This is a genomic window from Rufibacter psychrotolerans, from assembly GCF_016924645.1.
Classification (GTDB): Bacteria; Bacteroidota; Bacteroidia; order Cytophagales; family Hymenobacteraceae; genus Nibribacter; species Nibribacter psychrotolerans.
In genome coordinates, this window is sequence record NZ_JAFFJV010000008.1 from 57,672 (window position 1) to 115,342 (window position 57,671).

Sequence of the window (57,671 nt, forward strand, 5' to 3'; positions counted from 1 at the left end):
CGTGGTCGGTGCGGGCCAGGTAGAAGTCGGCCCCGGGGGCCAGGCCGCTCAGGACTTTGCCCTGCGGGTCAGCACCGCCCAGGCACAGGAGCACATCGGTGCCGTGGGCGTCCATCAGGCTTTCGCGCTGGTCAAAGACCTGGCTGCGGGCCGGCGTCACAAAATCGCGGTAGGCTTTCAGGCGGCCGCTCTCAAAGATGGGGGCCAGCCCTGCTTTTTTGGGGGCCTCGTAAAAGCCCGCGTCTATCACGCCCACCTTTACGCCCCGGCCGGTGAGGCCCGCCGCAAACAGCGGCTCGGGTTTGAGCTGTTTCAGGGCCTTTCCAATAAAACTGGGGCTAAACGGAACCGCCGCGCGGGTGGGCACCAGATAACCCGTGATGGGCGAGACCTCCCGCACAAATGGGGTCTTGTGCAACTGCTGCAACTGCGCGGGGGTGGCCTGCACCGCCGCCGCGTTCAACCACCGCGAAACCGTGCTTACGGCCAGGCCCCGGGTCCGCAGGCTGTCCAGGTAGGGCTGGTGCACGGGCAGGTCAGAGGGTTGAGCAAGCGGCAGCTGCTGCAGGTGGCGCTGGCGCAGGGTGGCCTCGCTCACGTGTGGGATGGTGGTCCCCGGTTTGTCTTTGAAGAAGACCCAATAGCGCTGCTGCCCCTGCGCCAGAGGGGCCAAAAGGCAGCTTGCCGCCAAGGCACAGAAAAAAAACACTTTAGTACAAACCCCCACGTTCAATCTATTAATTAGAGGCTATATGCCTGCAACTTACCGTTTAAAGTCATACATTTAAGGGTACAAACGCTCCAGTTTCGGCCTGGTTTCAGTAAAACGGGCCAGAAACACCCACGCCAGTAGCGCACTGGCCTACTACAAACCAAACCGCCATGAAATACGAGTCTATCGGGAAAGACCTTTATGTGCACAACCGCCAGAAGTTTATTTCTTACCTCAAGCCGCAGTCATTGGCCATTTTCCACTCCAATGACGTGATGCCCACCAACGCCGACGGCACCATGCCTTTCCGGCAGAACAACGATCTTTTGTGGCTCAGTGGTATTGACCAGGAAGAAAGCGTCTTGATTCTTTTCCCCGATGCCCGGGAGCCCCGCCTCCAGGAGATCCTCTTCGTGCGCGAAACCAATGACCATATCCTCACCTGGGAGGGCTATAAACTTACCAAAGAACAGGCCCGCGAGGTCTCGGGCATTGAGACCATCTTCTGGACCCATGAGTTTGACAGCGTGCTCAACTCGCTCATGCCCTACGTAGAGAACGTGTACCTCAACTCCAATGAGCACCTGCGCGCCGTGATGGAGGTAGAAACCCGCGATGCCCGCTTCATCAAGAAGATGAAGGAAAAATACCCGCTGCACAACTACTGCCGCAGCACCCCGCACCTGCATTACCTGCGTTCCATCAAGCACCCGCGCGAGGTGGAACTCATGCGCCGGGCCTGCCACATCACGGAGCAGGCCTTCCGCCGCATCCTCAAGTTTGTGAAGCCCGGCGTGATGGAGTACGAGATTGAGGCCGAGATCAGCCATGAGTTCCTGCGCAACCGCTCGCGGGGGCCGGCCTATAGTTCTATCATCGCCTCGGGTGCCAATGCCTGCATCCTGCACTACGTAGACAATTTCCGTGAGTGCAAAGACGGCGACGTGCTGCTCATGGACTTCGGGGCCGAGTACGCCAACTACGCCGCCGACCTTTCGCGCTCCATCCCGGTGAACGGCAAATTCACCAAGCGCCAGGCCGATGTCTACAATGCCGTGCTACACGTGATGAAGGTAGCCAAACAGATGCTGGTGCCCGGCAACACCCTGGACCAATACCACAAGTTTGTGGGCAAGGTGATGGAGAACGAACTCATCAAACTGGACCTGCTTTCTGAAGAAGAAGTGAACAACCAGAACCCGGCCCAGCCACTATACAAGAAATACTTCCCGCACGGCACCTCGCACTTCCTGGGCCTGGACGTGCACGACGTGGGCGACAAGTACCGGCCCTTTGAGGAGGGCATGGTGTTCACCTGCGAGCCGGGCATCTACATCAGGGAAGAGGGCCTGGGCATTAGGCTGGAGAACGACATCCTCATCACCAAGAACTGCCCGGTAGACCTCATGGAGAACATTCCGCTGGAGCTGGAAGACATTGAGCGCGAGATGCGCGGCTAACCCCTTTTTACCTGAGCTGTTTAGGGGCTGTTTTCTTGAAATTGGCCCCTAAACCAGCATGTGCCATAGTGAGAGCGTACCATTATTTAAGTTTAAGGAGTGAAGTTGAGTCAAGTTAAACGAGTAACAGGGGCTGGACGAGTCCTGTTCTGGGTAGCATTGCTGGGGGCCGCGCTGCTGACGGCGCCGGCCGTGGGGCAAGACACCGGGGCCCCGGTGCAGGAGGAACAAGAAGACCCCAACACCCGCCGGCTGAGCCTGGCCGAGGTGATCAAGATGGCCCGGGAGCAGTCGCCCAGCTACCAGCAGGCGCTCACCCAGCTGGAGAACCGCACCTGGCAGTTTCAGACCTACAAGAGCAACTACCTGCCGCAGCTGGCCCTGTACGCCACCTTGCCCTCGTACACCAAAGACTACGAGCGCGTCACCGACCCCAACACCGGCGAGATCAGGTTTGTGGGCGTGCAGTCGGCGGTTTCCTCGGGTCACCTGGAGCTTAAGCAGAACATCGGGCTAACGGGCGGGGTAGTCTCCATTGACTCTAAGCTGCAGCGCATTGACAACAACGGGCGCCACTCTTACGCCTCCAATCCGGTGGTGGTCACCATCAGGCAGCCTATCTTCAACCACAACGGCCTCAAGTGGGACCGCAGAACCGAGCCCCTGCGCTACGAGGAAGCCAAGCGCAACTTCTGGGAAGAGATGGAGCGCATTGCCGTGCGCGCCACCGACCTGTATTTTTCGCAGCTGCAGAGCCAGATCAGCTATGACATTGCCCAGAAGAACGTAGCCAACAATGATACCCTGTTCAAGATTGCCCAGGCCCGTTTCTACAACGCCAAGATCAGCGTGAACGAACTCCTGCAGCTGGAGCTGAGCCTCTTAACCTCCAGGCAGAGCCTGGAGCAGGCCCGGTTAGACATTGAAACCACCACGCTGCGCCTCAAGACCTACCTGGGCATCACAGATACCTACCCCATCCGGCTGGTGGCGCCAGACCAGATACCGCAATTTGAGGTAGACGAGGAGATGGCCCTGAAACAAGCCCGCGAGAACCGCTCGCGCGTGATTGGCATTAAGCGCGAGGAACTGGACGCCGAGCGCAACCTGGACTGGGCCGAGGCCAGCTCTGGCGTAAACGCTGATCTTTTCCTGCAGTACGGGCTCACCCAGCGCGCCGAGTCGCTGGGCCCCGTGTACGAAGACCCCACTTCCCAGCAGCGCATCAACGTGGGATTCAGTGTGCCGCTCATGGACTGGGGCCGCAACAAGTCCCGCATTGGAACCGCCAAGGCCAACCTCAAGCTGGTGAAAGCCAACCTGGAGCAGCAGCGGGTAAGTTTTGAGCAGGACGTGTACCTGCAGGTAAAGCGGTTTAAGATGCTGCGCGAGCAGATGAAGATTGCCCAGCAGGCCAACGGCTTAGCCGAGCGCCGTTACCTGGGGGCCAAGGACCGCTACCTGAACGGCAAGATTGGGATTCTAGACCTGAACCAGGCCGCCACCGAGCGCGATTCGGCCCGCCGCAGCTACGTGAGTTCGCTCCGCAACTTCTGGGACGCCTACTACAACCTCAGGCTGCAGACCCTCTATGATTTTGAGACCAACCAGCCCCTCACCATGCCGCTGCCGTTTTGAGTGAGTGAGTGAGTGAGTGAGTGAGTGAGTGAGTGAGTGAGTGAGGCGCTGAAAGCCTGTTAAAGGACCTCCGTTAGAGAAGCATAAAAGCAGCATCGCCCGTCAAGGTTATTGGCGGGCGATGCTGCTTTTATGATGCGTTTATATGGTTACTTACCCGTTTTCAGGCGAATTTTCTGAAATAGGGCCTAAAACGGGATGGGCTGGCTTTTACCCTTTGCTGGCCAGCAGGTACAGGACCGCCATGCGGATGGCTACGCCGTTTTCTACCTGGTCCAGGATGATGGAGTGGTGCGAGTCGGCGGCGTCTGAGGTAAGTTCCACGCCGCGATTGATGGGGCCGGGGTGCATGAGCACAATCTCCTTGTCCAGCTCGTCCAGCATTTTCTTGTTGATGCCAAAGTACAGGGCGTACTCGCGCAAAGAAGGGAACAGCTTGCCTTGCTGGCGTTCCAGCTGAATGCGCAGCACGTTGGCCACATCGCACCATTGCAGGGCCTCGCGCACGTTCCAGAACACCTTCACGCCCAACTCGCCAATGAACTTGGGCAGCAGGGTAGGAGGCCCGCACACGGCCACCTCGGCGCCTTGCATCTGCAGCGCGAAAATGTTGGAAAGCGCCACGCGCGAGTGCGTGATGTCACCGATGATGGCGATTTTCTTGCCCGCCACTTCACCCAGCCGCTCCCTAATGGAGAACGAATCCAGCAGGGCCTGGGTGGGATGCTCATGGGTGCCGTCGCCGGCGTTCACTATGTTGGCCTTGATCTTGCGCGACAGGAAGTGCGGCGCCCCGGGGCTGCTGTGGCGCATCACAATCATGTCTACCTTCATGGCCAGGATGTTGTTGACGGTGTCCAGCAGGGTTTCACCCTTCTTCACCGAACTGCCCGAGGCCGAGAAGTTGATCACATCCGCCGAGAGGCGTTTCTCGGCCAGCTCAAACGAGAGGCGGGTGCGGGTGGAGTTCTCAAAGAACACGTTGGCAATGGTGACATCGCGCAGCGAGGGTACTTTCTTGATAGGCCGGTTCAGCACTTCCTTGAACTGGTCAGCGGTTTCAAAGATCAACTGAATGTCCTGCGGGGTAATCTCTTTGATGCCCAACAGGTGCCGGACGCTAAGCTGTTGCATGGGGTTGTTCTTGTTCTGGAGTAAGGGTGAGGAGCCAGATGGCGTCCTCCGCGGAATCATTGCCCTGCCAGCGTACCTCTACCCGCTGCGAGTGCTGGGAGTCTACGCGCTGGCCGGTATAGGTGGCCTCAATGGGTAAGTCGCGGGTGTACTGGCGGTCAATGAGCACCAACAGCTCTACCTGCGCCGGGCGGCCGTAAGAAATCATGGCGTCCAGGGCGGCCCGCACGGAGCGGCCGGTGTACAGCACATCGTCTACCAGGATCACGCGCTTGCCTTCCAGGGAGAAATCTACCTTGGTGGCGTTGGGGGCCAGCGGGGTGGCGCGGCGGCGGAAATCATCGCGGTGGAAGGTGATGTCCAGGTAGCCGGTCTGGACCGTGATGCCCAGAATTTCCTGGAGGGTCTGCTGCAGGCGGTCTGCCACAAAAATGCCACGGGGCTGCAGACCCAGGATAACGGAATCGGAAAAATCGCGGTGCGTCTCTATGAGCTGGTGCGCCAGGCGCCGGATCATGATCTGAAACAGTGCGTGCGGAACAATGAGGCGTTTGTGCATGGCCGGGTTTTGGGCAAATATAAAGTTTTACGGGCAGCCGCGGCACTAAAAAAGAGAATTATCTGGCAAAAGCCCCTCGCGGCCAGTTGCTCCGCAGAAAGTGGTTAACCCCCGCATTTCCCCTCCACTGGTAATTGGGACATTAAGGCAGGCCAGGGAAGAAAGGGGTAGCCGAAGGCGGGCGCAGCCAGCTCCACAGCCGGTAGGGGCTGGAGGGGAGAGGGGTTTTGGGGCTGTTTTCAGGAAAACAGCCCTAAATCAAGGGGTAGCCGTTGGCTCAAACGCCATGTTCTGCAGGTAGAAAACCGTACGGGATTCCCCCTGGGCGGGCCTGATGCGCTGGAACCCGAAAGCCACGAAATTGCTGCCGTAAAAGTGGATGATGCCGTCGGTCTGGTTGGTGAGCATCTTCTCAGACTCCTCGCGCACCCTCACCTCCACTTTTTCCTCGTCTGAGAGCGAGGCGTTGGGCCGCACCGTCTTGTACCAGATGTATTCCTCGTCGGGGTACACCAGGGTAATGTGTCCCTGGGGGTTAACGCCGGCCTCAATGGTGGGCGCCAGCAAGGGGTAGGTGCGGTTTTTCAGCTTGTAGGAGTTGTCCCACACCAGCTTGCCTTCCTTGTCAAAGACGCACACAATGGCGTGGGTAAACCTGAACCCGTCTACCCGGCTCCTGATGTCCCTGAGCTCGGGGTAGCGGCCGGCAAGGGGCGAGTACTGGTACAGGTTGTTGTCGCGGTACTGCGGGTAGTAGACCTCGCCCACCACGGCGTAGCCCAGCGGGTGCGGAATGACCGGGTGCAGCAGCATGCGGTACCGCAAAACCAGCGGCTTGCCTTTGGCTTCCTGCCGGGCAAACTTGGCCTTCATGCGCCGTTCTGCCCTGGGCGAGAGGTACTCAAAAAAGTGGCTCAGCTTGCTGAAGTCATAGTACTGCAGGTTGCCGGCCAGGTCACTGGTGAACAAGCCCTTGGCGAAGATGGAGGTGCGGTGCCCGTAGGTGCCAATGAGCCGCTTGGTGAGCGTGTCGCCGGGGGTGAGGCGGCCCGCCTGCAGGGTGTTGTCGTTGCGGTAGTCCATCTCGGGCTGGATGAAGTACGTGCCAATCACCTCGCCTTTGGTGTTCATGCGCTTGGTCTGCACCCGGGAGCGCCACCCGTTGGACTCTTCCACCACAAACTCCACGGCCCTGGTGAGCGTGTCTACCCTAAACTCGCCCAGGTCTTCTTCCATGCCAAACACCGCCGGCAGCAGCTTGATGGCTTCTTCGCTGGGGTTGAGGTGCAGCATGTTCAGGTTCTGGCGGTCTAGCCCGCTCAGGAACACCTGGCCGTCCAGGGCCGCCATTTCCCTTATGTTGATGTAGGACGAAGGCAGCTCGTGCTCACTGAAACTGCCCTTGCCGGTGGCAAGGCGCAGCTGGTAGAGCACCAGTTTTTTGCTGGAGGCCGTGGAGAACAGCAGGTAAATCAGGTTCCGGTCGGCGGCTATGTGCAGCAGGTCGTGGCTGGGCTTGTGCTCGTACTTTTCCTGCCAGACCAGCTGCAGTTGCCGGTCATACTTAGAGACCACAAAGTCTGCTTTGCCAAACCAGGAGCTGTTCTTGGTAGAGACCACCAGCAGGGAACTGTCGGGCAGGGCCCGCACGGTGTGGTCATCGTCAAAGGAGTTGCTTTCTATCTCGGCCCGGTAGGTCTGGGCAGGGGGCGCGGGCTTCTCCTTGTCTTTGTTCCTTTGGCGGGCGTGGGCAGAGAAGGTCCCGCCCCAGCAAAGCAGCAGGAGCAGGAACGGGCACGTAAAGCTTCTGATCTGTGCGATCATACGGTGTTTTTAAAAGACTTCAAGGAAACATTAAAAACGCCGGCTACCTGCCTGAAGACGGGTTGGGTTACTGCCCCAGGCTCAATAACACCTCAAACTCCTCGGGCCGCAGGGGCATGACAGACAAGCGGGACTGCCGCAGCAGCGCAATGTTCTGCAGCCGCTCGTCTTTCTTGATCTGGTCAAGGGTAACCGGTTGGGCAAAGGCCTGCTCGGGCACCAGGGTCACGGCCACCCATCTGGGGTCGTCGGCGGTGGGGTCTGGGTAGGCTTCCTTGCTCACTTTGGCCACGCCCGTGATGGCTTTCTCTGAGACGCTGTGGTAGTACAACACCAGGTCTCCGGCTTTCATTTGCTGTAAGTTGTTTCTTGCCTGAAAATTGCGGACCCCGTCCCAGGTAGTTTGTCCGTCGCGCAGTAAGTCAGACCAGGCGTACTTCTCGGGTTCAGTTTTTACGAGCCAGTAGTTCATACGTAATAACAAGCAGGCGCCTGCCCAGCAGGCAAGCCCTTGCTTAGCTTAAAATAATAAAAGATTTCTACTCTTGAGTGGTTTTGCGCCGAATTTTGAGTTTTTCTGGCGAAACGGAGATAATCTCCAGCACCTCGGGCTTATGCTTGGGGTTGTCAAAGGTGACGCGCAGCTGGTCTTTGCCCGAGGCCTCCCATTTGCCGGGTTGTTCTTCCAGGCCATCGGCGGGGGCAATGCCGTAGCGCGTGAACCTGCCGTCTTCCTGCAGCAGGAAGCCGGTGCGCCCGCGCGAGGGCGGGAAATCAAAGGTGTTGGGGCGGTAGGTCCGCACATCGGCGGAGTCCTCTTCATAGGAGTACAGCCAGGTCTGGCCGTACACCGTGGCCGGCAAATCTGGCCGGGCCCCGCATTTGGTACCCATGAGCACCAGCGCCCCCAAACCCAACAGAAATGATTTTTTCATGCGTTTATCGGCTTGCCCGTGCATTCACCCACCGGCAATCCTGGCACAATATAAGAAATAGTCCTGAGTTCTGAGTCCAGAGTCCTGAGTTGGCAAAATCACCCGGAATCCCGGCCAGCCTCAGCCATGAGGGCTTTCCCTTTTTGAGCCCTTTTTCCAGAAACAGGCCTACATCGGCGGAGCCGAACACATGCTCTGACTCAGGACACAAGACACAAGACTCAAGACTCAGAACTCAAGACTCAAGACTCAGGACTAACATACGCCGTATGTTCCTATCTTTGCTTACCACTATTCACAGACCCAATACCGTGGAGAATAAAGAACTCATCCGTATGTTCCGGCTCACGGCTTCCCTGATGGAGCTGCATGACGAGAACCCGTTTAAAATAAGGTCCTACACCAGCGCCGTAATGGTGCTGGAGCGCATAGAATCACCCATCCACCAGATGAGCCAGGCCCAACTGGAGAAGCTGGACGGCATTGGCAAAGGCATGGCCGCCAAGATCATGGAAGCCATCCAGACCGGTACCCACGCTGATCTGGCCCGCCTTCTGGAGACCACCCCTGAGGGCGTGGTGCAGATGCTCAACATCAAAGGCATCGGCCCCAAGAAGATCAAAACTATCTGGAAAGACCTGGGCGTGGATACCATTGAACGGCTGCGCGAGGCCTGCGAGAAAAACGAGGTGTCTAAGCTGAAAGGCTTCGGGGCGAAAACCCAGGAGACCATTCTGCAGGGCCTGCAGTACACCGAGGCCAACAAAGGCAAGGTGCTCTGGGCCGAGGCAGAACCCCTGGCGCTGGAACTGCTCTCTTTCCTGAAAAACAGGCCAGAAACCACCGCCGCCGAGATTGTGGGCGAGATTCGCCGCAACATGGAGACTGTGGAGACCCTGCAGTTCCTGTTGAGTTTGAACGATGACGCCATTTGGCCCAACTTCCTGACCGAACTGCCGGGTATCTCGCCGCAGGAATCGGTATCCGGGCCGTTTGTGTGGCGTGGACTGGTTGACACGACTGGCCTGAAGGTAGAAGTGCGTTTGGTGCCGGAGCGCCGCTTCGCCAACCAGGTGTTGTTGTACTCGGCTAATCCGCTCTGGCTCACCCAACCCCTGAACGACAACGGCGACACGCTCATGGCCGAAGCCTACGGCGAACCGGCCGCTTCTGAGGAGGAAATCTTTCAACGCGTGAACCTGCCCTACATAGCCCCGGAACTGCGCGAAAGCCTGCGCGTGCTGGAACTGGCCCGGGAAAACAAACTGCCCACGCTACTCACCGATGCAGACCTGAAAGGCACCGTGCACAACCACAGCACCTACTCAGACGGCGCGCACACCCTGGAGCAGATGGCCGTGCACTGCCAGCAACTGGGCTACCAGTACCTGGGCATCTGCGACCACTCCAAATCGGCGTATTATGCCAACGGATTGAACGAGTTCCGGATCAAGGAACAGCACAAAGAGATTGACCACCTGAACCAACAGCTGGGACCGTTCCGCATCTTCAAAGGCATTGAGTCTGATATCCTTTCCGATGGCTCCCTGGACTATGACAATGACGTGCTGGCTTCCTTTGACTTCATTGTGGCCTCCATCCACAGCAACCTGAAAATGGATGTAGTGAAAGCCACAGACCGCTTGCTCACGGCCATTCAGAACCCGTACACCACTATGCTGGGGCACCCTACCGGCCGCCTGCTGCTGCGCCGCGAAGGTTACCCCATTGACCACAAAGCCGTAATTGACGCCTGCGCCGCCAACCAGGTGATCATAGAAATCAACGCCAACCCGTGGCGGCTGGACCTGGACTGGCGCTGGGTAGAATACGCCCTCAGCCAGAACGTGCTCCTGAGCATCAATCCCGATGCCCACAGCATGCGCGGCTACGAAGACATGCGCTACGGCGTGCTGGTAGGCCGTAAAGGCGGCTTAACCCCAGAAATGACCTTCAATGCTAAGACCCGGGAAGAAGTAGCCACGTATTTCGAGGAACGTAAGCGGGCGAAGGGGATTCTGTAAATTCTTAGAGCAAATTCTATTTCGCTACCACAAAGCCCCTGCAGGAAAAACTATCATACAGCTTTCCTGCAGGGGCTTTGTGATGTAGCAATTTTTTGATTTATGGTAGTTTCACAAGTTCTTATTATCATACTCTGATGGAGTAAACTCCTTAAAGGTTGCCTTTCCTTTCACCACCAGGAATTCTACTGTTCGTTTTACCTTTTGAGGCTGTCCCTTGTACATTCCTGGTTGCCATTTGGGCATTTTACCTATCGCCTCCATCAGGTTTTCTTCTATACCATGCCCTAAATCTGAGAGCGCTTTTATTTTGGTTACTTGACCATCTGGCGAAACAATGAAAGAAAGCTTAGCGGTACCATTTATTCTTTGATTCAATGCCTGCTCTGGTACTTGATAGTTTTTCTTAATATAGGATTTGAAAGCTTTTTCGCCGCTTAAAAATTTTGGAGCCGTTTCAATATTTAGGAATACACCCGTTTCATAGGCTTTCTCATCATAAGTAAAGTTACTAAAGGCTAATTTGCCGAGTAAAAAGCTGGGAACAGACCTTGGGGCGGGCACTCTAATTGGGAGAGTATACTTTACATTCACGGTTTTGCCGTCATGTCTACCCGGTTTCCATTGCGGCATGCCTTTAATTAAGTTTACTGCATTTTCATCTACCAAGGGATGCACTCTGCTTAGTAACTCAACATCCTGTACAAAACCAAAATAGTCTACGGTAAAAGTCAAATACAAAGTGGCTAAAGAGTCTTCAGTGTATTGGTACCTGGGAGGTCCAAAATTCTCTTTGATGTAATGGAACAAAGAGTCCACTCCTCCTGGAAACTCTGGCATTTCATCTACAGCAATGTAAATTTTAGCTTTCGATGATTGCTCTTTTTGTGCAAGGGAAGGAATACTAATAGAGATGAATAAAATGAGGATGTAAAGGTGCCGCATAGGGGAATGTTACAATTATATATTTTGCCGCACAAGATAGTCAAAAGCACATATTCTCTTTACTTGCCTTTAAACAGAACAAACTAAAACAGGTTAAATGGTTGAAATCAGAAGTATGTGATGAATAGGTAAATAAGTATGCTTTCTTGCAGCAGCTTTCCCTCATATACGTATAATTCTATATTAAACGGGCGTGCCAGCTTTTACCATGGTTAATCCTTCACCCCGCATCAGGTCTTTTAAGGAGTTCTATCCGTTCTACCTTTCAGAACACCAGAACACCACCAGCCGCGTGCTGCATTTCACGGGGACGGGGTTGTTGCTGCTGCTCATGATCGTGGCATTTGCCTTTGGGCAATATGGTTGGTTGTGGTGGCTGCCGGTGATTGGCTACGGTTTTGCGTGGGTGGGGCACTTCTTCTTTGAGAAAAACAAACCCGCCACTTTCAAATACCCGCTCTACAGCCTGGCCTCAGACTTTATGCTGTTCTTTCAGTTGCTCACCGGCAAGCAGAAGTTTAAAGTGAAGTAACTCAACCTATCATTTGTCATCTTGGAAAGATCTTGTGAACAAACAAGACAGGCTTCGCATAAACGCCAGAACAGTTGGCTCACAAGATCTTTCCAAAATGACAAATGGGGGGATTCTTGATAGTTTACCTGTAGTTAGATTCTGAATTTTAATCCATTTCCAGCTTCTTTTCCCGAGAACAGGCCTGAAACAGCAGCAAGGCCTATTCTTTCCGTCTTTGTCTTGGAAGGTTGGCTGCTTCTTTTGCCCCTGTCACCTTCTTCTCGGGTACTGCGCCGGTAGCGTTTTTCAGAGCAGTTCCGCCTTTCACGTACGTAAACTCCAGTAAGGAACCTTTGTATTGGCTGCCTTTAGGGTCTTCGCCCGATGGCCCGGAAGTCACCGAGGAACTGTCTACCACCGCGTACAGCTTTTTGCCGTCTGGGGAGATGGCCAGGTCACGGTAGCGGGTCTGCTTTTTGTTGAAGTAGGAGAGCGTATCGCCGGTGGTGCCGGTGCCGTTGGCGTTCAGTTTCACCCGTACCACTTTCCCGGTTTTGAGCATGGCAACAAGCAGGGAGTTCTGCCAGCCCGGTATGGCCGAGGAAGTGTACACGGCAATGCTGCTGGGCGCATCAGAGGTCCACTCAGGCGAGGCTTTTTCATCGTTCCGGGATTGCGTCATGACATTCCGGATAAAGGCGTTGGAATTGGGATAGAAGCTGAGAATAGGGTCCTGATAGAGTTCTTTCCCGATAGCTTTCGCGTTGTCGTTTTCGCTCTGGATGGTGGGATAGGTAGTGTTCCACTCGCCGGGCAGTTGGGTGTGGCTGCTCACGCCCGCCGCCAGGCCGTTGTAGTTATTGTCATTGTAGCCAATCACCAACGGGTGCCCGTAATTTTTGCCCCGTTCTATGATGTTGATCTCGTCATCAGAGAAAGGCCCGTGTTCGCTGGAATAGATCCGGCCAGTGCCGCCTATCACGGCATAGGCCAAGCCTTGCGCATTCCTATAGCCGGTACTCCAGACCGCACTCTGCCGTTGGGTTGAGGTGAACGGATTATCATTCGGAATCCAGCGGTCAAAGGGACCTTTATCAGCATCTGGCTCCAGGTTGAAGCGTAGTACTTTGCCTTCATAGCTGCTGGTCAGTTGCGCCCGATTAGGTCGGCCCACGTTATGGAACTGCCCCGCGCCCATGTCGCCTACGGTGTAAAAGAGGAAATCTTTGCCGTTCACCGGGGCAATAAGCAAGCGGCCGGAGTTGTGGTCATTGCTGCCCGGGATGCTGTCGCAGAGCACCATAGGATGGGTTAGTTTCTGGGATTTCGGCTCATAATCGTAGCGCACCACGCGCATGGTGTAATGGCAGCCGGCAAAGTTGGGATCACAGCCATCGCCCGGTTTGTTTGCCCCGGCAAACTGGTACGCGTACGCCAGGTACACATACGGTTTGCCCGTGAGAAGCTGGGGATGCAGCGCCATGCCCATGAGTCCGCCCTGTGGCCAGGATTTACCGCCGTCTATGGAGTCTGGCACCTTGTCATAGCGCGGAAACTGGCGGAGGTTGTTCAGGTCCAGGACAACCGTTTGGGCTCCGGTGGTAGGATGAATGCGGCTCACGCGGTAACCTTTCGCCTCGGTGACCCACAGGTGGTGGTCGGGGCCGTAAGTCACTTCCCACGGATCGCTAAGTTTGTCTTTGACCACCCGCACCGTGAACACCTCGCCCTGCGGGCCGGTTAAGTTCTGGGCCCAGGCAGGGAGGGCGGCACTAAACGCCAGGAGCAGGAAGAGGAGCGAAGCTGCAAATCGTACCATAGGGGAAAAAGCTAAGTCTGAGACCAACGGACACAGACTCTTTAAACCCCCGGCGGGTTGCTTTGGTTGTGGAAAACTGTCTGCGGTTGCGTAAAGCTGGGGCTACCCGCGCTGTCTGAACTGCTCCGGGGTGTTTCCGGTGTGTTTTTTGAAAAATCGGCTGAAATAGGAATTGTCCTCAAAGCCCAGGGCATGGGCCACCTGCGTAATGTTGAGGTGCGGGGAGTGGGTGAGCAGGCGTCTGGCTTCCAACACCAGCCGTTCCTGCAGCAGATCAGAAGTAGTCTTGCCCAGGTTCTGTTTGCACAGCTCGTTCAGGTACTTAGCCGACAGGTGCAGGGCATCGGCGTAGAATTTCACGGGGTGGTGCTCCCGGTAGTGCTGCTCTACCAGGGCTTCCAGCTGGTAAAGGTAAAAGGGCCAGTTGGCGTTGTCCTGCGCGGCGTGGGCGGCGGGGTACAGGCGGGCTAAAAAGATGAGCAGAAGGCGCAGATAGGCCCGCAGGGCCTCGGTCTGCAGGGAGAGCGGCTGGGCGTACTCCCGCAAGAGGTCCTGCAGCAGGTTTTCAACGGGCGTGAGCTGGGCAGCCTCAGCGTAAAGCACCGCGGGGTTCTGCCAGGCCCTGAAGAACGGAAACTGGCGGAGCTGTTCGCTGCCGGGGGCTTCCTGGTAAAAGTCGGGGGAGAAGAACAGCAGCGTGCCCTGGGTATCTGGCGAGAGGTCCCAGGCATGCACCTGGCCCGGCGTCAGGAAAAAGACGCTGTTGGGCCTAAGGTCATAGGTGGTGAAATCAATGGTGTGGGTACCCTGGCCCTGCCTGATGTGCAGCAGCAGGTAAAAGTCATGCTTGTGCGGCGCTTGCACAAAGGCATGCTTCTGCCGGTGGGCCTGCAGGTCTACCACATGGAAGCCGTGGGTGAGCGCCCGGGCGGCGGTAAAATCAGGAATACGGTAAACGGGAAGTTTTTCGGGCATAGGCCAAGCGGCGCCGGCCGCACTGTTTCTGCCCCAAATTGCAGAAAATAACGCGAAATCCGCGCACGCGCCCGCTAATGTCCCCGGGCCTGCGGGGTAGCGGCGGCCGTTGGGTCATAGCTGATGAAGATGTTGATCCAGATGGAGCGGGACAGCTTGAAGATGGCCGGCAGGAACAAGACCAGGGCCAGCACCAAGGCCCCTACAAACATCCAGGTGGTGATTTCGTCTGAGAACAGCATCATCAGGGCTACAATGCCAAGGGTGGGGCCGGTGGTGAGGGCGTAGCTCACAAACATGGCTCCGTAGTAGTAGCCGGGCTCGGGCTCGTACAACTGCTGGCACACGGGGCACTGGTCTTTCATCTGGGAGAAATTACTCCAGCTCAGCAGACTGTTGTTCTCAAACAGGTTTCCCTCATGGCAGCGAGGGCACTTCAGCCTGAAAACGCTATATAGTTTAGATCCTTTTCCTAACATCGTTCTCTGCAAATTATCTTTTACAAAGGTACGTGCCCCATGCTTTTATGGATAGGACAAAAGGCGGTTGTTAAGGTGATTTTTGCCCCGGCCCCGCCCCATTGTAGGGGAGCAGCAAGCCGCCACCTCCGGAATGCTCCAATTCACCAGCCCTGCAGAATGGTCTCCATCACCAGCCGTTTACACCCTAGTTCTGCCAAAATAGCCCAGAAACCTACCTGCAGGGCTACAACCTCTGTAGGCTGATGCAGATCTATGCGTTCTTAAGGGCAGGTGCTAGCGCTTGATGACCAGCCGGTGCACCACAGGGCCTTGGTCGGTTTGCAGGTAAAGCAGGTGCAGGCCCGGGGGCAGGGCGCGTACGTCCAGTGTCCAGCCGTGGGCAGCTTTGAGGGGCTTCAGCTGGGTTGTTTTCTTGCCGGTTACCCCCACCGCCTGCACCGACAGCAAGCGTACCGAGGCCGGGGCCTCTATGGTCACCAGGTCCGTGGCCGGATTTGGCCGGAAGGTGAGCTGCTGCGCTTGGCCTTCGGGAGTTCCAGTGAGGGTTGAGACAGCCACCTCATTGGAGGCCAGGCTGCTTCCCCCGGCGGGCTCCTGCATGGCGGCGTAAATGCGGTAGTGGTACTGCTGGTTCAGGTCAAGTCCCTGGCCGTTGTTGTTGTCCAGGAACGTAGAGGTGCCCGCGGGCACCGTGCCCACCAGCGTGTACCCCGCCGAGGCGGGAATGCCCACCTGGCAGGCCGTGGGCGAGAAGGCCGAGGCGTTCACCTTGCGGTAGATGTACATGCGACCAAAGTTGGGGCAGGTGTAGTTTTGCCAGGTAAGCCGCACGCTGTTGCCGCCCTGCGGAACCGCCGAGAGGAGCACCGGAGGCGGGGCCACTACCGTGACGTTCCAGGTTTGCACGTGAGCCAGCTTGGTAGCGCCCGCCGAAGGCTGGTCCTCGGCCCTGAACACTACCTGGTAAGGAGCCCGGCGCACGTCTTCACACCTGGGCTGCCACTGAAAGGCGCGCGTAACGTCATCTACCCGGGGAAATTCAATCCTGGACATCATCTCGCCATACACCAGGACTATGGTAGGATCATTGTCTGGGTCCCGGGTCATGACGGGGGCCTGCAGCAGGGTGCTGGCCACCGCGCAGGTATCGCGGGGAGCTGTTATAACCGGCGGACGGTTGCCGTTCTCGCCTATCAGGAGTTGCATGTCGCGCACAATTTGCCCAATGAGGCGCCCGTCGCGCCACTCTTCCACCCCCAGGGCAATGTTGTATTCGCCCAGAATGCCTGGGGTGTTCCAGGTGAGCTGGCCGGTGATTGGGTCCAGGGTGTAGCCGGTGGGGCTACCGGGTTGCTGGGGACCCAGGAAGTGCTCCAGCCCCCTGAACCCGGGGGCGGTCTGCACAACGGGGTTTCCGCAGGGGTCAAAGCTGTTGCTGGTTTTGAGCGGCACCAGTTTGTACGCCAGGCTGTCGCCGTCTGGGTCATACGCCACCGGGTTGTGCACCAGCGTCTGGTTCCGGACGGCGGCTTCCAGGGGAGCCTGCGAAAACATGGGTGAGCGGTTAACCCCCAGGAAGGGATCAACGGTGACCGTGGTCTGCAGCGTAAAGACTTGCTGGACGGAGGTGTTGAGGTTCACCACCCCCATATTTCGGCTCATGGCCACGTAGGTGACCGTGTATGTGCCGGGGCCCGGAAACGTGTGCTCAAAGTGGTACTCATTCACCAGGGTGTTGTTCTGGCCGTTGGCCAGAATGGTTCTGGACGTGCGGGCAACTTCCTGGCTGGTGCAGTCGCCAAAATAGAGGCGGGCCGAAAGATCCTCAAAGGCAGGCGGAGCCACGGTATAGGTGACCAGGGTAAAGTGGAACTTCAGAGGGTTGCGGTCCGGTCCGGTTTCTCCCTTTGCCAGAATATTCCCGGCCCTGATGTGGGTTGCCCCAGCCTGAAGAGCCGTGAGAAGAAGCGCCAACAGCAGGAGAGGCCAGCCAAGGGCCCTTTGGTTTTTGGGGGGTAGGGGTGTTGCCATGAAGCTCAGGAGTTGGGGATGGAACAAAAGCAACCGGTTTACCAGAAAGGTAGAGAAGTTGCCGGCAAACGCAAAATACAACTTGTAGTTTTTGAATATTAGTTTGTTATACGCAGGTAGCCCCCGCTTGGCTTACCCTGGTACTTTGAAATAGATTATCTTGCTCCCCGTTTGCCGGGTGTTTTCGGAAAACCTGGCCCAAACTAGAACCAGTAGCCCATGCTCGTCTTTTTTGTTCTGTTGTACCTGGTGCTCAACGTGCTGGTGGGGCTCTGGGCCGCCCGGCGCGTGCACAATACCTCTGACTTTATGCTGGCCGGCCGGGCCCTGCCGCTGCCCATGGCCACTGCCGTGGTGTTTGCCACCTGGTTTGGCTCCGAGACCATTCTGGGCGCCTCGGCCGAGGTTGCCGAGGAAGGCCTGATGGGCATGGTGGAAGACCCCCTGGGCGCCGCCCTGTGCCTGGTGCTGGTGGGCCTGTTTTTCGCCAGAAAGCTGTACCGCATGAACCTGCTCACCTTCGGCGATTTTTACCGGATCAAATTTGGCCGTTCGGCCGAGGTGGTGGCTTCCGTCTGCCTGGTGGTGTCATACTTCGGGTGGGTGGCCGCGCAGATGGTAGCCCTGGGCATTGCATTCAACCTGCTGCTGGGCACCACGTTGGTGCAAGGCGTTCTGGCGGGGAGCTTTCTGGTGGTGCTCTACACGTACTTTGGCGGCATGTGGAGCGTGAGCGTCACCGATTACGTGCAAACCATCATGATCATTCTGGGTCTGCTGGTGGTAACCTGGTGGGTGATGCGCGAAAAGCCCCTGGCCGAGGTTGCCGCCACGCTTCCCCCGGATTTTTACCGGCTCACGCCGAAGGAGGGCACTACTTTCTCGGGTTGGCTCAACTACCTGGCCCTCTGGATGACCATTGGCCTGGGCTCCATTCCGCAGCAGGACGTGTTTCAGCGGGTCATGGCGTCTAAGTCTGAAAACGTGGCGGTGGGGGCCTCCCTGCTGGCCGCGTTTCTGTACGTGACGGTGGCCCTGTTGCCGCTTATTCTGGCCATTTACGCCAAAGTGCTGCACCCAGAACTAGCCTCTAAAGACGCCCAGATGCTGGTGCCCAGCCTGATTCTGGGTTCCAGCCCCTTGCTCATCAAGGTACTGTTTTTCGGGGCCCTTATTTCGGCCATCATTAGTACGGCCAGCGGCGCTATCCTGGCCCCAGCCTCCATCCTGAGCGAAAACCTCCTGCGCCCCCTCTTCAAAGAAATGACCGACAAAAAACTGCTGGCGCTGTCCCGGGCGAGCGTGCTGGTGGTGGCAGTGATTTCCCTGGGGTTTGCCTTGTCCCGCAGCAACATCCATGAACTAGTCAGCGAGTCATCGGCACTGAGTCTGGTAAGTCTGCTGGTGCCCCTGGTAGCCGGAATTTACCTGAAACAAGCCTCGGCCCGTGCCGCTATCCTGTCCATGGTGCTGGGCATGGGCACCTGGCTTTTTTGCCGAATTTCTGGAACCGAGGTGGAGCCTTTGTGGTACGGGTTGGCCGGAAGTGTGCTGGGGTATCTGGCTGGAATGGTGACCCAACCCCTGGCCCTGACCCAAAGAGAATCAGAACCCCTTGACACAGTTTAGCGCCGTTTTACGGAAAGCAGGCCTTAAACAGAAATGTAGCGGCGTAACCCTGTTACGCCGTGATTCCCTACCGAAGTACGTTTCCCATTCTTCGGCACATTTTCCACGGAGGTAGGTAGATCTTCACTGGGAAAGCGTCTTATTCTTCATCGCTGGCGCGAGCGTTCCGCTCGTGTCCGCACGCATTCCTGGTGAGTTAATGAATTCATAACTCAGCACCACTCTCTCTGTCATCCTGAAAGGATCTTGGTGGCGAACGGCAAATTCGTTTCTTCCAAGCTTTTCTAATTCGCCCACCAGATCTTTCCAAGATGACAGAATGGGTTCGGAAACATTGGAAGAGCCGGAGTTCCGAAGTTCAAAAAGGGAAGCGCAGAACACTCAGCAATGCGTGCGGACACGAGCTGCAAGCTCGCGCCAGCGGGAAATAAAACCGCAAAAGCCCTCACAGGTTTTCAATACCTGTGTGGGCTTTTGCGGTTTTAGCCTGTTTTCAGCAAAACGAGCCGTAAACGGATTATGCCAGCAACTCAGCAATCGCCTTATCTACTTTCTCAAACTGGAAGCCGCTCAGTACCTCGTCCATCAAGCCTTTAATCTTCTCAGTGCACAAGTTGCCAATGCTACCCTCGTGCGTGTGGTTCAGCGTTTCCGGCCGTTCAAATTCCCCTTTTTCAATGGCTAAGCCTACGTTTTTGTACGCATCTCTAAACGGCACACCGTTGAGCACCTGGTTGTTTACCACTTCCACGCTGAAGAGGTACTGGTATTTCTCATCTTTCAGGATGTCTTCGTTTAGCTTCAGGTGCGGCAACATGAACGTCATCATCTCCAGACAATTCCTAATTTCGCCAAAAGCCGGGAAGAAGCTTTCTTTGAGCAACTGCAACTCACGGTGATAACCGGAGGGCAGGTTGCCCAACAGCATCTGAATCTCGGTGGGTAGGGCTTGTAGGCGGTTGCACTTGCCGCGCATGATTTCAAATACGTCGGGGTTTTTCTTGTGCGGCATGATGCTGGAACCGGTGGTCAGTTCATCGGGCAAGGTCACGAAGGCGAAGTTCTGGCTCATGTACAGGCATACGTCCATGGCCATGCGGCCGAGGGTGCTGGCAATAGACGCAAGGCCCATGCTCACGCTGCGCTCGGTCTTGCCACGGCCCATTTGCGCGTACACCACGTTGTAGTTCAGTGCCTCGAAGCCCAGCAAATCCGTCGTCATTTGGCGGTTGAGTGGGAACGAACTTCCGTACCCAGCCGCCGAGCCCAACGGGTTCTTGTTGCTGATTTTATAGGCCGCTTGCAGAATTTGTAGGTCATCTACCAGACTCTCGGCGTACGCGCCAAACCATAGCCCGAACGAAGACGGCATAGCTACCTGCAGGTGCGTGTAGCCTGGTAGTAAAATATGCTTGTTCTTTTCGCTGAGCTCCTGTAAGGTGTTGAACAGGGTGTGCACCGCTTCAACCGTCTCACGGATTTCATGGCGGATGAACAGCTTGAGGTCTACCAACACCTGGTCGTTGCGGGAACGGCCGCTGTGGATTTTCTTGCCTGCCTCGCCCAAACGGCGCGTCAGAAGCAGCTCCACCATAGAGTGCACGTCTTCCACACCGGCCTCTATTTCAAACTCGCCGCGCTCAATGGTTCTGTAAATCTCCTTGAGTTCGCGCTGCACGGCGGTCAGGTCTTCCGGTTCCATCAACCCGATGCTCTCCAGCATGCGCGTGTGTGCCAGGGAGCCCAGCACATCAAAAGGAGCTAATTGCAAGTCCATTTCGGCGTCTTTGCCCACGGTGAATTTCTCAACGTTCTGCGCGACGGAGGTTTCTTTCTGCCAAAGTTTCATGCTAAGCGGTAATAACAGGAGTCAATAATTGTATGTAAAGGGCAATACCCTCTTCTAATTCTGAAAGGTAAATAAATTCATCGGCGGTATGCGAACGAGCCGAGTCTCCCGGACCCACTTTCACCGACGGGATGTTCAACAGCGCCTGGTCCGAGGTGGTAGGGGAGCCGTACAGGTTCCTACCCAGTTGAATGCCCGACTGCACAATGGGGTGATTCTGATCAATGCACGAAGGCCGCAAACGCGTAGAACGTGGCGTTACCCCACTTTTCACGTGCTCCCGAATGATGCTCAACACTTCCTCAGGCTGATAGGCATCGGTCATGCGCACATCCACGGTAAATTTGCATTGATCTGGCACCACGTTGTGCTGTGAGCCTGCCTGAATGATGGTCACGCTCATTTTCACCGGACCTAGGAAGCTAGACTCCTTTGGGAAGCGGAATGTGCGGAACCACTCAATATCAGGCAATGCTTCATAGATGGCATTTAAACCTTCCTCGCGGGCAGCGTGGCCGCCTTGTCCGTGGGCCATGCAATCTAGTACCATCAGGCCTTTTTCGGCCACAGCCAGGTGCATCTGGGTAGGTTCCCCCACAATGGCAAACTCCAAGTCACCCAGTTCTGGGTACACCAGTTCAATGCCGTTTCTTCCCGAGATTTCTTCCTCAGCCGTAGCGGCCAGCACTAGGTTATAGGTTAAATCCTGACGCTCATAAAAGTGCAGGAACGTAGCGATGAGCGACACCAGGCAACCACCCGCATCATTGCTACCCAAACCAATGAGTTTGCCGTCTTGCAAGGTAGGCGTGAACGGGTCAAAGGTCCAACTGGGGTGTGGCTTTACGGTATCATGGTGCGAGTTCAGCAGTACCGTAGGCAGGGCCGTGTTGTAGTACTTGTTAAACGCCCAAACGTTGTGCTCCCTGCGGTGAATCTCCACGCCTCTGGCCTGCAAAAACTGCGCAATTGCCTCCGCCGTTCCTGCCTCCTCACGGCTGAAGGATTGGATGGAGATAAGTTGCTGGAGTAACGCGAGGGCGTCTTGGTATAAGGTATTGTTCATTTCTATTTCTTTTTCCGCTGGCGCGAGTTTGTAACTCGTGCCTACAGATGATGAGTAGTCTTTGACTACTCTCGCTGTGTAGCAGCGACTTCACGTATTGCTGAAGTGAGCATTTCCAGCTCGTGGTTCCCGGCGAGTCTGGAGACTCGCTTCATCCTTTGTCACGAGACTTCAGTCTCGCGCCATTTATTTGAGTTTTGAGCCTATTTTTGGAAAAACAGGCCAAAACCAGCAATGCGTGGAGACAAGGCGGTGCCTGGTCTCTACTTTTCGTCTGTATATAACTTTTCCGCTTTGTTAGCCGAAGTCCGGATGCCTTTGATCATGGCAGAGCTAAAGCCGTTGTGCTCCATTTCGTTCAGACCGGCAATGGTGCAGCCTTTTGGCGAAGTCACTTTGTCAATCTCGTTCTCTGGGTGACTCCCGAAGTGCAGCAGGAGGGAAGCGGCGCCTTTGGCTGTCTGAGCGGCCATACGAAGAGCATCTCCAGCATGGAACCCGATCTCGGTGCCGCCCTGGGCCGCCGCCCGGATAGAACGTAAAAAGAAGGCAATGCCGCAAGCCACCAGCGCCGTAGCTGAGGACATGAGTTCTTCCTCAATTTCCACGGTTTCGCCCACGGCGGAGAAGATTTCTTTCACCAGCTTAATGTTTTCAGGCGAGGCGTTCTTGCTGGTAATGCATGTCATAGACTCCCGGATGGCGATAGCTGTGTTGGGCATAGCACGCACCACTTCCACCACTTTGCCCAAACGGGTAATAATGTCTGTTACAGCCACACCAGTCACGATGGAGATGAACAGATGGCGGCTCGGGTCTATGCTCTCCGAGATGTTGTCCAGCACGCTATCCAGTTGCTGCGGCAGGATACTCAGGACTACAATATCAGCATCGGCTACGGCCAGGGCGTTGTTGCTGGAGGCGCGGTAGCCTTGCTCCACCATTGCATCCAGCAGTTTGGTGTTGCGGCGGGTTAGGGTGATGTCCTCGGCGCGGTATTTCCCGGAGGCCACCATGCCTTTCGCCAGCGCGATGCCCATGTTTCCGCCGCCCAGAATGGCTATTTTCTTGTACTGTTCACTCATATCTCTTTAGGTTGCAGCCGGCACACCGGCATCGGTACAAATGTTCTCCCTGCAAGAAAGGTATTTTGCAGTTTCCTCAAATCGTTTCCGGCTTGTTTTCTGAAAATCAGGCTGAAAACGAGATTTAGCGCAGACGCTTGCAGGTCCTTGCGCACGCTACGAGGTCTTTGGAGCAGGCGTCTGCTGCGTGGTGTTTGGCTAAACCTGTGAGGTTTCCAAAACCTCACAGGTTTTTGCATTTAATGCCTGTTTTCTGAAAATTGGGTCGAAAACGCAGTACTTAGCATTAATGCTGATTTACTTGACCTCGTAGTGTGCATAGCTCCTACGAGTGTCTACAGCGTGATCCTCGTTCCCGCCTTTTCACCTGCTGCTATTCCCTTGATTTCCGCTGCATCTCCAATAATGACTGCTTTCACGCCCTGCTGAAGCGCGGCAAACGCATTATCCAGCTTGGGCAGCATCCCCGCGAAAATGGCACCTTGCTCTTTCAGTTCAGCATAATACTGCGGTTGCAGGTGGTGAATCACGCTGGTTTCATCCTCTACATCTAGCAGCACGCCTTTCTTCTCGAAACAGTAAATCAAGTTTACCTCAAACTGGTGGCTCAGCGCTACGGCCAAAGTGGAGGCGATGGTATCGGCGTTGGTATTGAGCATGTTTCCCTGGCCGTCATGCGTGAGCGCCGCGAAAACCGGAGTCAAGCCCTGCTCGGCCAAAGAGGCCAGGAACGTCACGTTCACCTGTTCAGGGCTTTCCACATCGCCTACAAAGCCGTAATCAATGTCTTTCACCAGGCGTTTACGGGCCGGAATAACATTGGCATCAGCACCTGTCAAGCCGAGGGAATTACAGCCGCGGGCCTGCAGTTGCGCCACCAGGTTTTTGTTTAGTAACCCGCCATAGACCATGGTGACCACGCGCAGGGTATCAGCATCGGTAATGCGGCGACCGTTCACCATGTTGGGTTCAATGCCCAACTGTTTGCTCAGTTCCGAAGCAATTTTCCCGCCGCCGTGCACCAGCACTTTCGGACCTTGTACTGAGGCGAAATCAGTGAGGAATTGTTCCAGCTGCGCCGGGTTGTCCAGCACGTTTCCCCCTATTTTGATGACGTTGATTTTGGTAGACACTTGGTGTTAGGTTTTCTGCCGCTGGCGCGAGCTTGCAGCTCGTGTCCGCACGTATTTCTGATGACTAATTATGGACATCCTGAAAGGATCTTGTGTGCGAACTAATAAAGCCTTTCCAAGCGGTACTACTGTTGGCAACCAAGATCTTTCCAAGATGACATTGAGAGGATGAATAATGTATGCAGGAATGCGTGCGGACACGAGCTGCAAGCTCGCGCCAGCGACTCCTTTTATTGAATGCCTTCTAGCAACCGCTTCAGCACCGCTTGGGCGGCGAATTCACGGTTGGCGGCTTCGTGCACTACCAAGGAGTTCGGGCCGTCCAGAATTTCATCGCTGAGTTCCACGTTGCGGCGAACCGGCAGGCAGTGCATCACTTTGGCGTTGTTGGTGTTGGTCAAGTGCTGATTGGTAAGCATCCAGCTGGCGTCTTGGGTGAGCACCTCACCATAGTTGGGCTGAAAAGTGGACCAGTTCTTCACGTAGATGAAATCGGCGCCTTCCAGGGCTTCCTGCTGGTTGTAGGTGATGGTGGCGCCGTTGGTGAACTGTGGGTCCAGTTCGTAGCCTTCTGGATGTGTAATCACAAAGTCTACATCCGCGGCGCACATCCATTCGGCAAACGAGTTGGGTACGGCCTGCGGAAGCGCTTTCACGTGGGGAGCCCAGGTTAATACCACCTTTGGGCGACGGCCTTTGGGGGCGTGCTCGGTGATGGTGATTAGGTCAGCGAGGCTCTGCAGCGGGTGGCGGGTGGCAGATTCTAAACTCACAAACGGCACGTTGGCGTACTGGATGAACTTCTTCAGGATCTCCTCGGAGTAGTCTTCCTCCACGTTCTGCAGCTTCGGGAAAGAGCGCATGCCCAGCACATCGCAGTATTGGCCCATTACGGCGGCGGCATCTTTGATGTGCTCCACGGTGGTGCCGTTCATAATGGCCCCATCCTGCGTTTCCAGCGCCCAGCCTTCCTGCCCCATGTTCATCACCATCACGTTCATGCCCAGACTTTGGGCGGCTTTCTGCGTGCTGAGGCGCGTCCGTAAACTAGGATTCAGGAAAATAAGGCCCAAGGTTTTGTGTTTGCCTAGACTTTCATGAGCATAAGGGTGCTGCTTCAACACCAGCGCTTCCCGCACCAGTGACTCTAAATCTTCTACGTCGTGAACGGAAGTGAATTGCTTCATTTTATTGATGGTATCATGTATCGAGTATCAGGTAGCACGACACAAGTATTGTAAAATCGTTTGTCCTAAATGAATTGAGTTGAAAATACAAAATCAACTAAAAGTCTTGATACCTGCTACTTGCTACTTGATACCAAATTTGCAAACGCCTCTAAGAATCTATCCAACTCGGCCTGTGTTACGTTCAGGGCGGGCAGAATGCGTATGGTGTTTTTGTTGGAGGCGGAGCCGGTAAAGATGCGGTATTCGTCCAGCAGGGCCTTGCGGAGGGGAGCGCAAGGGTTTTCCAACTCAATACCTACCATCAGGCCTTGTCCTCGAACTTCTTTTACACCTGGCAAGGCTTTGGCTTTTTCCATCAGGTACTCACCCATTTTGGCGGCGTTCTCTACCAGGTTCTCCTGCTCCATCACTTCCAGTACTGCTAAGGCAGCAGCGCAAGCCAGGTAATTGCCCCCGAAGGTGGTACCCAGCATGCCGTGTTTGGCTGGAATCTCAGGAGAAATCAACACACCTGCTACCGGGAAACCGTTGCCCATGCCTTTGGCGATGGTGATTAAGTCTGGCTTGATACCCGCGTGCTGGTGCGCGAAGAATTTACCGGAACGTCCGTACCCTGACTGAATTTCGTCCAGGATCAGCAGCGCGCCGTGTTTCTTGGCTAGTTTTTCCAAATCCTGCAGAAACTGGATAGTAGGGATGTTCACACCGCCCACGCCCTGGATGCCTTCCACAATAATGGCGGCAACCTCGTTCGTAGCTAAGGCTTCTTCCACCGCAGCAGCATCATTGAAGGGTAGGAAGATGATGTTCTCGGTTTCATTCACGGGGGCCACAATGCTGCGGTCATCGGTGGCCGCTACTACCGCCGAGGTTCTGCCGTGAAACGACTTGCTGAACGAGATCACCTTCTTGCGGCCCGTATGGAACGAGGCCAATTTCAGGGCATTCTCGTTCGCCTCCGCGCCGGAGTTGATCAGGAACAATTGGTAATCTTCGTAACCGCTTAATTTGCCCAGTTTATCGGCCAGTTCCTGCTGCTGCGGAATCTTTACTGAATTAGAGTAAAAACCCATGTTGTTCAGTTGTTCGGTAAGGCGCTGCACGTAATGTGGGTGGCTGTGGCCAATGGAAATCACCGCATGGCCGCCGTACAAATCCAGGTACTCGGTGCCGTTCTCGTCCCACAGCTTGGAGCCGAGGGCCTTCACGGGCGTTATATCAAAAAGAGGGTAAACGTCGAAGAGATTCATTTTGTAGATGTAAGATTCAAGACGTAAGACATCAGACTCCAATTTCTGTCTTGGGCCTGTTTTTCTGAAAACAGCCTGGAAACGCTGTCATACTTTCATTCGCTGGCGCGAGCTTGCAGCTCGTGTCCGCACGTATTCCAGATGGCTTCTGCTGTAAAACTAAATCAGCAACGCTTGAGGACACGAGCTGCAAGCTCGCGCCAGCGGTAGGTTGGAGAGGTTCTAAAACCCGATGGCTTTCAGCTGCAAGCCAGCCCTTTCGTCCAGCCCGAACAACAGGTTCATGTTTTGCACCGCTTGGCCCGAGGCACCTTTCAGAAGGTTATCAATCATGCTAGTGATAACTAACTGATCATCGTGCTTCTCTATATATAATATGCACTTGTTGGTGTTCACTACCTGCTTCAGGTTTGGGTTCTTGTCAGTAATGAGTGTGTACGGATGGCCTTCATAGAATTGCCTGTACAATTGTTGGGCTTCTTCCAGGCTTAGGTCTGAGCGCAAATACGTAGTACACATAATGCCACGGCTAAAGTTGCCACGGTATGGCACAAAGCGGATGGCAGTATTTAAGTCTGATTGCAATGATTGCAGGCTTTTCGTAATCTCATGCAAGTGCTGGTGTCCGAACACTTTGTAGCTGGAGATATTATTATTGCGCCAGCTGAAGTGCGAGGTCTCGGCCAGTTTCTGACCTGCGCCGGTAGAACCGGTGATACCGCTTACGTGTACTTCCTGTGCTAAAGAACCATTCTGAGCGAGCGGGAGCAAGGCCAGCTGAATAGCCGTGGCGAAGCAACCTGGGTTGGCTACGTTAACCGCGGTTTTGATTTGCTCGCGGTTTAGCTCCGGCAAGCCGTACACAAATTGACGGTTACCAGAAGTTGACTTTGCCGTGAGGCGGAAGTCCTGGCTCAAGTCAATAATTTTAACTGTGTCCGGAATAGTATTAGCGTCTAAGAACTTCTTAGCATCGCCGTGGCCTACGCAAAGGAATAGAACGTCTACATCGGTGCCCAGTTCATTGGTGAAGACTAAATCAGTATCGCCTAACAAGTCTGTATGTGTGTCTGTTACTGGTTTGCCGGCCTGGCTATTGCTGTGCACAAAAGCTATCTGTACATGCGGGTGGTGCACCAGCAGCCGAAGCAGCTCACCACCGGTGTAGCCTGCTCCGCCTACTATGCCCACTTTTATAAGATTACTCTGCGCCATCTTCGCCATTGATTAAGCGGTACATCATGGTCTGGTTCCCGAAGATTTTAGAGAAACCTTTCACATCTTCGCCGGTCCAGGCGTTGTTCATCTCGCCGTACGAACCGAATTTAGAAGACATCAAATCATGCTCAGACTCAATGCCTTCTACCTGGAAACGGTACGGAGCCAGCCACACGTGTACTTTCCCGGTCACGGTTTTCTGCGTGTCGGTTAAAAACGTCTCGATGTTGCGCATGGTAGGGTCTAGAAACTGGCCTTCGTGCATCCAGTTACCGTACCAGGTAGCCAAGCTGTCTTTCCAGTATAACTGCCATTTGGTTAAGGTATGTTTCTCCAACGCATGGTGCGCTTTGATGATAACCATAGGGGCAGCCGCCTCAAAGCCAACTCTTCCTTTGATACCAATAATAGTATCACCTACGTGAATGTCACGGCCAATCGCAAAGCCACCGGCAATCTCCTGCAGCTTCTGGATCACATGCACCGGATTGTCGAATAGCTCATCGTTCAAGCCCACCGGCTCACCGTTTTTGAAGTGCAGCGTAATGCGCTCTGGCGTTTCTTTAGAAAGCTGAGTAGGGTAAGCAGATTCTGGTAGTGCCTGGTGCGAAGTCAGGGTTTCTTTTCCACCTACAGAAGTACCCCAGATGCCTTTGTTGATAGAGTATTGCGCCTTCTGGAAGTCCATCTCTACGCCCCGCTCTTTCAGGTAAGCAATTTCTTCCTCGCGCGACAATTTCAGGTCACGGATAGGCGTAATCACCTGCACATTAGGTACCAGAATGTTGAATACCATGTCAAAACGTACCTGGTCGTTACCAGCACCAGTGCTGCCATGCGCTACGGCTTCGGCACCAATCTGCTGAGCGTACTTAGCAATAGCTACCGCCTGAGAGATACGCTCGGCACTCACCGACAGCGGATAAGTGTTGTTTTTCAGCACATTCCCGAAGATGAGGTACTTCAGGCAGGTCTGGTAGTAGTTGTCGGTTTCGTCTAAGGTTACGTGCTGTTTCACGCCCAGATTCTCCGCCCTTCGGGCAATCTCGGCTAACTCCTCTTCAGAGAAGCCGCCGGTATTCACGATGGCCGAATAGATTTCATAACCTTGTTCCAGCAGGTACTTCACACAGAAAGATGTGTCTAAGCCGCCACTGAACGCGAGAACTACTTTTTTCATGTTGGTAATGAGTGATTGAGAGAATGAATTTTATTGGATGATTGAGTGATTGCATGATTGAGAGAATGAGTAAAATAGAATCTATTCACTCATTCTCTCAATCATTTAATCACTCATTGTCTTTGGGCGGAACGAACAGCATGGCCGTGCAGAGACAGTTGCTGCGGTTTTTGGCTGTGAGAATGTCAAAGTTGACGCAGCTGCGGCAGCCTTTCCAGAACTCCTCGTCATCGGTTAGTTCTGAATAGGTCACGGGACGGTATCCCAGGTCTGAGTTGATCTTCATCACCGCCAACGCTGTGGTAAGGCCAAAGATTTTCGCCTCCGGGTACTTGGTGCGGGACAGTTCAAACACCTTCTGCTTGATGCGTTTGGCCAGTCCGCTTTTGCGCAGGTGCGGCGACACAATCAGGCCCGAGTTGGCCACGTACTCGCCGTGGCCCCACGTTTCAATATAGCAGAACCCAGCCCAATTGCCTTCCCCATCAAACGCGATCACGGCTTTGCCTTCCCGCATCTTCTGAGCCACGTAGTCTGGAGAGCGCTTCGCAATGCCAGTGCCGCGGGCCTTCGCCGAAGACTCCATTTCATCACAAATCTGCTGCGCAAAGGGGGTGTGCTCCTCAGTAGCTACCACTACTGTGAAAGCGTTATTAGAAGTTTCCATGGAAACGGGTGCAATAGGCTGCAACTCTACAGCCGAAGCGTATGTACGCATTGCTAAACGTTTGAAAAAATTAAGAAAGAAATAGGGGTGCTGTTACCAACCCCAAAGGGTGGTATACAGGGATGCATCCGGTTTAGTTGTAAATCACAACCTGAGCCGGTGGCCTAGCGCCTGGATCGGGTAAGGTAAATGGGTTCACAAAAAACTGTTCTGGGAAGAACAGAAAAAAGCGCACTCCTGAAAACGGAGCGTTTTACCGTTGCCATAACAACTGATAAAAGCGACTTTTTATTCATTGACTTAGAAGGATATCGGAAAACTGGTAAGACTTCTACTGTGAGTCTCTCCACAAAGGTTTCGCATAAAAAATGAAAATACCAACGGATTGGTTCATTTTTTACTGATAATTGATTTAAAAAGTAAAGCCTTTGCCGAAAAAATGCCCCCTCTGCTTGTTTTCTGCTGATTTTAAATGTGTTTGTGGCTGTTTATGAGGTGGTTTCTGGAAAATGCAGTGAAAACGCTATGCTGGATTCTGGACTTCTGATGCCGTAGGGACAAAGCCGTGCCTTGTCTCTACCGGTTTTTCGGCGCGTTTAAATGAAAACAGGGTGAAAACCATCGCTGGCGCGAGCGTCCCGCTCGTGTCCGCACGCATTGCTGAGAAGCTTACAGTTTAGCGGTCGCATTCACTCTTCCACTCTCTTTGTCATCTTGGAAAGATCTTGTGGGCGAGCTAGAAAGACGCTGAAGAAACGACTCTACCGTTTGTTCACAAGATCCTTTCAGGATGACAGAGAGGGGGAAATTATGTGCTCAGCATACTCCAATGCTACTTTTACTATGGCACGGATTTACTTCCGTGACTTGCGATCAAAAGTCACGGAAGTAAATCCGCGCCATAGAGGTTTCAGTAAAATAGAGACATCAGGAATGCGTGCGGACACGAGCGGGACGCTCGCGCCAGCGAAAAGGAATTAGCCTAAAAACAAAAGAGCCGGGGAGTGTTTCCCGGCTCTTTTGGTGAAATAAGGTCCTAAACAGGATTAGTGGGTATGGCCATGGCAACCACAGGCCTCCCCGGCGATGCCGTAGAAGCGGGTGTTCAGGTCTTCGTGCCAGTCAAAGGTGCTGGTGTTGTTGTCCCAGTAGAACTTGCCCATGGGCTTGTTGTAGTTGCCTACTTCAGTAAGGGTTTCGGCATCGTACAGGCGTCCGTTCACCATGGTGTAGCGCACGCTCTCGGAGTTCTGGATATTTTCCAGCGGGTTTTTATCCAGCACAATCAGGTCGGCGAGCTTGCCTTGCTCTAGTGAGCCCAGTTGCTGGTCCATGCCCAGGTAGTGCGCACCGTTAATGGTGGCGGCTTGCAAAGCTTCCAGATTGGTCATGCCGCCTTGCTGCAGCATCCAGAGTTCCCAGTGGGCACCCAAGCCTTGCAGCTGTCCGTGCGCGCCCAGGTTCACTTTCACGCCTTTGTCGGTGAGGGCTTTCAAGGTACGGGACGTGGCGATGTAGCCGTCGTTGTATTCCTCATCAGGCACTAACGTCACACGGCGGGAGCGTCCGTCAATCACGGCTCTTGGCGTGAAACGCAGGAGACGGTCTTTGGCCCACACGTTTGTTTTCTGGTACCAGTAGTACTCGCCGGAGTTTCCGCCGTAATTCACGATAAGAGTAGGGGTGTAACCGGTTTTGCTGGCTGACCAAAGCTGAATCACATCGTTGTACACCGGCGCTACCGGGATGTTGTGCTCAATGCCGGTGTGGCCGTCCAGAATCATGGTCATGTTGTGGAAGAAGGTGGAACCACCCTCGGGCACCACCGACATGTCCAGTTCACGGGCGGCTTGGATGATTTGCTGGCGCTGCTCCCGACGTGGCTGATTGTAGCTTTTCACCGAGAACGCGCCCACGGCTTTCAAGCGGCGCAGGTGCGAACGGGCATCGTCCAGGCTGTTCACCACGGCTTTGAAGTTGCCATCGGCGCCGTACAGAATGGTACCGGTAGAGTAGATGCGAGGACCTACCATGTGCCCGGCTTTCACCATCTCACTCTGGCTGTATACCATCTCGGTGCTGGAAGATGGGTCGTGGGTGGTAGTCACGCCATAAGCCAGGTTGGCCAGGTAGGACCATTGCTTTTTCGGGCTCATGCCCAAACGGAACGTACCCAAGTGCGCGTGCACATCTACCAAGCCTGGCATGATGGTTTTGCCTTGCGCATCAATCACTTTGGCCCCGGCCGGAACCTGAACCGAGCCCGCGGGACCAACGGCCACAATGCGGTTTCCGTCTACCACCAAGGTGCCGTTCTCAATCACCTCGTTGCCTTTCATGGTGATAATACGGGCGTTGGTGAAGGCTACTTTGCCTTGCGGCACATCGGTGTTCAGTTGCAGGCCTACTTTGATGCCCACCGTATCGATGGGTGGAATGTTGGCCACAGCCCCGTCTACAAACTTGAAGCGGTTTTTCAGGTCATTGGTGAAGTATTCCTCGCCCAGCATCCAGTGCAGTTTCTTGCTGTCGGCGGACCAGTGCACGCTGGTGCCGGCATCGCGGGTCACGCGCGCTACGGGCACCGATTCGGTATCAGCACCTAACTCAAGACCCCTGCCGGCGGCCGGGAACGGCGCGATGTACACGTTGAAGAGCTCGGTCCAGGCTACCCATTGGTTATCAGGACTAGCCACAAACTGATTCGCGTACTTGGAGGTAAAGTGCGATTGCACGTCTTTGCCGTTCAGGTCAGCGCTTCTGAAGGCTATGCCATCGCCCTCGCCGGCCATGAAGAAAATGCGGGAGCCATCGCGGTTGAAGCTAGGCGATACGCCTTGTTTCTGCACCAAGGTAGCGGCTCCGCCTTTAACCGGAATCACGTAGATGCCCGGGTCTTTGGCAAAGGTGTAGCCTTGGTGGTCGTTACCTCGGTCTTTCTGGAACACAATCTGCTTGCCATCCGGCGAGAAAGCCGGATTGGTGAAGAAGCCTTTCTCCTGTGTGATTTTGCGCGGTTTTTTAGAATTTAAGGCTAAAACGTACAGGGCGCCGTGCTTGTCATCGTCCCAGGTACTGTACACGATTTCCTTGCCGCTCGGGCTGAAAGCGGGATAGAACTCAAAGTCGGTGCCGTTGGTAAGGCGCTCGGGTTTTCCGTTGGGCAGCTGCTTTTTCCAAAGGTACCCGGCCGCGTTAAACACCAGCGTTTTGCCGTCCGGTGAGGTAACCGCGTTGCGAATCATTTTGGAGGTGAACTGCTTGGGCGCTACTTCCTCGGGCTTGGCAATGTGCCGCACGGCTTCGGCCAGGGAATGCTGCGCCGAGGCGGTAAACGGAATTTCCTTGGCGTTAGCCTTGGCCACGTCTACGTTCCAGAGTTTGCCCTTGGCCCACACAATAATGTTCTTGCCGTCTGGCGTGAAATCAAAGTTAGGGTACACGCCAAAAATAGCCCAGGCTTCCTGCTGGTCTTTGCTCAGTTGGTCGTACACGGGGCGCTCCTCGCCGGTGGCCAGGTTGTGCACGTAGAGCACGGTTTTGGTGCGTACGCGGCGCACGAAGGCCAGCGTTTTGCCATCGGGCGAAAGAGTAGGGCGCATGGCGCTTCCGTTTCCGCCAATGATGTTCTCAATTTCGCCGGTCTGGCGGTTCACCCGCCGGATGATGTAAATCTGTCCGTTGGGGTCTTTGTTGTACTCAAAGGTGGTGCCGCCGCTCATGTCCTCGGCAAAGTACACGTACTTGCCGTCCGGCGATACGAAGGGCTCGCCTACGTCTTGCTGCTCGTTTTTGCGCTTGGTGAGCTGCATGCCGGTACCGCCGCTGAAATGGTATTGCCAGATTTCACCGGCCCCCAAAGAGCGCTTTTCGGTGAAGTGCTTGCGGGCGATGATATACTGGCCATCGGGCGTCCAGACGGCGTTGTTCAGCAGCCGGAAGTTCTCTTTGGTGATGGCTTTGGGGTTTGCGCCGTTCGCGTCCATGACCCAGATGTTGTCACCGCCTTCTTTGTCTGAGGTGAAGGAGATTTTCTTGCCATCGGGGCTGAAGCGGGGCTGCACCTCGTAAGCCGGTCCGCCCGAGAGCAACGTGGCCTGACCACCCGTGATGGGCAGTTTGTAGATGTCCCCCAGTAAGTCGAAGACAATTTCTTTGCCGTCCGGGCTCACGTCCAGGTTCATCCAGGTGCCTTCAGAAACAGCGATGTTGATTTGTTTGGTAGGTCCGTGATTCTCGGTCACAGACCATTTCTTTTTGTCTTCCTGCCCCTGCGCCATGCTTGAGAAGCCACACGCCACAGAGAGGAAAAGAAGAAAGGGTTTACGCATTGTTTGTTTTAGATGTGTTTTCCAAAAATAGGCAGAAAAACGGACTGCTTCCCTACCAACGAAAAAACGGGGCGCTTATGCTTCAGACCCATAGGAAAATGCTGCTAACTATAAACAACAAAAGGGCGCTGCAGCAGCGCCCTTTTGTTAGGGGTAAAACCTAGCTGAGCTTGGTTACAGGGTGCCTCCCCAGGCGGTCTCGTTGAACGGAACCCGTAACTGCGCCCACACCTGGTCTCCGGTCCGGTCCAGCGGAAGTTGGTTCAGGCGGTTGTACCTCCGCATGTCTACCCAGCGGTGGCCTTCATACCAGAGGGAGTACTGGCGCTGTTTCAGCATTTCGTTGATCAGGGCATCTTTGCTGGCTCTGGGGCCAGCGTACGGGGCCAGGTCGCCGGCCACCGTCCGGATGGTGTTCAGTGCCGAGATGGCGTCTTCATACTGGCCCAACTGGATTTTGGCCTCGGCATAGATCAGGATCAACTCCTCGTTCCGGATGATGGAGATAGGCGTGGTGTTGGTGGCGTACAGGGTAGGATCGTGGGTACCGGTCAGGTCGCCCAGGGTTCTGGGTGTCGTACGCGGCTCTGTTTTCTCCTCTACCCGCCGGTCACCGGGCTCGGCGTTGGCCAGAAAACTGGGATGCACAAAGGCCAACGTGGGCGAGTTAGCGTTCCGGTTCTGGTAATAGTAGTTGAACACGTCTGGCGCGGCGCCGAAGGTGTGTCTGGGCCCCACCGCAAGGTCAGCGGGCGTGGCAGCGTTCAGGTTCAGGAAAGATTCATTGAGAGCGGCCAAGGCCCCTGCCCAGTCTTCCTGGTACACTGCCACCCGGGCAGTAAGGCCCCGGTTGAACTGCCGGAAAGTGGTGGGCGTGTTAAAGCCCGAAAACCCGCCGGGCAAGGTGAACGCGAAAGCAGTGCCCGCGTCGTTCAACTCGGTGGCAGCCAGGTCAAGCCTTTCCCTAATCTCCGCCAGGGCTTCATCATAGGGCACAAACGGGCCGGGGCCCGGATTGCGCGGATCGTTGGGGTTGCCGTACTCAATCCGGATGCCGTTTTCGCCCATCAGGTTAAGCAGGTGCAGCATGGCCCAGGCCTGTACCGTGTTGGCAAAGCCGCTCACGCCTTTCTTCTCTTCCTCAGAGAGGAAGGTGCTGCGCTGGCTGGCTTCCTGCAGGTTCTGGGCGGCCCTACGGGCCAGCGAAATCTGGTTGAAGGCCCCCACGCTGTAGAAGGAGATATCGTCCAGCGGACGGGCCCCCAGCAAGTCATTGTACCACTTGCTCTCATTGGTGGCCAGCACGTAGACCTCGCGGCCCAGCACACCGGTTACCTGATTGTAAGGGGCGTTGCTGCCGTAGGCGTTGCGCATCTGGGCCACCACGCCCACCGCTAACTGATTGATCTGCGACCGGGAAGGATTCTGGATAGACTCAATGGCGGCCCGGTTGGGGTCCTGGGAGTCGTCTACCTCAAAGTAGCTGCAGGAGGTACCGCTGAGCAACAGCAGGCAAGCGGCATATATAGATACTCTTATACGTTTCATGTTCTGGAGCTTTGGGGTTTGCTAAAAGTCAAAGGATAAGTGGAAGAACACGCGCTTGGTGTTGGGGAAAGACCCCACGTCTACCTGCGCGCCCAGGGGCGTGTTCCCGAAGTTGGACACCTCAGGGTCAAAGCCCTCATAGTCGGTCACGGTGAACAGGTTGTTGGCCGAAACCCCTATTCTGGCGTTCTGCACATAGCCCTTGAAAAGACTCTGCCGCACCACGCTGGGGAGGCTGTAGTAAAGGGCCACCTCGCGCAGGCGCAGGTAAGAGCCGTCCTGGATGCGGTACCTGGCCGAGGCCCCCGTTCTTTCTTCGCCGTTCACCACGCCGTCGCCGTTGTCATCCTCAGACCAGTCATGGGTGGTCCCGCCTTCGTCGCGCAGCAGCATGTTCAGGTTGCTGATGTAGCCGCCTTCTTTCCAGTGGAGGAGGAACGAAAGGTCAAAGTTCTTCAGGAAGGTGAGCGTATTGGCGAAACTCATCTGGAAGTCGGGCTGGGCCTCTTCATACCGGGTGTACCCGGTGGGGTGCTCGGGCACGCGCGGGTTGCCGTACCAGCGGGTGGGTGACTCGCCCAGCATGAAGAAGTTGGTACCGTAGGCGGCGCCAAACCCGGTCCTGAACTCCTGCACCGGCACGTTGATCTTGGTTACCTTGGTGCGGTTGTGCCAGTACTGCACAGACCCGCTCCAGGAGAAATTCTCGGTCTGGATGGGGGTGTAGCCTAAGCTCAGCTCTACTCCGCGGTTGCGCAGGTCGCCCAACGGGAAAGCCTCAATCTGGGTGATACCGGTACTGTTAGGAATCTGAAAAATACCAATCAGGTCTTTCACCTCTTTGTTGTAGTAGGTGGCCTCCAGGGTGAGTTTGTTGTCAAAGAAGCCCAGGTCAATGCCCATTTCCAGTTCCTGGGCGCGCTCTGGCTCAATGGCCTCGTTCCCGATGATGAGCGTGGGAACAATCCCGATCATGCCCCCGATGATGTGCGGGTCAAACGACACGAAGGTGGCGCCGTACACCGGCATGCCGCCGGTCTCGCCGTAGGCGGCCCGCAGTTTTACCTGGTTTATCTGCTCAACGGGCCAAAAACCGAAGTTGGCCAGGTTCACGGCCAAAGACGCCTTGGGGAAGGTGTAGAACTTCTCATGGTCGCCCAGCAGGCTGGATTTGTCAAACCTGATGCCCAGCGTACCAATGATTTTGTCTTCAAAGTTTACCTCCTGCTGGCCAAAGATGCCCACGTCCTGGTAAGAGGTGAGGCGCTGGTAGCGGGAGGGAACCTGGGCGTTGTTGGGGTTGCGCTGCTCGGCAATGAGGCCCAGCCCTTGCTCGTGGCTCAGGTCGGTTTCATTGGTGAGGCGGCTGGTGCCCACCTGCGTGGTCATGTGGAACCGGTTGTCCAGCAGGTTATAGTTATACACCAGGGCGGTCTGCAGGTTGGTGTTGAACACCCGCGAGCGCGAGTTCCTGACGGCACCCGGGTTGGCCAAATCCCGCTGCGACTGCAAATCTACCGGCAGGTAGAGTTGGTTCTCGGTGTTGGAATAGTCAATGCCCCCGGAGATGGAGAACCGTAACTGGCTGTTTTCCTCATTGATGAGGTTAATGTCAAAGGTGCCCGCCTGGATGAAGCGGTTGGTTTGTTCATCGTTCACGGCCCTTTCCACAATGGCCAGCGGGTTGTCGCCGGTGTTGCGGGCATCGGGGAAAATACCCTGCTCGTTGGGGTGCAACTGGTGGTAGTTGGGCGTGTAGGCCAGGTTGTAGGACAAGGCAATCCCGTTGTTGTCGTTGCCCGTAAAGCCACGCTGGTTGCTAGACCTGATGTAGTTGGAGCTCAGGCTCAGGTCAAACCGGCGGGAGATCTGGTGGTCAATGTTGGCCCTGATGGAATTTCGCTCAAAGCCGGTTCTCTTCACAATGCCGGTCTCGTCGTTGCGGGCGGCGGCCAGGTAGAACTTGGTCTTCTCATTACCCCCCGATACGCTTAGCCTGGTGTTGTACACGGTACCCGTGTTCCCGAAGACTTCTTTCTCATAGTCATGCAGGTTGCCTGAGGCCGTGGCGGCCTGCCACAGGGCGGTTTCTTCGGCCAGGCGGGCGGGGTTGCTTCCGTAAATGGCCTGGAGCCGGGCCTCGTCCCAGTTAGAGGTGCCGGGCAAATGGGTGGCGGTGACAAACCCAACGTCCTGGGCCAGGTTCACGGTGGTTCTGCCCTGCCGGCCGCGTTTGGTGGTGATGATGACCACCCCGGCGTTGGCCCTGGCCCCGTAGATGGCGGCGGCGCTGGAGCCCTTCAGGATCTCAATGGTCTCAATGTCTGCCGGGCTGATGTCAGACAGGCGGTTCACCGTCTGGTCCTGGGTGGTGCGGTGCGTGGTGGAAGAGGCCCCGGTAAAGGCCGGGGAGCCGGAGCCGTTGCCCAGCTGCTCGTTGTTGGCGTACACCCCGTCAATGATGATGAGCGGTTGCGAGGCACCGGTTAGGGTAGAAACGCCCCGGAGTTGCATGGAGATACCCCCGCCGGGCGCGCCGCTGTTCTGGGAGATGACTGCACCGGCTACTTTGCCTTGCAGGGCGGCATCAACGGTCTGGGGACGGGTGCGGCCCACCAGTTCCTCGGCGGAGACCGTGGCCACGGCATTGGCCAGGTTAGACCGTTTTATGCTACTGGCCAGGCCGGTCACTACTACTTCCTCCAGTTGTTGCGCGCCACCAGACCGCATGGCCAGGTTAATGGTGGTACGGTTGCCCACCGGCACCTCCTGGGTAGCCATGCCAATGTACGTGAAAACCAGGGTGGCATTTCCGGGTACGCTAATGGTGTACCGCCCGGAGCCATCGGTGCTGGCGCCGTTGCTGGTTCCCTTTTGCACCACGCTCACCCCGGGGAGTGGTGTGCCTTCTTCAGCAGAGGTAACAACGCCGGTTACCGCAACATTCTGCGCCCATGCCTGGCCTATCAGGCAGACAAGGGCCGTCATGGTAATTAGTAAACTTTTTTTCATGGGTGTTTACGGGTTTGGTAAGCATTGTAGAATATGGTTAAAGCGTTAGAAGGGGCTTGAATTGAAAACAGTTAGATGCCTCTAACCGGTAAGCTGAATAGGTAAATGGGTATGTATAAATATATAAAATTTCTATTTCCTTCTTTGTTAAATGACAGATTTATTTAGGCGGCAAAAGGTTGCATGTGTGGATAATTAAAGTAAAAAATATATTGTTAAAATCTAATATAAGGATAGAGGAAGGAGCTTGTGAAAAGAAGGGTATCAGGCTTGTTTCCTGCTCCTTATCTTGCAAGATGATTTGGGGCCGTTTTCTGTAAAATAGGCTAAAAACGGAAGGCAGCCAGAAAGCAGTTGCCAGTGAGAGGGTTTAAAATTTTAACAATATCAATTTGCATTATCCTATAACCTTTTCGGTAAAAATAAGTTTATAGGTGTATAGGGCTACCTATATACAATGGAGGTGCTATCCTGGCTGTACCAGGTCCGGCACCCTAGGGCAATACAAACAAGATTGGCAGAAAAGAGGCAGCAGCGGTAGGTAGCCACCCACGACAAACCAACACTTTATCGGATTCCTGATCTGGCCCCCCAAGCAGAGGGCCCGGACACCTGTGGCCCCATGATGGACCCCGCCACTAGTCAGAAGCTGCCAGGCTTCAAACAGGTACTTCTTACCCGACTGCTGGTGCTGCGGTAGAACAGGCTGCAAGAACAACCGCCTACGCGGGCCTGCACCTGTTGATTGTTAGGTTTGTTTGCATTGTTGTCTCCCGTCAAAACCAGACCCCGTGATTTGTGGCCAAAGTCCGCAAGATGCTGACCCCGGTAAAGCTAGGGCACAGAAACGATCCGGAATGGGGGCACACACCCGGCATTCGCCCAAAGCCCCTCTTCCGGCAAGGCCGTCCTTCCCTTGCTTTGGTAAGCCTCACGTCTATTTTTTCCCAAACATTACCTATGAAGAAGATTCTACTAATCAAATTCATGTTACTGTTCTGTCTGTTGAGCCAGGTTTGGGCCCAGACCAGAACCGTGACAGGAAGAGTGACATCGCCCACCGGCGAGACCATGGCCGGTGTCACCGTGCAAGTAAAAGGCACCGCCACGGCCGTGCCAACCGGCTCAGATGGCAATTACTCCATTCAGGTGCCCGCCACGGGCGGAGCGCTGGTATTCACCTATATAGGTTATCTGAACCGCGAAGTGGAGATAGGGAACCAGAGCACCATCAACGTGACCATGCAGGAAGACTCAGAGCAACTGAGCGAGGTAGTGGTAACGGCGGTGGGGATTGAGCGCCAACGCCGGGAGGTGAACTACGCGGTGCAGGATGTAAAGGGAGAGCAGCTCGCCCAGAAATCTGAGCCCAACGTGGTGAACGCCCTGCAGGGGAAAGTGGCCGGGGTGGAGATCATTTCCTCCAGCGGGATGCCGGGTTCGGGGTCCCAGATTTTCATCAGGGGGCTTTCTTCGGCTACCGGCAATAACCAGCCGCTGTTTGTGGTAGATGGGGTGCCCATCAGTAACAACACCACCTATTCTTCTAACCCTACGGTGGGGGGAGCCTCTTACTCCAACCGGGCGCTGGACATCCACCCCAATGACATTGAGTCCATGACCGTGCTGAAAGGGCCGGCCGCCGCGGCCTTGTACGGCGCCAGGGCCAGTAACGGGGCCGTGATCATCACCACCAAACGGGGCCGGGCCGGCGACGTGGAAATAACCGTGACCTCTTCCTACAACATCCAGAGAGTGTATGGGCTGCCCAAATACCAGAACGAGTACGGTCAGGGAACCAACGGCCGCTACAACTCCGCTTCAACTGACAGTTGGGGCCCTCGGTTTGGCACTCCCGGGCTTGACTCTGTGCCCAACGTGAGCGGGAACCCCATGACCAGGCTCGCTTACAGGGCCTACGAAGACAACGTGAAGGATTTCTTCCAGACCGGGCGCATCTGGGACAACGGGGTAACGCTTTCCAGCGGGAACGAGAAGATGCGGTACATCTTCAGTGCCAACACCACCAACCAGGAGGGGATTATTCCTAACAGTGGCCTGGACAGGTATACGCTGCGGGCGGCAGGGAACGCCACCCTGGGGCACGGCTTCTCCGTGGATGCCTCGGTACTCTACGCAAAAACCAACCAGGAAGGCTCCTTGCAGGGAAACTCAGGGTCCAGCCCCTGGTTTACGCTACCTTTCATCCCCCGCAGCTTTGATATCATGAATGTTCCCTACAAGCTGAGGGCAGGCGTGCAGGCCCCTACTTTGTTTACTGAGCTTAACCGGGATAATCCTCTGTGGAGCGTCAATGAGTCGTTCTATGAGAGTGAGGTAAACCGGTCTATCGTGAGTGCCACCTTCAACTACAATCCGGAGTTCTTCAAAGAGTTCACGGCCACCTACCGCATTGGTCTGGATCAGTATTCAGATGATCGCCTGCAGGCGTATGCGTACGGGTCCTACAACTCTAACGGGAACACGGCCACCAGCCAGAAGGGATCTCAGCTCTATGATAATATCGGCTTTCAGTCCATCAACCATGACTTGTTTGGGGTATACCAGAAAGACCTTACCCCCGATTTCAATGTCAGGGCCCTGCTAGGAACCCAGGTGAACATGGTGGAGACACGGCAGAATACCATTAGGGCGGAGAATCTGGTGGTGCCTGAATATTATAACCTGGCCAACCACCTGCCTACCACTACGTTCACCACCAACTTCAATACTGAAAGGCGTTTAGTGGGGGTTTACGGACAATTAGGGTTAAACTATAAAAACTGGCTGTTTACAGAGTTTACCGCCAGAAATGACTGGTCTTCTACCTTGCCCACGGGCAATAACAGTTATTTCTATCCATCGGTGAGCGTGGGGTTTGTTTTCACAGATGCGCTGGGCTTGAGCAACAACATCCTGAGCTATGGAAAACTGCGGGCCAGTTACGCCATGGTGGGCAATGACACCAACCCGTATCTCACCAGTACCTATTACGTGACCCAGGACTTTGGCAACAACGTGGCAGGGCTTGATTTCCCTTTCAATGGTTCTATTCTGGCCTTCACCAGAAATGACCGGCGCGGTAATCTGAACTTAAAGCCAGAGAACAAAAAGTCCTATGAGATAGGGGCGGAGTTTACCTTCTATAATGGGCGGGGTACGCTGGATGTAAACTACTTCAACAACAGTACTACAGACCAGATCCTGAACCTGACCGTTCCGGGTTCTACCGGTTTTACCACGTTCACCACCAATGCCGGTAGAATTGACAACAAAGGCTGGGAAATTGCGGCCAATGCCACGCCCATTCAGTTTGAAGAGGGATTCCGGTGGGATGTGGGCGCCAACTTCACCAAACTGGAGACCGAGGTAGTGGAACTTGCCCCGGGGCTGGACCAATTCACCTTGACTACCGGGTATATAGACCCTACCACCGGCAGCGCCGGGGCGGGCTTTTCTGGGCTAAGCCCGTTGCTGCAGCCAGGCCAGCCTTTTGGGGTTCTGCAGGGCACTACCTTTAAAAGGACACCAGAAGGACAACTAATCATCAACCCAACCAATGGCTTGCCTGTGGTGGATTCAAACCCACAGATCATTGGCGACCCTAACGCCGACTGGTGGGGCAGTTTATCCAACACCATCTCCTTTAAAGGGTTTAGTCTGAGTGCTCTGGTGCAATACGTGCACGGCGGCGACTTTTACTCCCGGCAAGCCCAGATTGCCCGTTTAAGAGGCGTTTTGGAAGAAACTGCCGAAAACCGCGAACAGCCCTATATGTTTGAGGGGGTGCTGGCCAATGAGGCGGGCGAGGCTACCACCACGCCCAACAACATCCAGATCACGGCGCAGCAATACTGGACCCACTTCAACAACGCTTCAGAATTCGCGGTGTTTGACGCCTCGGTGCTGCGGTTGCGCGAGGTAAGCCTTGGGTACACCTTGCCCACCAGTATTCTGACCAGGACCCCATTCAAGGCTGTGAATGTGTCGGTGACCGGGCGCAACCTGCTTTTCTACGCACCCAACCTTCGGCACGCAGACCCTGAGTCAAACCAGCTTGGTTCCAATACCAGGGGCTTTGAGTTTAACTCACCACCCTCTGTGCGCAATTATGGATTGAATCTTCGGTTCACCTTCTAACCCTTCAGCAATCTGTGCCATGAAAAGATTTATAAAAGTTTCAAAGACTATGCTGTTGGCAATAGCTCTGGCGGTGGTTAGTTCCTGTGATGATTTCCTGGATGTCAACACCAACCCCAACAACTTGCCTACTTCTGGGGTGCAGTACATCCTGCCCGGGGCCGAGCTGGGGGTAGGGTTTGTGATGGGCAACACCATTCAGTTGGTCAGCTCCCTATGGATGCAGCAGATGGCGGGCACCGGTACCCAGTCAGACCCGTATGACCGCTACAACATTGGCCCAGCAGATCTGAACAATGAATGGAACACCATCTATGCGAATCTCCTGGATGACCTCCGCCAGATCAAGGTGCAGGGCAGGGAGGAGGGGAACTTCATCCATGCGGGCATAGCGGGTGTTCTGGAAGCCTATGTCTGGGCGGTTACTACGGATATTTGGGGGGATGTGCCCTTCCAGCAGGCGCTTGCCTTTGATGAAGCCCTCAACCCAGAGTATGATCCGCAGCAGGAGATTTATCCGAGTATCATTACTATACTGGATGAAGCCATTGCCGACCTGAACAAGACAAATGTACTTACAACTCCCGCGGGTGATCTCATTTTTGGAGAAAGTACTCCCATGAGTACTACCATAGATAAATGGACCAGGGTGGCTAATTCCATTAAACTAAAAGTCTACCTCCAGAGCCGCAAGAAAAATCCTGCCGCCGCTGCCACCCGCATAAATGAACTTATTGCCCAGGACAGGCTCATCACCTCCAACGCAGATAACTTCAACGTGCCCTTCTTTGCTTCGGCAGGGGCTCAGAACCCCTTGTACATGTACAACCACCTGACCCGCCCCAATGACATGATTGTGAGTACGCGGTTCCTTGATTCTATGCAGGTGCTGAACGATCCCCGGTTGCCCACCATCATCACCCAAGCCGGGGGAAACTATGTGAGCTATGACAATGGATTGTACACAGTGCTCAATTTCACGTCCGCAAACCGGTCTAGGTGGGGCTTGTACATTGTGGGCCGGGGGCAGACGGCCAGCAACGGAACCGTAACCGTGGGGAACGCCAATGATCAGGCACCCATGCGCCTGATTACGGCCTCTACGGTGTACTACTGGCTAGCGGAGGCGGCGTTGACCCTGGGCACCACCGGAAATCCGGCGGCCCTTTACCGGCAGGCCCTGGAGGCCAACTTCTCAGACATCTCCACGTTCCTGGGGTCCACCTATACTCCGGCCAACTTTGAGGCAAATGGACAGGCTTATATCAGTTCCAGGGTGGCGGCCTTTACGGCAAACCCCAGCACAGAAGGCAAGCTGAACGTGCTCATCAGAGACAAATGGGTGTCTTCTGCCGGAAATGCCTATGAAGCCTACAACGACTACCGCCGCACGGGCTATCCACAACTGGCGTTGCCGCAGAATGCGTTGGCCGGGGTGAACCGCATCCCCACCAGGTGGCCTTATGTGCAGAATGAAATCCAGGCGAACCGCGAGAACGTGCCTCTAAGAGACTATCCGGCGGGCTTACTGGTTCCCGTTTGGTGGATGGAGTAGTGAATGAACGTAATGATATAAGAAAGTTATGAAAATGAAGAAGCTATACGTAAGCCTCCTAAGCATGGCGCTTGTGGCTTTTAGTGCGTGTGAGAACGATGATTATGATGGGTTAACGGATCCTGATCCCATTCCGGCCGCCGCTATCACTTTTCCGCAGTCGGTAGAGTCCAACGGGGTGGCCCGGATGGAAGACAACGCCTACATCATCAAGCAGAACTCTATTGCGGCGGGAGAGGTAACGGTGCAGATAAAGGTGCCGGAAGGCCGCACCATCCAGGGGCTGACCAGGGTAACGGGGCAACGCTATAGGGCTGCAGCTCCGGTGCCGCCAAACTACAGCCCTGCCCCTCCTACGGCAGCCGCCAGCCTGGCACCCAATACAACCATCACCCGGAACACGGCAGGTAACCTGCCCACCACCCTCACGGGGGCACCTGGCAACATGGTGACCTATACCATCTCTACCACTGATCCACCGGCGGTCCTCACCGATGCCGAGATGCCCACCTTTGCCGTGGGCGATGTGGTTCGGTTGTTCTTCAGAGTGCAGGTAGACAACTCTGACCAGGAGCAGCGGGCCATTGAAGTAAGGGTGTACATTACGGGGTGATGGGGGCTGAAGACTATGCTCCGTTGCTTTTGCCACGGTCGTGGAAGAGGAGACAGCGTACTACCGTCCTAAGATGTTAGGTTTCTGTTTGACTTGAAATGAGTTGCCCGGTTCTGATGCATCTTTTTCTATGGCGTTATTGCCCGTTCAACGGTTAGGCTAGACCTTTCATTGACAAGTAGCACCAGGTTCAGGGACCAGGCAGCGCATAAAAAAAGGCTACCCAAGTGGGTAGCCTTTCTCTTAAGTAAGTGGCACCAACTAGTCGCGTGGTCCAGTATAGGTGTAGGTCTCAGTCCAGGTAGTTCTTGGAGAACCGGCCTGAATCATGGTGTAGGTAACTTCCATTGTTTTAGGAGTTCCATCCTCATCAAATGTGAAGGTGTTTACACCAGTTGCCTCTATTGTAGCTGCTCTTGCAGTAGCGCCAGGGGCAGGCTGACCATAGTTGTTAATTACACTTGCCACCGGATCAGTTAGGTCAGTGGTGTTTGAGTTGTCAAAGTTGAAAACCGCCTGGAAGTTACCATAGTAGCTAGCACCTGATCCTGTGTCAAAGATGTGGCCATCAATGTCAAAGTCAATGTCATAGTACTCATTTGTATTAACATCCAGCGTACGCAGCTCAATTGTTTTAGGATAGTAGCCCACAAAAGCAGGGTTGGTACGGTCTACCATGGTACCTTCAACGGTGTAAACACCATCATAGGCATTCTTGGCTCCAATAGCGAAGATAGCTCTACCAAAGTTTCCGCTTACCGTTGCCTGGTTGGTGCTCAGTTTCAGCGGAATACCATACTTGAAGGCAAAGTCAAACAACTCTGGTTTAACGGTTACCGTCATGGTAGTGGCTCTTTCTCCCTTTTTAATGGTTACCTGGTTGGTAGAAAGGCTGTACACGCTTGCAGGCGCCACATCAAACAACTGCTCCTGCACTTCCTCTTCCGCATGGTCAGCTTCTTCCTCTGCTTCCTCTGGGTCTTCAATGCCCTCCATGGCGGCAGCCCGTGCATCTGCTACAATTTTATTGTTGTAGGCACTGATGATGGTTGGATCAACGGTGACATCTACCACAATATCCTCAGGTGCTTGGTTGGTGCCAGAGTAACTAATGGTTACATCGAACTCATCTTGAGGAACCACCGCAAATGATCTGGAGTAAACCGGATAGATGTATCCAGAAGAAGCATTGACCGTTGCCACGTCTGCAAACTCTACCGTATTAGGCATTTCATCACTGTTGCCAGTGCGGTACTCATCGTCTAAGCAAGAGGTTAGTCCCAGGCAAAGGAGCGCTAAGGGAAATATATTTTTTAATGCTTTCATTTTTATTTCTTTAAAGATTATCTATCCCAGAATACAGTTGCAGTTTGGTGGTTGATCGGACCCTCGGCATTCACGTTAGCCGCGTTGTAGTTAAACTCAGCCTGCGGGTACATTAAACGCTTAGGAATCACGCGGCCGCTGCGGCTTACGTTTTGAGACAATGGAACGTTAGCTGGTACTCCAAGTCTTCTGTAGTCAGCCCAGGCCTCAAAGTTGTTGATACCTACCATGGCCAGGTATTTCTGAGTAACAATCAGCTCAATTTTATCTGCCGGCGTGGCATTGTCCTCTGCATCCCAGTCTACAATAGGTAAGCTCTGGGCCAGATACGCGTTTGCAGTGGCAACTGCATTGGGAACGCCTAACCATACGAAAGACTCAGTCACAGCAGCTTCATACGCGGCTCTCGGATCGCCGGCAAGCCAGCCTCTCTGAATGGCTTCCGCTTGCAGGAACATGCTTTCTACCGAGGTGAAGAACCACTGTGGTTGGGTAGCGCTCTTGGCCAGGCCTGGACCTGCTACGCTGGAAGACTGAGACGCACTTGGTGAGGTAGACTCAAACAAGCCAAATTCAAAGCCTCTCCACTCCAACGGAGGGTTACCGGTTGGTTCAGCAGCTCTGGCAAAGAAGTACTGGTAACGAATGTCGTTAGAGCTCTTCATGGTGTTCAGCACAAAGTTGTTGGCTCTGTTGAAATCATCAGCAGAACTACCGCTAACCGTTTGCTTGTATGCATTCCAGAATGGGTTTTGCTTGCCTTCAGTCTGCGCGTAAGCTACGTTAACAGCAGCTGTCTCGCCAGAGGTCAGGAACCCGCCACCATCGGCCACAATTTTGTCTACTTCAGCCTTGCCGTTAAAGCCTGGTACCTGAGACTGACGCAGGATTAACTTCAGGCGCTGCGAGTTGATCAGTTTTCTCCACATGGCTTTGTCACCAGAGAAAACGGCATCGGCGTTCTCCATTTCTGTGGTTACGTTGGCAGCAGCCATCATGTCATTGGCGGCATCCAGCTCAGCCAGGAGGCTGTTGTAGATATCCTGGCCTTTGTCATACTTAGGCAGGATGTGCTCAGCCACGTTGAAGGCCTCTGTGTAGGGCACGTTGTTGTACTGGTCAACCAGGTACATGAAACCAATGGCTTTGTAAAGCTTGGCAACGGCTACGTAGAACGTTTCACCAGAAGCCTCGGCTTTGTTTTCCATGATATCAACGTCCATCAGAATGTCATACCAGCCAGTCCACTCATCGGTCTCATAGGTACTGGTGATGTCATAGTTCTCTAGCGGAAGGCTTTGCCCGAATGTTCCGGAACGTGCCCAATATCCCATCCAGTGGCCGGCAAACATGTAAGAGGTAGCCATTCTGGCGGCCGTGCTGTGCTGTACCCTAGGCAGGATCAACGCCGGGCCTACAGACTCTGTGGTAGGGGCGTTAGGGTTATCGTTAATATCAAAGAAGTCGTCACTGCAGCCAGCTGAGAACAGCATGAGCAATGCAAAAACGGAATATATTATTTTTTTCATTTTACTGGATCTAGGTTTGTTTTAGAATCTTACTGTAACGCTTCCACCAAATGTTCTGGTAGGAGGATTGATCTGAGAGTTGGTGATACCTGAGGTGTTACCAGTAGTGGCGAAGTTGAAGTCAGGATCCTGGAACTCGTTGGTCTTAGGCACCCACAGGAACAGGTTTCTACCGGTCAACGCAACGGTTACTCCTTTCACTACTTTCAGTCTGCTTAAGAAGGTGGTTGGAACCTCATAGCTAAGCGCCAACTCACGCAGTCTCCAATGGTCTGCACTGGTGATGAAGTTAGCTCCCACATCCTGGAATACACCGGTATAGAAACTGTTGATGTCGTTTACAGTAACAGTGGTGTTAGGGATGTAAGTTCCTGGGTTTTCTGGGTCTTGGTACACTGAGTTAGGGAACACAAATCTCTCCCGGTTGTTACGGGCGGTAGCCACAGAAACACCGGTCCAGGCCATGTCAGCACCAATGTTGTGGTAAGCCACGTGACCTCCTTTGTATTCAAACAGGGCAGATAAGTTAAGGCCTTTCCAGGCTACAGATGGGTTAAGACCTACAATCCATTTAGGAAGTGAGCGGCCAAACTGCTGCAGGGTAGAGTTCTGAGTTGGCAAACCAGTAAAGGCATCAACAATCACGCGGCCTTGCTCATCTCTGTTGTAATCAGTTGCCTTGATAGCGAAAGCGGGCTGGCCCACAATAGCGTAGTTGGCGGTACCAGTGGTGTAACCACCAATAAAGATCTCATCCAACCCTTGGAAGATGCTCTTGATTTCGCTGTCCAGGTAAGTAGCGTTGGCTCTGAACTCAACTTCAACATCGCCTAATTGTACCAATGGAGTTAAGCGTAAGTCTAACTCAAGTCCTTTGTTCACGAAAGAGGCGGCATTCACATACGCATTGTTGTAACCTGTGGCAGAAGAAACTGCAACCGGGATGATCTGGTCATCCATGTTTTGGTGGTAGTAAGTAGCCTCCAGGTTGATTCTACCGTCTAAGAAGCCAGTCTCAACACCAAGTTCTTTACTTTCAATAAACTCAGGCTTCAGTTCAGCGTCATACGTGGTGTTACCGGCTGTGAAACCTGGCACATCACCGTAAGGGAACCCGGCTCCCTGAGAGAAGGTTGGCGCTAGCTGATAAGGATCAATGTCGGCGTTACCGGTCTGGTTCCAGGAACCTCTCACTTTCAGGTAGGAGATGATTCTGTTGTCCTGTAACATAGGAATAGCGTCTGACAGCACCAAGGATGCACTCACGCCTGGGTAGAAGAAAGAGTTGTTGTTGGCACCCAGTACAGAGGTTTTGTCGTTACGGCCGGTTAATTCAACGTGTGCCCACTCACGGAAGTGGAGACCTACGCTACCGTACACAGAGAACAGTCTTGATCTGCTGAAAGGAGAAGAACCGTTCAGCTCACCAGTACGGTTGCTTACGTTGAACAATTCAGGAACCACCAGGTTGGCGGCACCCACTCTGGTGTCACGGGCTTCGGTCTGGCGTACGTACGTACCCACTATTCCGTCAACTTTGAAGTCTTCAGTGAACTGGTAGTTCAAGCTGGCGAAAGCCTCAGAAGAAAGACGGGTGCTTCTGTAAGATCTTTCCTGCACTGAACCCGGGATGATGTCTTTCCCACGGCTAATACCAAAGGCATTTGGCATTTCACCTTTTGAGGTAAACCGCTCATTGATGAAGCGAGACGTTAAACCGGCTCTGTACGTGAATGACAGCCAGTCAGCGGCTTTGAAGTTCAGATCAAGGTTAGATAATAAATCTTCGCGCTTGCCGTCATTTCTCCAGTTATCCAGGGCAAAGTATGGGTTAAGACCATAATCATTGAACCAGGTGTTGTAGTCAGCAAACGGAGCGTTGATGTTTTTGTACTTTGAAATTGGAATCTGGGCAGGGGTGTTGAAGATCTGGTCCATCAGGCCGCTGTTACCGCCTACGCCAAGGCCAATGTAGAAGTCAGACATTCCCTGGTCATGGAATACGTCATAGTTCTGCTGGATGTAGTTGGTGTTCAAGCCAACTTTCAGTCTGCCGTATTCTCTGCCGGCGTTCAATCTGATACCGGTTCTGCGGTTTTCATCATCTGGAACAATGCCCTTGATCATGGCGTCCTGGAAGCTCAGGTAGAAATCTTTCGCGCCAATGGACACGTTGTTCTGGGTAGTAACCCCGGTGTTGAAGAAGTCTTCGCGCTCATCTGTAGGGCTGTAACGAACTTCTTCTATGCTGCCATCGGGCAGGGTTCTACCAGTCTGGCGCATAGTACCGTCAAAAGCCGGTCCCCAAGACCAGTTCTCATAAGGAATGTACGTGCCAGGGGCACCGCTACCAAACTGCTTCTGCAGTTTAGGGAAGAAAGAGATTTGAGAAAGCTGGGTAGAGTGGCTAACCGTTACAGATGGTTTCTCATCCAGCGTGCCTCTCTTGGTCTGTACAATGATAACCCCGTTACGGGCATCTGGACCGTAGATAGCCGCACCGGAGGCACCTTTCAAGACAGTTACATTGTCAATGTCGTTGGGGTTGATGGAAGACAGGTAGTTGATATCTGCCGGTACACCGTCCAACAAAAGGAGGGGGTTGTTGTTACCAGTTAAGGAGCGGATACCGCGAAGGTTGATTCGCACGTTCTCAAAAACCCCGTTGTTCACCGATGTAATGTTCAAACCAGATACCTTTCCCTGTAAGCCGTTGGCTACGTTTACCGGGTTGGCTCTGGTCACAATTTCATCCGTAACGGTAGTGGCCGCATATCCCACTTCTTTTTTCTGTCTTTCAATACCCAAGGCAGTTACCACTACCTCGCTCAGGGCACGCGCGTCTGTTACCAGGCGTACGTTAATGGTGGTTTGGTTGCCAATGGCTACCTCCTGGTTGGTGTACCCAATAAAAGAGAACACCAGAGTACCACCGGTGGCGGGTACAGTGATGGAGTAACCACCGTTCACATCTGTGGGGGCAGCTGTGCTGGTGCCTTTGAGTTGGACTGTTACCCCAGGCATGCCTTCGCCGTTGGCGGCGTCAGTCACTCTTCCTGTGATAGTCTTTGTTTGAGCCATGGCTTCATTGAGAAGCACAGACATCAAGAAAAGACTCAATAGTAAGATTTTCTTCATGTTGGTATAGGTTTTTGTTTGTTAATGAACGGTTAATAATAAGCGTTTTCTCTCACAAATAAAATTTGTGTTAATTTTCACAACACCGGTTTAAACTGAGTTTTCATGGTTAAATGCAAATTGGTTAAAGGTTGGTTTGGTTTGTAGTTAGGATGATATTGAAAGGCGTAATTGCATGCAAATGTGGTAGTTGCATTTAGGTAAAAAGTTGTAAATGCAAAAGCGGTGGGCGTGGGCAATAAGGTTTTATATCACAGCTATTCTATTATTCAAAGGAAAAGCTTACGCCTTAAAATAATGAAGAAATAGGGGTGATGAGAGGGCTGCGTATTTATTGGTGAATTGCGTATTAATAAATCATAAACCCGAGCAATAATATGTTAACCGAATCTTCTTGACTCCAAAGCAAGCAGATCCTCTAGCGCGCGATCTGATGGGTGGGCAGAAAAACATAGTCCTTGTAAAAGGTGCTGACCTTTTAGTGCAAGATGGAATGAAGCAAGGGGCGAGGCGGAGGTGTTGACCTGCTGTAAGGTCATCGGGACAAGGTTGCTGGGCTAGATTCTAATTCTTCCTTCTTCATTCCAACGCGTTATGAATGGTAATGTTCCACCCGTGATACGTGCATCTATGAAGAAGGTTGCGCGGGCTGGCTGGGGTATTTGCTTTTTCTTCTCCCTGGTGAAAACAAATAGCGTTTGCGAGGAAAATAAGCTCAGGAGTTGCTGCCCGGTGCGGGGTTTCGGGGCTGATTTTACGAAAAAGCAAAAAAGGCAGGACCGGTAAGGTCCTGCCTTTCCGGGCCGCAAACCAAGGACCTGATTTGCGGCCGTTTTAGGAAATAGGGCTCAAAAACCGCATGCCTTTGGCAAGGCGTGTGGTGGAGGGGGCGTTAATGCACGTCAAACTGTAGCTTGAGCAAATTGGCGTAAATGCCCTCAGGGTTGTTGGCCAGTTCCTCGTGCGGGCCTTGCTCCACAATCTGCCCCTTGTCAATGACCAGGATCTTGTCCACTTTCCTGATGGTGGCCAGGCGGTGGGCAATGATAATGGTGGTTCTGTTCTTCATCAATTCATCCATGGCCTCCTGCACCAGCATCTCAGACTCAGAGTCTAGCGAACTGGTGGCCTCGTCCAGGATCAGGATGGCGGGGTCCTTCAGGATGGCGCGGGCAATGGCGATGCGCTGGCGCTGCCCACCCGAGAGCTTGATGCCGCGTTCGCCCACCACCGTGTTAAAGGCGTCTGGGAACGACTGAATAAACTGCAGCGCGTTGGCTTTCTGGGCCGCCATTAATACCTCTTCATCGGTGGCATCGGGCCGGCCGTAGGCAATGTTCTCCCTAATGGTTCCGCCAAACAGCAGCACCTCCTGCGGCACAATGGCCATGTTGCCCCGCAAGTCGTGCAGGTGCAGGAGGTTGATGTTCTGGCCGTCCACAAAAATAGCGCCCTGGTCTACCTTGTAGAACTTCATGAGCAGCTGCGCAATGGTAGACTTGCCGGCCCCGCTGGAGCCCACCAGGGCAATCTTCTCGCCGGCCCTTATCTCAAAGTGGATGTTCTGCAGGACCTGAATGTCCGGGCGGGTAGGGTAGGAGAAGCCCACGTGCTCGTACCGAACGTTGCCGTTGAGCTTGATAGCCGAGGAAACCGGCAGCGACAAATCTTTCTGCTCCAGCGGAAGATCCAAGATCTCCAGGATGCGCTCAGACGCCCCAATAGACACCTGAATCTTGGCGTACAGGTCGCCCAGACCCGCCACCGAGGCCCCGATAAAGGAGGTGTACAGGATAAAGGAGGTCAGTTGGCCAAACGTAAGGTCGCCGCGCTGCACCAGGGTGGCCCCGTACCAGATCACCAGGATAATGCCCCCGAAGAGCCCGATGATGATAAAGGAGATAAACGCCCCACGGTAAAAGGAGGTAGAAATGGCCGTGCTCACCGAGCGGTTGAGCGCCTGCTTGTAGCGGTTAATCTCAAACAGCTCATTGGTGAACGCCTTTACCACCTGAATGGCCTGCAGGGTCTCCTCCACAATCACGTTGGTGACCGCCAACTCATCCTGCGTCTTGCGCGAGAGCTTTTTGAGCTTTTTTCCGAAAACCACCGCCAAAATGACCAAGACCGGAAACGTGGCCAGCATGAACAGAGAGAGTTTCACCGAGATGAACATGATAAACCCAATGCCCACCAGCAAGGTGGTCACCTGCCGGAACAGCTCGGCCAGCGTGATGGAGAAGCCGTCCTGGATATAACTCACGTCTGAAGTGATGCGGCTGGTAATTTCCCCCACCCGGCGTTGCTCAAAAAAGGTGAGCGGCAGACCCATGAAGTGGCTGTAGAGGCTCTGGCGCACATCGGCAATGGCGCGCTCGCTTACCTGCGCAAAGAAGTACACCCTAAAGAAGGAGAAAATCCCCTGCAGGGCAATCACGCCAAACAAGAGCAGGGCAATGAGGTCAATGTCCTGGGTGAAAGCGGTGGGTTTGCCTACCGCCGCATCAATGAGCATGCCGGTCACCGCCGGAAACGCCATGAAAGTAAGGCTGGAAAAAAGCAGAAAAACCAAGCCCGTGTAAAACTTGCCCCGGTACGGAAGGAGAAATCTAAAGATCTGAAGACCGCGGCGCAGGCTTTCTTTGCTCAGCCTGGCTTTGCCTTCTGTTTCAAGTCCGGATGCCGCTCCCGGCCCGAATCCTCGTTTTGCCATGTATGACTACCTGTTTGGAAAAAAGAGCGCCCCTTTGGCCATCTCTATGCTTACTCTGGTAACCCCAACTTTGTTTTGGGGCGGTTTCCCGTGAAACTGCCCCAAAACAAAGTTTGCGCGGCGTTACCCACTCGGCAACCCGCAAAGGTAGGTATTACAACTGAATCCATGGTTACCCACGGGGAGAGATTAGGGCCGTCCGCTTTATTTTCGGGTAGAAAACAGCCACAGGCCCAAAAACATGAGCAAACCGTTCAGCAGGAGCACCTCAAACCCAAACTGATAGCCCCAGAACCATTCGGCGGAGTTCTGGCTGAGAATGTAGGTAAGCACCGGTGAGAGCACGCCCAGGGCCGGCACCACGCCATCGCGCACGCGGCGTTTGGTGAGCAGGCCAAAGCTGTACATGCCCAGCAGCGGCCCGTAGGTGTAGCCCACCAGGGTGAACAGCGTGGCAATGATGCTTTCATCATTGTACAGCCTGAACAACAGGATCACGGCCAGTAGCAGCAGCGAGAAGCCCAGGTGCACCCAGTGGCGGTACTTCACGCGCTGTGCCTCAGGGCGTTTCTCAAAGGCCAGGAAGTCTACGCAAAAGGCGGTGGTCAAAGAAGTGAGGGCAGAGTCGGCTGAGGCATACGTGATGGCCGTGATGCCCAGGATGAACGCCAGGGCCGCCACCGCCGGGAAGTGCTGCAGCGCCAGGGCCGGGAACACGTCATCGCCTTTGGCGGGTAGGGCAATACCTTGTTCGGCGGCGTAGAGGTAGAGGAGCGCGCCCAGGCCCAGGAACAAGACGTTCACCAGCACCAGGATCACCGTGAACCAGAACATGTTTTTCTGGGCTTCGGGCAGGTTGCGGCAGCTCAGGTTCTTCTGCATCATGTCCTGGTCCAGGCCTGTCATGGAAATGGTGATGAAGGCCCCGGCCAGCAGTTGCTTAAGGATGAAGTTAGGGGCCTTGGGGTCCCAGACCCATACCTGGGCGTACGCGCTGCCGGTAATGGCGGGGCCAAGTGCTGGTAAGGAAAGGTGCATCTCCTGGGCCACCACCCAAATGCTCAGGCCCAGGCACACCAGCATGGCCAGGGTCTGCAGGGTATCGGTCCAGATAATGGTTTTCATGCCGCCCCTGAACGTGTACACCCAGATAAAGGCGATGGCGATGCCCACGGTGCCGGCAAACGGAATGCCCAGGGGACCAAAGACGGCCAGTTGCAGTACCCCGGCCACCAGGTACAGGCGCAGGGCCGCGCTCATGGTGCGCGACAGCAGGAAAAAAGCGCTTCCGGTCTTGTAAGACCAGAAGCCCAGGCGCTGCTCCAGGTAGGTGTAAATAGAGACCAGCTGGAGGCGGTAATACAGCGGCAGCAGGAAAAGCCCGATCACCAGGTACCCCAAGGCGTAGCCCAGCACCATCTGCAGGTAGGTAAACCCGGTTTTCTCCACCATGCCCGGAATAGACACAAACGTAATGCCCGACAGCGTGGTCCCGATCATGCCGAACGCCACCACGTACCAAGGCGAGGCTCGGTTGGCCAGAAAGAAGTTGGTGGTAGATTCGCCTTTCTTGCTGGTGGCAAAAGAGACCAGCAGCAGCAGAAAAAAGTAGGCAATGATAATGCCCAGGGAAAAAATAGGAGACATGTACTAAACCGCGCAGGGTAAACGCGCGCACAAAAGTACGGCGAACGGCGGAGAAAACGGCTCTCTTGTGTTTTGGCCCCGTTTCCTGAAAAACAGGCCCTAAACGGGGCAGAACCCATCCGCAAAAAAAAGCCCCCTGGTTTTAGCGCCGTTTGGGTAAAACAGCGCCAAAACCAGGGGGCTTTTATGTAAAAGCGTTGGGTTACGCGGCGGTGATGTCTACAAACTCAGTGCTTTTTCTGGAGATGGAGTACAAGCCCACAAAGGTCAGGAAACCGTTCAGGAGCAGAACCTCAAACCCAAACTCATAGCCCCACAGCCACTCCACGGAGTTGGCACTGATGATGTAGGTGAACAAGGGCGCCAGCACGCACACCAGCGGCACCAGGTTGTCGCGCACAATGCGCTTGTTGAACATTCCAAACGAGTAAAGGCCCAGCAGCGGACCGTACGTATACCCAGCCACTTTGAACACCGCCTGCACCACGCTCTCATCGTTCACAATCTTGAAGATAATGATTACCAAGGCCATGAGGGCCGAGAAACCCAGGTGTACCCAGTTCTTCATTCGAATGCGCTGCGTCTCGGGGCGGTTCTTGAAATCAAGGAAGTCTACGCAGAACGAAGTGGTTAAGGCGGTTAGCGCCGAGTCAGCTGAGGCGTACGTGATGGCCGTGATTCCTAAGATAAAGGTGATGCCCGCGAAGGCGGTGAAGTGGTTCAGGGCCAGTTCTGGGAATACCAGGTCGCCTTTGGCCGGCAGGGCGATGCCCTTGGCGTCGGCAAACAGGTATAGTAACGCGCCCAGGCTCAGGAACAGGATGTTCACCAGCAAGATGATGAAGGTAAAGGAAAGCATGTTCTTCTGGGCTTCCTTCAGGTTCTTGCAGCTCAGGTTTTTCTGCATCATGTCCTGGTCCAGGCCCACCATTACAATGGCAATGAACATCCCAGACAGGAACTGTTTCAGGAAATAGCGCTGGTCTTGCCACTCCCAGAAGAATACCTGCGAGTACTTGCTTTGTTCAATGGTGGTGACTATGCCTTGGAAAGAAAGGTTCAGGGCATCGGAAATCATGACAATGCTGATGCCCACGCAGATGAGCATGGCCAGGGTCTGGAAAGTATCGGTCCAGATAATGGTCTTCATACCGCCCCTGAACGTGTATACCCAGATAAGCGCGATGGTGATGATCACCGATACCTCAAACGGCACTCCCATGGCGTCAAACACCGCCAGTTGCAGCACGCCGGCCACCAGGTACAGCCTGAAGGCTGCCCCCAGGGTACGGGCCAGCAGGAAATACGCTGCCCCCGTCTTGTACGACCAATGCCCAAACCGCTGTTCCAGGTAGGTATAGATAGACACCAGGTTCAGCCGGTAGTACATGGGCAGCAGCACCATGGCCACCACCACGTAGCCCAGCATGTTGCCCAGAATGAGCTGCAGGTAAGAGAACTGTGCTTTCTCCACCATGCCAGGCACCGAGATAAAGGTAACCCCCGAAAGTGAGGTCCCGATCATGCCAAACGCCACCACGTACCAGGGCGAGGCCCGGTTGGCCAGAAAGAAGCTGTCTGTGGATTCTCCTTTTTTACTGGTGAGGAATGAGATAAAGATGAGGATACAGAAGTAAGCGGCAATAATGACCAGAATAAGCGAAGAAGACATGGATGGGAGAAGTGCGTTAGTTGTTTTATGTGCTTAGGTGCGGGCAAATATAACCAAAAAACAATATGGCGTCTTTAGAAGAATGGCAGTAAAACCGGCGGTCTGGTTAAAAAATAAGCCCTTCGGGTAGTACCAGAAGGGCCAGGTTATGAGATAGGGAAAAATCAGGACTGCTTAATAGCCCCAGGGCGAATGGAAGCCCGCGCCCGGGTAGCCGTAGCCCCACAGGTTGCCATTGGCCCCGTTGCTGTACCGCACCTCGCCCGAAATAGTCACATTGGGCGCCACCTGGTACTGGGCCTGAAAGTGGAATCCCTGGTTGGGCATACGGCCATAGACGAAGGGATTGCTGTTCCAGCGGTTCCCGGAAGAAGGGCCCAGGTCTTTCCAGACGCTGCCGCTCAACAGGAGCCGCTCGCTCATGGCGTAGGTGCCGCCCACGTGCAGCAGGTACTGCCGCGAGGGAGCGGCGGTCATGAGGGTAGAGGAGCCTTCGCCGGTGGCGGCCCTGAACGTGGGGCCACCCCAGGTTTGTAGCATGGTCAGGCTACTGAAGACCTGGAAACGGGGCGTAACCCGGTACTGCACCCGCGGCTCCACATACGAAACCGAGCCCAGGTTGCTGAACCCGGCGCCCGCGTTCAATCCGTAGCTTACCCGGGGCACAAAGGGAGCCGCTACCTGCCCCGAATCGGACCGGGAGGTGGGGGCGGGTACTTCCTGCGCCAGGCCGGGCAAGGCACTGGCGGCCCAGGTGAGCAGGGCGAAAAGGGGTATAAAAAGTTTTCTTGACATCTGGTTCTGGTCTACTTGCTGCCGGAGGGTTCCATGGCCCGCAGGGCACGCCCTCCTAAGGTAAGGAATTCCTCCTTTAAACGAAATAACCCGCGGCTTAGTCTATGGGTTCTGTTTCAGGCTTGTTTTGGGTAAAACCGGCCTGAAACAGAACCTACCCCTGCCTACAGGACCCATTACGCTTTTTTGCGGAGCCAGGCTTCGCGGCGGGCCCGGGCGGCTTTTGTGGCTTTCTCCTGCGGTACCAGCTGTAGCTCAGGGTCTCTTGCCAGGGTAACCGACACGGTTTTTTTGGTGCCCTGCTGCAGTACCTCCAGCTGCACCTGGTCGCCG

Annotated in this window: 38 protein-coding genes and 1 pseudogene (2 of these 39 cut by a window edge); 8 read left to right on the plus strand and 31 right to left on the minus strand. The window is 54.5% G+C overall.

All coding sequences use genetic code 11. The features are described from left to right. Nucleotides 1-673, minus strand: the 5' end (the start) of a protein-coding gene (locus JT718_RS08835) for a S8 family serine peptidase (protein WP_205501871.1). The gene continues 833 nt to the left of window position 1, outside the view; only the first 673 of its 1,506 coding nucleotides appear in the window; it begins with the start codon at nucleotides 671-673; its stop codon lies off the left edge, out of view. Between the two features lie 209 nt (nucleotides 674-882). Between JT718_RS08835 and JT718_RS08840 the strand changes: the two genes are divergently transcribed. Then, nucleotides 883-2,172, plus strand: coding sequence for an aminopeptidase P N-terminal domain-containing protein (locus JT718_RS08840; RefSeq protein WP_205501872.1), 1,290 nt, complete (start codon nucleotides 883-885; stop codon nucleotides 2,170-2,172). 105 nt (nucleotides 2,173-2,277) lie between these two features. After that, the gene (locus JT718_RS08845; protein ID WP_205501873.1) at nucleotides 2,278-3,810 is read left to right on the plus strand and encodes a TolC family protein; all 1,533 of its coding nucleotides are present in this window, start codon (nucleotides 2,278-2,280) and stop codon (nucleotides 3,808-3,810) included. 210 nt (nucleotides 3,811-4,020) lie between these two features. Here JT718_RS08845 and JT718_RS08850 read toward each other — a convergent pair whose 3' ends face one another. The 5 genes from JT718_RS08850 to JT718_RS08870 all read right to left on the minus strand — a co-directional run bounded on the left by JT718_RS08850 (nucleotide 4,021) and on the right by JT718_RS08870 (nucleotide 8,262). Next, nucleotides 4,021-4,944, minus strand: coding sequence for an aspartate carbamoyltransferase catalytic subunit (locus JT718_RS08850; RefSeq protein WP_205501874.1), 924 nt, complete (start codon nucleotides 4,942-4,944; stop codon nucleotides 4,021-4,023). Then, nucleotides 4,931-5,503, minus strand: a complete 573-nt coding sequence (pyrR, locus tag JT718_RS08855) for a bifunctional pyr operon transcriptional regulator/uracil phosphoribosyltransferase PyrR (protein WP_205501875.1) — start codon at nucleotides 5,501-5,503, stop codon at nucleotides 4,931-4,933. Before pyrR ends, JT718_RS08850 begins: the two co-directional genes overlap by 14 nt. Nucleotides 5,504-5,761: 258 nt before the next feature. Beyond that, nucleotides 5,762-7,327 carry a hypothetical protein gene (locus JT718_RS08860; RefSeq protein ID WP_205501876.1) on the minus strand — a complete coding sequence of 522 codons (1,566 nt, stop codon included), beginning with the start codon at nucleotides 7,325-7,327 and terminating at the stop codon, nucleotides 5,762-5,764. 67 nt (nucleotides 7,328-7,394) lie between these two features. Continuing rightward, a complete protein-coding gene (locus tag JT718_RS08865; protein ID WP_205501877.1) occupies nucleotides 7,395-7,799 on the minus strand; it encodes an EVE domain-containing protein in 405 nt (134 codons plus the stop codon). Nucleotides 7,800-7,866: 67 nt separating this feature from the next. After that, nucleotides 7,867-8,262, minus strand: a complete 396-nt coding sequence (locus JT718_RS08870) for a hypothetical protein (protein WP_240337005.1) — start codon at nucleotides 8,260-8,262, stop codon at nucleotides 7,867-7,869. 269 nt (nucleotides 8,263-8,531) lie between these two features. Here JT718_RS08870 and polX point away from each other — a divergent pair, with 269 nt between their 5' ends. After that, entirely contained in the window at nucleotides 8,532-10,286 is a 1,755-nt protein-coding gene (polX, locus tag JT718_RS08875) for a DNA polymerase/3'-5' exonuclease PolX (protein ID WP_240337006.1), read from the plus strand. Between the two features lie 111 nt (nucleotides 10,287-10,397). On the opposite strand, the gene JT718_RS08880 is transcribed toward polX, so the two are convergent. After that, nucleotides 10,398-11,231 carry an energy transducer TonB gene (locus JT718_RS08880; protein ID WP_205501878.1) on the minus strand — a complete coding sequence of 278 codons (834 nt, stop codon included), beginning with the start codon at nucleotides 11,229-11,231 and terminating at the stop codon, nucleotides 10,398-10,400. 208 nt (nucleotides 11,232-11,439) lie between these two features. Here JT718_RS08880 and JT718_RS08885 point away from each other — a divergent pair, with 208 nt between their 5' ends. Continuing rightward, nucleotides 11,440-11,763, plus strand: a complete 324-nt coding sequence (locus JT718_RS08885; RefSeq protein WP_205501879.1) for an Mpo1-like protein — start codon at nucleotides 11,440-11,442, stop codon at nucleotides 11,761-11,763. Between the two features lie 202 nt (nucleotides 11,764-11,965). On the opposite strand, the gene JT718_RS08890 is transcribed toward JT718_RS08885, so the two are convergent. From JT718_RS08890 to JT718_RS08905, 4 genes are all read right to left on the minus strand, one after another. Further along, complete coding sequence (locus JT718_RS08890) at nucleotides 11,966-13,564, minus strand: PQQ-dependent sugar dehydrogenase (protein ID WP_205501880.1); 1,599 nt, start codon at nucleotides 13,562-13,564, stop codon at nucleotides 11,966-11,968. Nucleotides 13,565-13,666: 102 nt separating this feature from the next. Beyond that, the gene (locus tag JT718_RS08895) at nucleotides 13,667-14,539 is read right to left on the minus strand and encodes a helix-turn-helix domain-containing protein (protein WP_205501881.1); all 873 of its coding nucleotides are present in this window, start codon (nucleotides 14,537-14,539) and stop codon (nucleotides 13,667-13,669) included. A 74-nt stretch (nucleotides 14,540-14,613) separates the two neighbouring features. Next, nucleotides 14,614-14,904 (minus strand): DUF983 domain-containing protein, encoded by a 291-nt coding sequence (locus JT718_RS08900; RefSeq protein WP_240337007.1) that lies wholly within the window; start codon nucleotides 14,902-14,904, stop codon nucleotides 14,614-14,616. A gap of 390 nt (nucleotides 14,905-15,294) precedes the next feature. Then, on the minus strand, nucleotides 15,295-17,052 hold the full coding sequence (locus JT718_RS08905; RefSeq protein WP_205501883.1) for a T9SS type A sorting domain-containing protein: 1,758 nt from the start codon (nucleotides 17,050-17,052) through the stop codon (nucleotides 15,295-15,297). Nucleotides 17,053-17,271: 219 nt separating this feature from the next. On the opposite strand from JT718_RS08905, the gene JT718_RS08910 reads away from it, so the two are divergent. After that, nucleotides 17,272-18,681, plus strand: a complete 1,410-nt coding sequence (locus JT718_RS08910; RefSeq protein WP_205501884.1) for a high affinity choline transporter 1 — start codon at nucleotides 17,272-17,274, stop codon at nucleotides 18,679-18,681. A gap of 517 nt (nucleotides 18,682-19,198) precedes the next feature. On the opposite strand, the gene argH is transcribed toward JT718_RS08910, so the two are convergent. From argH to JT718_RS08970, 12 genes and pseudogenes are all read right to left on the minus strand, one after another. Beyond that, nucleotides 19,199-20,530, minus strand: coding sequence for an argininosuccinate lyase (gene argH, locus JT718_RS08915; RefSeq protein ID WP_205501885.1), 1,332 nt, complete (start codon nucleotides 20,528-20,530; stop codon nucleotides 19,199-19,201). Between the two features lies 1 nt (nucleotide 20,531). Next, a complete protein-coding gene (locus JT718_RS08920) occupies nucleotides 20,532-21,596 on the minus strand; it encodes a M20 family metallo-hydrolase (protein ID WP_205501886.1) in 1,065 nt (354 codons plus the stop codon). Between the two features lie 263 nt (nucleotides 21,597-21,859). Continuing rightward, nucleotides 21,860-22,681 carry a pyrroline-5-carboxylate reductase gene (gene proC / locus JT718_RS08925; RefSeq protein WP_205501887.1) on the minus strand — a complete coding sequence of 274 codons (822 nt, stop codon included), beginning with the start codon at nucleotides 22,679-22,681 and terminating at the stop codon, nucleotides 21,860-21,862. Nucleotides 22,682-23,016: 335 nt separating this feature from the next. Beyond that, nucleotides 23,017-23,814 (minus strand): acetylglutamate kinase, encoded by a 798-nt coding sequence (gene argB / locus JT718_RS08930; RefSeq protein WP_205501888.1) that lies wholly within the window; start codon nucleotides 23,812-23,814, stop codon nucleotides 23,017-23,019. Nucleotides 23,815-24,044: 230 nt separating this feature from the next. After that, nucleotides 24,045-25,001, minus strand: coding sequence for a Rossmann-fold NAD(P)-binding domain-containing protein (locus tag JT718_RS08935; RefSeq protein WP_205501889.1), 957 nt, complete (start codon nucleotides 24,999-25,001; stop codon nucleotides 24,045-24,047). Nucleotides 25,002-25,117: 116 nt separating this feature from the next. Beyond that, nucleotides 25,118-26,254 carry an aspartate aminotransferase family protein gene (locus JT718_RS08940; RefSeq protein ID WP_205501890.1) on the minus strand — a complete coding sequence of 379 codons (1,137 nt, stop codon included), beginning with the start codon at nucleotides 26,252-26,254 and terminating at the stop codon, nucleotides 25,118-25,120. Between the two features lie 222 nt (nucleotides 26,255-26,476). After that, entirely contained in the window at nucleotides 26,477-27,469 is a 993-nt protein-coding gene (argC, locus tag JT718_RS08945; RefSeq protein WP_205501891.1) for an N-acetyl-gamma-glutamyl-phosphate reductase, read from the minus strand. Then, nucleotides 27,456-28,652 (minus strand): argininosuccinate synthase, encoded by a 1,197-nt coding sequence (argG, locus tag JT718_RS08950; RefSeq protein WP_205501892.1) that lies wholly within the window; start codon nucleotides 28,650-28,652, stop codon nucleotides 27,456-27,458. Before argG ends, argC begins: the two co-directional genes overlap by 14 nt. A gap of 127 nt (nucleotides 28,653-28,779) precedes the next feature. After that, a pseudogene (locus tag JT718_RS08955) lies at nucleotides 28,780-29,319 on the minus strand (GNAT family N-acetyltransferase); the annotation flags it as partial. A gap of 1,046 nt (nucleotides 29,320-30,365) precedes the next feature. Continuing rightward, nucleotides 30,366-33,650 carry an amidohydrolase family protein gene (locus tag JT718_RS08960; protein ID WP_205501893.1) on the minus strand — a complete coding sequence of 1,095 codons (3,285 nt, stop codon included), beginning with the start codon at nucleotides 33,648-33,650 and terminating at the stop codon, nucleotides 30,366-30,368. Nucleotides 33,651-33,824: 174 nt separating this feature from the next. Then, nucleotides 33,825-35,198 (minus strand): RagB/SusD family nutrient uptake outer membrane protein, encoded by a 1,374-nt coding sequence (locus JT718_RS08965; RefSeq protein WP_205501894.1) that lies wholly within the window; start codon nucleotides 35,196-35,198, stop codon nucleotides 33,825-33,827. Nucleotides 35,199-35,219: 21 nt separating this feature from the next. Next, on the minus strand, nucleotides 35,220-38,210 hold the full coding sequence (locus JT718_RS08970; protein WP_205501895.1) for a SusC/RagA family TonB-linked outer membrane protein: 2,991 nt from the start codon (nucleotides 38,208-38,210) through the stop codon (nucleotides 35,220-35,222). 960 nt (nucleotides 38,211-39,170) lie between these two features. Between JT718_RS08970 and JT718_RS08975 the strand changes: the two genes are divergently transcribed. The 3 genes from JT718_RS08975 to JT718_RS08985 are packed head-to-tail and all read left to right on the plus strand — an operon-like array spanning nucleotide 39,171 to nucleotide 44,518. Continuing rightward, nucleotides 39,171-42,350: a SusC/RagA family TonB-linked outer membrane protein gene (locus JT718_RS08975; protein ID WP_205501897.1), complete on the plus strand. Its 3,180-nt coding sequence runs from the start codon at nucleotides 39,171-39,173 to the stop codon at nucleotides 42,348-42,350. Between the two features lie 49 nt (nucleotides 42,351-42,399). After that, entirely contained in the window at nucleotides 42,400-43,905 is a 1,506-nt protein-coding gene (locus JT718_RS08980; RefSeq protein ID WP_205501899.1) for a SusD/RagB family nutrient-binding outer membrane lipoprotein, read from the plus strand. 34 nt (nucleotides 43,906-43,939) lie between these two features. Continuing rightward, entirely contained in the window at nucleotides 43,940-44,518 is a 579-nt protein-coding gene (locus JT718_RS08985; RefSeq protein ID WP_205501901.1) for a hypothetical protein, read from the plus strand. Between the two features lie 261 nt (nucleotides 44,519-44,779). On the opposite strand, the gene JT718_RS08990 is transcribed toward JT718_RS08985, so the two are convergent. From JT718_RS08990 to JT718_RS09025, 8 genes are all read right to left on the minus strand, one after another. Then, nucleotides 44,780-45,844, minus strand: a complete 1,065-nt coding sequence (locus JT718_RS08990) for a DUF1735 domain-containing protein (protein WP_205501903.1) — start codon at nucleotides 45,842-45,844, stop codon at nucleotides 44,780-44,782. Nucleotides 45,845-45,861: 17 nt separating this feature from the next. Beyond that, on the minus strand, nucleotides 45,862-47,373 hold the full coding sequence (locus JT718_RS08995; protein WP_205501905.1) for a SusD/RagB family nutrient-binding outer membrane lipoprotein: 1,512 nt from the start codon (nucleotides 47,371-47,373) through the stop codon (nucleotides 45,862-45,864). A 21-nt stretch (nucleotides 47,374-47,394) separates the two neighbouring features. Next, a complete protein-coding gene (locus JT718_RS09000; protein ID WP_205501907.1) occupies nucleotides 47,395-50,511 on the minus strand; it encodes a SusC/RagA family TonB-linked outer membrane protein in 3,117 nt (1,038 codons plus the stop codon). A gap of 892 nt (nucleotides 50,512-51,403) precedes the next feature. Continuing rightward, nucleotides 51,404-53,224 (minus strand): ABC transporter ATP-binding protein, encoded by a 1,821-nt coding sequence (locus JT718_RS09005; RefSeq protein WP_205501909.1) that lies wholly within the window; start codon nucleotides 53,222-53,224, stop codon nucleotides 51,404-51,406. A gap of 204 nt (nucleotides 53,225-53,428) precedes the next feature. Beyond that, a complete protein-coding gene (locus JT718_RS09010) occupies nucleotides 53,429-54,871 on the minus strand; it encodes a sodium:solute symporter (protein WP_205501910.1) in 1,443 nt (480 codons plus the stop codon). A gap of 202 nt (nucleotides 54,872-55,073) precedes the next feature. Next, nucleotides 55,074-56,543 (minus strand): sodium:solute symporter, encoded by a 1,470-nt coding sequence (locus tag JT718_RS09015; RefSeq protein ID WP_205501911.1) that lies wholly within the window; start codon nucleotides 56,541-56,543, stop codon nucleotides 55,074-55,076. Between the two features lie 174 nt (nucleotides 56,544-56,717). Further along, the gene (locus JT718_RS09020) at nucleotides 56,718-57,338 is read right to left on the minus strand and encodes a hypothetical protein (RefSeq protein ID WP_205501912.1); all 621 of its coding nucleotides are present in this window, start codon (nucleotides 57,336-57,338) and stop codon (nucleotides 56,718-56,720) included. A 176-nt stretch (nucleotides 57,339-57,514) separates the two neighbouring features. Continuing rightward, on the minus strand, nucleotides 57,515-57,671 hold the end of the coding sequence (locus tag JT718_RS09025; RefSeq protein ID WP_205501913.1) for a M61 family metallopeptidase. The gene runs 1,661 nt beyond the window's last position; 157 of the gene's 1,818 nt are visible here — the last part of the coding sequence; its start codon lies off the right edge, out of view — the gene reads right to left on this strand; it ends in the stop codon at nucleotides 57,515-57,517.

What these genes read in the sequence shown, in the direction of transcription:
- JT718_RS08975 (WP_205501897.1), top strand. Translation starts at nt 39,171, where the DNA reads ATGAAGAAGATTCTACTAATCAAATTCATGTTACTGTTCTGTCTGTTG.
- argH (WP_205501885.1), bottom strand. Translation starts at nt 20,530, where the DNA reads ATGAAACTTTGGCAGAAAGAAACCTCCGTCGCGCAGAACGTTGAGAAA.
- JT718_RS08840 (WP_205501872.1), top strand. Translation starts at nt 883, where the DNA reads ATGAAATACGAGTCTATCGGGAAAGACCTTTATGTGCACAACCGCCAG.
- JT718_RS08920 (WP_205501886.1), bottom strand. Translation starts at nt 21,596, where the DNA reads ATGAACAATACCTTATACCAAGACGCCCTCGCGTTACTCCAGCAACTT.
- JT718_RS08965 (WP_205501894.1), bottom strand. Translation starts at nt 35,198, where the DNA reads ATGAAACGTATAAGAGTATCTATATATGCCGCTTGCCTGCTGTTGCTC.
- JT718_RS08940 (WP_205501890.1), bottom strand. Translation starts at nt 26,254, where the DNA reads ATGAATCTCTTCGACGTTTACCCTCTTTTTGATATAACGCCCGTGAAG.
- JT718_RS08995 (WP_205501905.1), bottom strand. Translation starts at nt 47,373, where the DNA reads ATGAAAAAAATAATATATTCCGTTTTTGCATTGCTCATGCTGTTCTCA.
- JT718_RS09005 (WP_205501909.1), bottom strand. Translation starts at nt 53,224, where the DNA reads ATGGCAAAACGAGGATTCGGGCCGGGAGCGGCATCCGGACTTGAAACA.
- JT718_RS09015 (WP_205501911.1), bottom strand. Translation starts at nt 56,543, where the DNA reads ATGTCTTCTTCGCTTATTCTGGTCATTATTGCCGCTTACTTCTGTATC.
- JT718_RS08850 (WP_205501874.1), bottom strand. Translation starts at nt 4,944, where the DNA reads ATGCAACAGCTTAGCGTCCGGCACCTGTTGGGCATCAAAGAGATTACC.
- JT718_RS08895 (WP_205501881.1), bottom strand. Translation starts at nt 14,539, where the DNA reads ATGCCCGAAAAACTTCCCGTTTACCGTATTCCTGATTTTACCGCCGCC.
- argG (WP_205501892.1), bottom strand. Translation starts at nt 28,652, where the DNA reads ATGAAAAAAGTAGTTCTCGCGTTCAGTGGCGGCTTAGACACATCTTTC.
- proC (WP_205501887.1), bottom strand. Translation starts at nt 22,681, where the DNA reads ATGAGTGAACAGTACAAGAAAATAGCCATTCTGGGCGGCGGAAACATG.
- JT718_RS08980 (WP_205501899.1), top strand. Translation starts at nt 42,400, where the DNA reads ATGCTGTTGGCAATAGCTCTGGCGGTGGTTAGTTCCTGTGATGATTTC.
- JT718_RS08890 (WP_205501880.1), bottom strand. Translation starts at nt 13,564, where the DNA reads ATGGTACGATTTGCAGCTTCGCTCCTCTTCCTGCTCCTGGCGTTTAGT.
- polX (WP_240337006.1), top strand. Translation starts at nt 8,532, where the DNA reads ATGTTCCTATCTTTGCTTACCACTATTCACAGACCCAATACCGTGGAG.
- JT718_RS09000 (WP_205501907.1), bottom strand. Translation starts at nt 50,511, where the DNA reads ATGAAGAAAATCTTACTATTGAGTCTTTTCTTGATGTCTGTGCTTCTC.
- JT718_RS09010 (WP_205501910.1), bottom strand. Translation starts at nt 54,871, where the DNA reads ATGTCTCCTATTTTTTCCCTGGGCATTATCATTGCCTACTTTTTTCTG.
- argC (WP_205501891.1), bottom strand. Translation starts at nt 27,469, where the DNA reads ATGGCGCAGAGTAATCTTATAAAAGTGGGCATAGTAGGCGGAGCAGGC.
- JT718_RS08970 (WP_205501895.1), bottom strand. Translation starts at nt 38,210, where the DNA reads ATGAAAAAAAGTTTACTAATTACCATGACGGCCCTTGTCTGCCTGATA.
- JT718_RS08910 (WP_205501884.1), top strand. Translation starts at nt 17,272, where the DNA reads ATGCTCGTCTTTTTTGTTCTGTTGTACCTGGTGCTCAACGTGCTGGTG.
- JT718_RS08880 (WP_205501878.1), bottom strand. Translation starts at nt 11,231, where the DNA reads ATGCGGCACCTTTACATCCTCATTTTATTCATCTCTATTAGTATTCCT.
- JT718_RS08900 (WP_240337007.1), bottom strand. Translation starts at nt 14,904, where the DNA reads ATGAAAGACCAGTGCCCCGTGTGCCAGCAGTTGTACGAGCCCGAGCCC.
- JT718_RS08885 (WP_205501879.1), top strand. Translation starts at nt 11,440, where the DNA reads ATGGTTAATCCTTCACCCCGCATCAGGTCTTTTAAGGAGTTCTATCCG.
- JT718_RS08905 (WP_205501883.1), bottom strand. Translation starts at nt 17,052, where the DNA reads ATGGCAACACCCCTACCCCCCAAAAACCAAAGGGCCCTTGGCTGGCCT.
- JT718_RS08990 (WP_205501903.1), bottom strand. Translation starts at nt 45,844, where the DNA reads ATGAAAGCATTAAAAAATATATTTCCCTTAGCGCTCCTTTGCCTGGGA.
- JT718_RS08985 (WP_205501901.1), top strand. Translation starts at nt 43,940, where the DNA reads ATGAAGAAGCTATACGTAAGCCTCCTAAGCATGGCGCTTGTGGCTTTT.
- JT718_RS08960 (WP_205501893.1), bottom strand. Translation starts at nt 33,650, where the DNA reads ATGCGTAAACCCTTTCTTCTTTTCCTCTCTGTGGCGTGTGGCTTCTCA.
- JT718_RS08870 (WP_240337005.1), bottom strand. Translation starts at nt 8,262, where the DNA reads ATGAAAAAATCATTTCTGTTGGGTTTGGGGGCGCTGGTGCTCATGGGT.
- JT718_RS08860 (WP_205501876.1), bottom strand. Translation starts at nt 7,327, where the DNA reads ATGATCGCACAGATCAGAAGCTTTACGTGCCCGTTCCTGCTCCTGCTG.
- JT718_RS09020 (WP_205501912.1), bottom strand. Translation starts at nt 57,338, where the DNA reads ATGTCAAGAAAACTTTTTATACCCCTTTTCGCCCTGCTCACCTGGGCC.
- JT718_RS08935 (WP_205501889.1), bottom strand. Translation starts at nt 25,001, where the DNA reads ATGAAGCAATTCACTTCCGTTCACGACGTAGAAGATTTAGAGTCACTG.
- pyrR (WP_205501875.1), bottom strand. Translation starts at nt 5,503, where the DNA reads ATGCACAAACGCCTCATTGTTCCGCACGCACTGTTTCAGATCATGATC.
- JT718_RS08865 (WP_205501877.1), bottom strand. Translation starts at nt 7,799, where the DNA reads ATGAACTACTGGCTCGTAAAAACTGAACCCGAGAAGTACGCCTGGTCT.